The organism is Ruegeria sp. L11, assembly GCF_056531755.1.
Genome location: NZ_JBQFMI010000006.1, coordinates 56,516 through 114,186, shown reverse-complemented (window position 1 = coordinate 114,186; position 57,671 = coordinate 56,516). Strand labels below are relative to the sequence as shown.

Sequence of the window (57,671 nt, the reverse complement as noted above, 5' to 3'; positions counted from 1 at the left end):
AGATTACGACGAACGCATCATCCAGATCACCCGCGTTCATGACCTTGAACTTCACCCAGATGGTAAAGCTTTCCTTGTCGTGATACTCGACCTCGGCCTCGGCCAGCGCGGTTTTTTCGATGGGCGACCACATCACGGGTTTCGAGCCCTGATACAGCGTGCCGTTCATCAAGAATTTCATGAACTCGTCGGCGATCACGGCCTCGGCATGAAAGTCCATGGTGATGTAGGGATCAGGCCAGTTGCCGGTGATGCCCAGGCGCTTGAACTCTTCCCGCTGGATGTCGATCCAGCCTTCGGCGAACTTGCGGCATTCCTGACGGAAGTCGACGATGTTCACCTCGTCCTTGTTCTTGCCCTTCTTGCGGTACTGTTCTTCGATCTTCCATTCGATCGGCAGGCCGTGGCAGTCCCAACCGGGCACGTAACGCGCGTCAAAGCCCATCATCTGATGAGAGCGCACGATCATGTCCTTGATCGTCTTGTTCAGTGCGTGGCCGATATGCAGGTGGCCGTTCGCATAGGGGGGGCCGTCGTGCAGAGTAAAGGGTTTGCGCCCCGTTTTCTCGCGCAGGCGGTCATAGACACCGATGGTCTCCCACCGCTCCAGCCATGCGGGTTCGCGTGCAGGCAGGCCCGCGCGCATGGGAAAATCGGTTTTGGGCAGGTTCAGCGTGTCTTTATAGTCAGGCGTTTGGGTTGTGTCGGCGCACATTTTGAGCGTCCTTTGGATGATCTGGTCGTACTAGGATCGAAGCGGTCGGTGCGAATTCTCAAACACCTTTGCCCGGCGTCTCAGAGGGTCAGAGCGCCGGGGATATAATTCGAATAATGATGGCCGTCCGGTCATACATGGCCGCGCTTATAAGACGCCTGCCTTCAATGGTCCAGAGGTTCCGGCCCATGCGGCGAATGGCGCAGCTTGGCCCAGCGATTCAACCATGCCAGACCGGCCAGCCCAAGCCCCAGCGCCAGCAGTGAGAACACGCGGATCAGCCCGCCCAGACCAGCAATATCGATCAGAAAGACCTTGGCCACAGCCAGCCCTATCACCACCAGCCCCGCCTTGCGCATCGCATCCGAACCACGTGCCAGAGATTGGTAGAACAGCGCCGCCCCGACCAGCAGCAGAACAAGGGTATATGTATAAAGCTCGGGCTGCGTGACGCCGTTGCCTTCAAACATGCCTGCTGCGCCCTGCCAGACATGGCGGATGGTCAACCCGAACCACACGGCAACCAACGCACCCGCAATGGCATAGCTTGCCAGCCTGATCTGCTTTGGCATGTCCATGATCCGCCATGCCGAGAATCCGATGGTCAGTGCAGGCACCAGATAGGCAAGGACAAGGGTGTTCAGAACCGGTGGGCCAAGCACCGGGTCGGTGTCGGGGTTCAGAAGCGGGTTTTGGTCGGTCAAAGCCAGGGTCAGTCGGAACACGCCATGACCGGCAAAGAACGCCGCCAACACGTACCGCGCATAATTCAGCTTGCCACCCAGCCCAAACCTCTGAACCTGAGCGAAGGCCAGCAGCAGCCAGATGACCGCCAGCAGGCCCAGACCCCAATGGCTGTTGTCGGCCCCGCCTTCACCGAAACCTTCAAGCCACCGCAGTAGCAACAGGGACAGCAGAATGCCGCCCGTCGCCCATGCCGCGCTTTCCAGCAACAGTGCTGCAACCGGCCGCTGCAAGGGACGCAACAGCCACCAGCCAGCCACGAAACCCAACGTGGCCGCACCATAGACCATCGCCATTTCGGGCACCGGGACCGCATTGGCCCAGTCCAGACCCGGGTCAAGCACCAAGCGCACCGTGACGGTAAAGACACCGGCCCAGATAAACCAACTCATCTGCGGCAAAGTGAACCTGCGATCCAAGGCTGCTGCTGCGACGACACTGGCCACCAGCGCAATCGTCAGCGCGGCCGAACTGAGCACGATGACGCAAGCAAAGACCAGACAGGACAGCGCCGATAACGTGGCCAGAGCAGCCCGCATCCGGTCATCGCCATCGGCGCGACCAAAACGCCCGGCCAGAACCACCATCAGAACTGCCAGGACAATCGCGTGCAGGGCCCAAGCGTACGCACCGATAACCGTGGCAGGATGCCAGCCCATTTCCAAAGCGATAGCCAGCGCGGGTGCAAAAACTACAGCGCCCCCGGCCCAGCTTGCACGATACTGGTTTGCCCTGAATGACCGCAATGCCATCAAAATTGACATAAACGCGCCCAAAGCAACCAGCGCGGTGGCTGCCATCGGAAAGTCGGCCTCGGGCGTCTCGGCATAAGTGTCAGCGAAGCTGCGCAGAACTGCGCCGTATTCCAGGCCGTGAGAGGCAACAAAAAACACAAGGCCCGTCGCAGGCAGGACGGACAGATCCTGAAGGGCCGGCGCATCCTTGGCCCACAATAGCAGCGCCAGAAGCAGGGCGGACAGCAGGCAGACACCCAACCAGAATTCAGCCGCTGAGTCTGCCCAATGCCAGGACAGGATTGCTGTGCTGGCCGCAATCGCTCCGGCTGCGAGCCGAGTTGGAAACTCGGGCCATGGGCGGGTTCCGGGGGTGCGGATCACCTGAGACATCATGCACCCTGCATGATCGGGCCAAACGCGCCGTACCGGAATGGCCGTTGCCAGCAGTGCCAGCACTGTTGTCGCGACCAGATATCCCGGTTCCGTATTCGGAGCGCCACTTATCAAAAGCAGGTTTGCCGCATAAACCCCGACCAACGTCAGAACCGAAATCCACGCCCAACGCCGCACCGTGTCGATACCCAGCCCCAAAACGGCAACCAAAAGAAAATAGGCATAGAGCCACGAGGGATCGTCAGATGCGCCTCCAACCAGAAAGGGTGCAGCAAAAGCTCCGATCAGTCCAACCGCAGCCAACAGCGGGCCGTGGAACCACCCCAGAACAAGACCAACAAGCGCGACAACGACCATCCCTGCCAATGCCGTCTCGGCCCCGATCAAGCCATAGAGCTGCCGCGCAGACAGGATTGCCCCAAACAAGGTGACGAGGCCGGCCCCCGAAAAGACCGATGGCAAATAGGCAGTGGCCACCGCTTCGTCATCCCCGAACCTGCGGCGCAGAACCTCGCCCCCGACAATCAAAGCCGAGCCGAAACCAAGCGCGGCGAAAACGCGGGCCGTCGGAGGTAACAATCCATTCTCAACGCCATATTGCACGAGGAAAATACCGGCCAATGCCAGCGACAGGGCCGAGACCGCGTAAAACCAGTTCTCACGCAGCCACGCGCCCAGCGCAGCAAACCTGTCATGGCGAAATACAATTGCAGGCGTAGCGGCGTCGGTGTCTACATCTTCGGCGCTTTCGTCTTCCTGTCGCTTTGGCGCGGCCCACGGCCCCAGGCTGTGAACCTGTTCCTCTGCCACAGGTTGCGGTGCAGGTGCATCCTGTTCCGGTTGCAGCGACGCCGGTGCATCACCCGACACCAACGCATTGATCTGCCCTTCCAGTTGTTCGACCCGGCGACGCAATCGGGAATGCCCGACCAGAAGTGCAATCAAGGTCACCGGGATGGCCAGAACAACCAGGCCAATAAGAACAAGCAGCGTTTCCAACCGAGTCTCTCCGATCCGTAATTTCGGCCAAGCTATCTTGTGCTGTCGGTCAGCAACAGTCAGGAAAGCCGTGACAAATCTAAAGTACCGAAATCGCCGGACGGGCGATCATCAGCCAAAGGATGGTCAAAACCGCCAGAAATGCCGGAACCCCGCAAGCAAACCAGAACCGAAACAAGCGGTAATACACCGGTGGCAGTTGCGTTCCCCGCTCTGCCGCCGTGCGCGCGTGGTCGCGCAACCGGATTTGAACCCAAACCACCGGCAACCAGAACAAGCCCGTCAAAACATAAAGCACCAGAGTCAACACGATCCAACCTTCACCCAAAGACCACCCGATCTGCCAGGCAAGCAGAGCTCCGGTCACTGGTTGCAGGATGACAGCGGTCGTGGTGAACAGAAGGTCGGCCAGTACCACGATACCCGCCGTATGGGCGATGACGCGCGGGTCGTTTGTCCGGTGCGCCATCAGCATGAAAAAGGCGATCCCTGCCCCTGTTCCCAGCAGCACACATGCACCTATGACGTGCAGCCATCGCAAGATCAGTTCAGGGTCCATCATCGGCTCTCAAACAAGGGCAACGCCACAAGCGACAGGATCATCGCGGGCAGGATTTTCACCAACGGCCCCAGCGGATCTAACCACAATTCCGGCATCGTGACCGAAGCGGCAATCAGGTAGAATATGGCTACTGTCAACTGCGCCACACAGGCCCGCGCCGCCCATCGGCGCCACAGGATGGCCAGACCAAGTGCAATGTCGATCAGGGACCAGAACACAACGCTGGTCACCGCCAAGGCGGATGACCACCCCGCTTCGACCAGCATACCAGAAGCCGTGGACAAACTCGCCAGCCCAAACAGGCCCGACAGCAACCAGAACAGGCTGAGTGTTGCAACGATCAGCGGCATCAATAGCGCCATCCGCGCGGTCAACCGATGCTCGCGCGTGCAAGGCAGCATGGCGTAGACCTCAGGCATGGATGCAATTCCGTGCCCGGCCACTGCACGATAAGGGCCGGGATCGCCGATCACGCCATCCGCCATGACCGTCATCGCCGTGCTGCGCAGCGGAGACCGCCAACCCAACAAGGCCAAACAGTCGGCAATGGTCGCAACGGCTTTTGTCAGGACAGGCGGCAAGATTACATGAAAGCGCACGGCAGGAAACCCAAGCCACTGCCGCGTGCAGCGTACCACGTCTGACAAACTATGCGGGGTATCCTCGACCAGATCGTAATTACCCTGCGGTAGGCGACTGGCAACGGCAGCAATCACCACGTCACACAGATCGGGCATCCCGATGCATTGAACGGGTGTATCGGGGTAAGCCAGCGGTTGAACAAAAGGAACAGACGCCAGCATTCGCAGCAACGCCGTTCCCCCATAATCCGTTTGCCCGATAACAAGCCCCGGCTTTAGGATCCAAAGTGTTACGCCCGATGCGCGCAAAGCGGCATCTCCGCGTGCCTTGCTGCGCAGGAAATGCGTGCTGGCGTCCGGCTCTGCTCCGATGGCCGAAATCTGAACAACGCTTATGCCACCTGCCGCGCAGGCCCCTGCAAGGGCTGCGACCGCCATATGGTGCACCGCTTCAAGGTTGTCCTGCGCGTTATCCTGCAAAGCCCCTGCGCAATTCACCACGACATCGACGTCTGCCAGCAGGTCCTGCCAATCGTCCTTGTGCAACAGATCGCGCATATCGCCCTGTTTCAGAAAAACCCCCGGCAGGACCTTTGCCCCTTGGGCAAGATTGCGCCCCATGCCCTGAACTGTGGCACCCGCGGCCGACAATGCCCGCGTGACGGCGGTGCCGATGAACCCATAAGCACCCAGAACCAATACGTTCTTTCCAGAAAGCTCGTGATCTGCCATCGGCCTTTGCACCTGTTTTGCGCCACTCTACCTATCCGGGAAGTTTTGACCAGTCGCGACCACCGTGCTGCGACATTTATGGATGGAACAGAGACCCGACGAGATACGCGATCAGTGCCGCCAGACCACCGATCAACAGCGTTTCGATACCTGACCGCCACCAGGGCGCCAACGACCACCGGCTTTTGAACGCACCAATCGCAAAGAAGACCCCCATCGTCATCCAGACCGACATCTCAAAAGCGTTCTCCACCGACGCCAAAAACGGCAACAGCGGGATCATTCCGGCCACAAGGAACGCGAAAAACGTGGCCAACGCGGCTTTCATCGGATGCGGGTCGACACTGCCCAGCCCATATTCACCCTCGATCATCAGGTTGACCCAATGTTCGTGGCTCGACGTGATCGCGGCGGTGGCTTCGTTCAGAATTTCCCCTGACAACCCTTTTTGCGACAGAATTTCACGGACCTCCTCGCGCTCGCCGTCGGGGTAGAGTGCGATGTGGCGTTCCTCGATCGCCCGAATGCGCCGTATGTTGTCCAGTTCGGCCTTAGTCCCCGAGTAATTGCCTGCGGCCATTGAAAACCCGTCCGCCAGAACGTTTGCCAAACCAAGTGCCACGATAACAAACGGGGATAGGCCCGCGCCCGCGACACCGGCGACAATGGCAAACGTGGTGACGGAACCATCAATGCCGCCATACACAACGTCGCGCAACACACCGCGCCCGGGCGGAGCGTTGATCCGGTCGGCAATTTCCTGCGGACTGTGACCGTGGTCCGTCATGGTTTGCTCCTATTTTTCACAGGTAGAGTGCAGAAGGGTGTGGTCCGACGCTTTGCTCTGGATCAACCCTTGGAGAACAGACCCTGCAAGGCGCGTTTAATGATGCCTCGCGTGGAAGGTTTGTGGCGTTTTGAGAACGGTAAGGGGCGGCAGACCTCCATCGCGGCCACGCCCACTCGGGCGCTGAGCGCACCGTTGACCAGACCTTCTCCGAACCGTCGGGACAATTTGCTGAGAACGGACCCGCCCAGAACAGGTTCCAGCAGATCGTCACCAACGGCCACCGCCCCAGTTGCGACCAGATGCACAAAGACGGCACGGGTCAGACGCCAGCTTCCCAGCGTGCCAGCCCGCCCCCCGTAGATTTCCGCGACGCGGCGGATCATCCGTAGGGACGCGGCCAGAGCCGTTACAACATCCGCCAGTGCCAGAGGGACCAGGGCGGTCACGGTGGCAACCTGCCGTGCTGCGGCCTCAACCTCACGGCTGGCAGCGGCGTCGAGCGGGGCCAACAATTCATCCTCGGCAAGGTTTAAAAGCGCCTCGGCATCGAACTGTTCCCCCATACGCTCGGACAACCGCTCGCGACCCCAGCGGGTATCCTCGCGCCCTTTGTAGAATGCAATGATGCGATGTGTGACCGCACGCGCCTGAGCCAGGTCTTCATCAGCCAATGCAATATCCGCTGCACGGCGCATCCCATCAACACGGGACAACCGCCCCAAAGCCGCGAGCTCGCGTAGCGCGATGATCACCACCACCAGAACCAATGCAGCCAACAATCCGGCAACGATCCAACCCAGAACGGGCATCCGCGTCACCAGAGAGGTTGCAAAATCCCAGGCGGCCACCGATATGGCGGCCCCGACCACCGAAAGCGCAAGCCCCCAGAACCAGCGCGCAAGGACTGAGGGTTTGCTGGCCGCCAGCCGGGCCGCGCTTTGCATCGCCTGCCCCTGAGGTGGCACAGTATCCGGCACCGGTTTTGCCTGCGCGACATCAGCAGCGGGTTCATCATCGTCAAGATCGATCAAAACCGGACCTTTAGCCATTTGTCGTATCCCTGCTGTGCCAGACAAACCTTATGTCCGGCAGGTTTTCATCGTTTTCTGCCCCATCGCTGCGCGCCACCTCGGCAAAGCCGTTTCGCTCATAGAACCGACAGGCACGGGAATTATCCTGAAACGCGTACAAGCCCAGCCGCCGCTGGCTTGATTTCGCGTGATCCAGCAATTGCTGGCCGATCCCCTGCCCCCGAGCTTGTGCATCCAGATAAAGTGAATGGATTTCACCCCCATTCAGCGCCAGAAACCCGACCACGCCTGTCTCAGCCTCGGCCACAGTGACCCAGTCCTGATCAATCATCCGGCCGCAAAAGGCGATGGTTTCAGCACAGCTGTGCAATTTGGGCATCCAGTCGTTTTCCAAAGCGAAATCGTGCAGGATCGTACCGATTGTACCGGCATCTGTGGTGCGTGCGGGGCGCAGTGTCGTGATCACAATCTGTCTCCGATCAGGAACTGCGCCGCACGATCCAGTCGAATATGCGGGGGGCCGTCACCAGGTTTCAAGGTTAGTTTTGCCGGGGCAAAGGCCATGAACCCATAGTCTTCGTTCAACCAACTCTCCGCCCCTTTTCGCGCCGGACCCAACAGATGCGCCGGATTCTCGGGCAATTCTCCGGGATAAAAAGCGGCCTGTTTGCCGCTGCCTAACAAAGTACCACGCACGCATGGCAGGTCGGTTCCGTCATGGCTGCGTATCTCTTCGGTCGTTGCACGTAACGAGGCCAGAGACAGGGCCGCAGTCCGGGCCCCAGCGAAATTCGCACGATCGCGTGCCTCGCGCGTCAAAGCCTCGATAATTGCGGTCAGGCGGGGATGCTGCGTGTGGTGCAGGTGGTCCGCTTTTGTCGCAGCAAACAGGATGCGTTCGACCTTTTTACCCAGCAAAAGCTGGCTCAGCCATGCGTTCCGGCCCGGACGAAAAGCCGACAGGATATCCGCCATCGCGCGGCGCATATCTTCAACGGCCTGAGGACCCTTGTGAATTGCGCCCAGCGCGTCAACCAGAACCACCTGCCGGTCAATCCGCGAGAAGTGATCCCGAAAAAACGGTTTCACGACCTGAGACTTATAAGCTTCGAACCGCCGTTCCATCTCGCGCTGAAGGGTCCTGCGCCGCGACGGGCCAGTGATTGCCAACGGTGCAAAGGTCAGAACCGGAGACCCCGCCAGATCGCCCGGCAACAGGAACCGTCCTGGAGTACAGTCATAAAACCCGGCATCGCGCGCTGCGTTGAGATAGGCGGTGAACGACGCGGCCAGAGCTTGTGCGGCAAGTTCATCGTGCCCTGCCGACGGGTCTGTATTTTGGACCAGCGCCAGATACGCGGCAGCCTCCGCACGGGTCTCGATCCGTGCCAGAGTTTCCTGAGACCAGTCTGCGTAAGATTTGTCCAGCAAGGCCAGATCCAGCAGCCATTCGCCGGGGTAATCGACGATATCCAAATGGACCGTGCGCGGCCCTTGCAACCCAGCAAGCAGCCCGGCGGGACGGGCCTTGAAGGACAAACGCAACTCAGACACCGCACGCGTGCTGTCTGGCCAGTGCGGTGTCGGTCCCGTCAGGGCAGACAGGTGCGATTCATAATCGAACCGGGGGACGGTGTCATCCGGTTGGGGTTGCAGAAAGGCGGCATTGATCCGCCCTTCCTGCTGCGCAACCAGCCCGGTCATACGGCCCCGATCCAGCAGATTGGCAACCAACGAAGTGATGAATACTGTTTTACCGGACCGCGCCAGCCCGGTGACACCCAAACGGATGACCGGCTCGAAAAATGTCTCGGACACGCTGTCGCCGATACTTTCGACGCCACGTGCAAGACTGTCTGCCAGTGAAGAGATCACCAATCCGCCGCCCCGCAATTTTCCTTTTACCCAAGATAGGTAGCGGTCGCGGCACATACCAGCGCTTTCGCCCCCTTGCCCGATCCTGCGCTGCGCTGTACCAGCGGCACATGCCCAGATATGCGTTGAAAGTTGAATACCAGGGGGAACCGTTTGCCGGATGGCAGCGGCAAAAGGATCAACCATCTGTACAAGGCGCCATCGAACAGGCCCTGTCCCGTATTCAGCCGGGCGACCACACAATTGCCGCAGCGGGGCGCACGGACGCCGGTGTTCACGCCCTGGGGCAGGTTGCCCACTGCGACATGGCAAAGGAATGGGACCCGTTCCGCCTGTCTGAGGCGCTGAACTATCACCTCAAGCCACTCCCAGTGGCCATCGTAAAGGCCGCCCCCGTGACCGAGGATTGGCACGCGCGGTTTTCAGCGGTTGAACGGCAATATCTGTTCCGCATCCTGATGCGCCGGGCGCCCGCAACCCACGACCGGGGACAGGTCTGGCAGATTAGCCACCTTCTGGATGTCGACGCCATGCAGGAAGGGGCAAACATGCTGCTGGGCCGGCATGATTTCACCACGTTCAGGTCGTCGATCTGCCAGGCGGCCAGCCCGGTCAAAACCCTGGATGAACTGCGCGTTGAACGGGTCGCAGGCTTTTCCGGCCCCGAGGTTCATTTCCACGTGCGCGCCCGGTCGTTCCTGCACAATCAGGTGCGCAGTTTCGTCGGAACGTTGGAACGTGTGGGCGCCGGAGCGTGGACCCCGGAAGATGTGCGTGAGGCTTTAGAAGCCGCCGACCGCGCTGCCTGCGGGCCGGTATGTCCGCCGCACGGGCTGTATCTGGCGCGGGTCGGATATCCGGACCCGGTGTTCGACTGATCTAAACCGCGCGCAGAAGCAACCCGCCTGCAATCACCGCAATGACAAGTCCCGCCACCAGTTCGATGGAGGGTGCCAGAACCGACGCAAAGCGCGTGGCCGACGCCGAAGCCAGTAGCCCGCCGCGCAGACCAAAAGACGTCCACCCGACCAGCGTAGTCACAGTCGCCGTGCCAAGCGCCATGGCGAAAGCACCCGCGATCCCTACCATGGCGATGCCCATTTGCCACGTCAGGATCAGTACAAACAAGGCACCGGTACAAGGCCGCGCTGCTATGCCTGCGATCAGGATCAGGGCTTCGCGCAACGTGCCCACATTTGCGACCTCGTCCGCGGTTGGACCATGACGATGACCGCACTCCGCACAGGCTCCCTCATCATGATGGTGCCGATGGGTGTGATCGTTAGAGACATGCTTTTTTTGCTGTCGTGCGAAATTGCGCACAGCCCGTACAACCAGCCAAAGCCCAATCAACGCAATGGCCCCGTAGCTGATCGGAGCCATCACCTGTTCGGTCGTCCCAACTAGGCTTTCGCGGGACATCTGAAAGACCAGCACCCCCGCGTAGACCAGCACAACCGCCGTCACCGCCTGACCAAGGCTGGACAATACACTGATCGCCGACAACCGCCAGAAGGCGACACGCCGACCCAAACCGTAGCCGCCGATCAAAACCTTCCCGTGGCCCGGACCCACAGCATGAAAGAACCCATAGGCGAAACAGACAGTCAGAAGCGTGGCCACCGCCTGAGGCTGTTCCGCGCGCGCTGAACGCAAGGACCGCGCGATCTGGTTCTGAAAGTCCCGCTGCTCTCCGGCTGCCCAACCTGCCAGACTGTCAAACCCACCACTGCCCCAGAACCAAAGCAGCAAACCAAAGGCCAGAGCGACCGGAACAATCAGGAAACGGGACATGAAATGAGGACCTCAGTCGCAAAGCTCTCACCGACCAAGGGAATATCGTTTTCCTCCAGGTCGTAATCCGCGTCCAGTGTCAACAGAAACGCCTGCATCTGTGCAAGCTGCCCGTCTATGTCAGGGTCGTTACGATCCATCTGGCAAGAATCCGGGCCCGTCACGGTTACAGGGCGCGTTATCTCATAGGCCGTATAGAAGGACTCATCAAATGCCTTGGCGGAAAGCCCTATGGCAGGTATCGCGTCGCCTTCGACCGCGCGCATATGGGTGGTCACGACCCGCCCATCTTCCGTTGTCGCACTGGGCTCCATTGGACCGGACAGTGCAACCAGCGCTCCGTCTTTGGTGAGCACGAAGTCGCCGTTATACCCCTCGACCCATTGCATATCGAACCCGCTCAGACGTTCTTCTTCGCTTTTCGTCAAAATGCCGTCAGCATCCTGATCCAAATTCATGTCTTCCAGAACAAGCAGAGAGTAGAATTCGTCATATGCCCAAGTCACCCGGATATGGGTCAGGTGACCGGCCTCATCCACGATGAATTCCAGCCCGGTGTCGATAAAGACATGCGGGTGGGATAGTGCCGGGATCGGCAGGCAACAGGTCATGACAGTGAACAGCCAGCGCATATGCGCAAGATAGGTCTGAAGGGACACGGCGACAACGGCCTTTACACACACATGCGGAAACTGGCCGACCTTCAGACTGGCGGGAACAGCACAAGTGTTTGCAGAGCGGTTCCTACAGGACCCTGCGTGTCGAAAAGCACGGACTGAGACATGCCGATGCCCGTAGGTTGCCAATGTGAAACCGAACGGGACGCCAGCCAATCTGACACCGGTTCGCGGTGGATATTCACGGTCAGATCGGTGTTCATGAACCCCATTTCCGACGTCGGAGCATTCCACGAGATTCCATTGCCGCAATCCGCCAACGGGCACAGTGCCTGAATGGGCGACTGATCTTCGCCGCTCAACAGCTTTGGGGTGCGCATCCAGACCGTTTTCGGTCCGGCCCCCTGTTTGCCGTCTTTGGGATAAAGGATGTCACTGTAGTGGGCAAACCCCTTCAAATCATGACGAATCTCGCCGATTGGAAAAGGACCTTCTACTGCGTCTTCCAACTGTGGCGCACTGATTTCGACGTTTGCCACCGCGCCCAGATCGCGTCGCGCCAGATGCATGGTGGTGGCCGTGGCGCAGAGTGTGTAATCCAGGTCGTGCACCGTAACCCGTGTGGTCGCCAGCGTCTTGGTATGGCGCGTGGTTTCTGCGGCAACCCGCAACCCGGCCAAGGGCAGAGGGCGCAACAGGTCAACTGTCAGGCGGGTCAGCATCTTTTCGGGGCCAACCTCAGTTTCCGCTGCCCGCACTATCAACCCGCTGACCGGCCCTGCGTGGCAATGATCGGCAGACCACGGACCGCGTGCAGGATCATGTCCTACAAACGCCCCATCCTCGCGCTGATGAAAATAGGTCTGATCCGTGAAGTCGAGCCCTGCCATCAGTCCCCTCTGGTCATTCGCTGCGTTGTGTGCCTCGGCTCACTCATACCGGTAACCGATTGCGATGTAACGTGGTTTCCCCGGTGCGCGGTGAGTGGTATCTTCACGAAACTGTCCTTTTCGGGTTTTGAAACCGGGCTGTACTTTTAGGCACGAGGATGGCTTAACAGACCTGATCCTGTCCACCGCTGTGACGGGACGTCACCACATCAAATCCAAGTGGGGTTCGCATATGGCGTTGTTGATTGAAACCGGGCTGTCGGACTGGATTGGGGATGAGGAAATCGCCGCCACTTTACAGGCCCTGGCGCCTGGTGCCGACATCCGCACACCCGAAACGCTGGGCGACCCCAACGACATTACGATGCTGGCGGTAGTCAGCATGCAAAGCAATCACCCGACGAAGCTGCCCAACCTGAAACTGGTTCAGAAGCTGGGGGCCGGGGTTGAGACCATAGTTGGCCATCCGGACCTGCCTCCGCATATCCGTGTGGCGCGATTGAAGCCAGACGCGCCTGCGCAGGGCATTGCCGAATGGTTTCTCGCCTATATTCTGCGCGCTCAGCGCCACATGGTCTTTCACGAGGCATCCCAGAGTCGCGCCGAGTGGTTGCCGCGCGCGCCCGTTTTCACACCTGATACGGTTGTGGGCGTTCTGGGTCTGGGCCATATCGGGGCCCGCACTGCCCGCATGTTACGTGCCGTCGGGTTTCAGGTCATGGGCTGGAGCCGCTCACCAAAGTCCATCGATGGTGTCACCTGCCAGCATGGGCAAGACGCGCTGCCACGGCTATTGGGGCAATGTGATCACGTCTGTGCCATCCTGCCTTCGACGCCGCAAACCGTGGGTCTGTTTGACGCACAGACGCTGGCCGCGATGAAGCCGGGCAGTCAGTTGCTGAACGCCGGACGCGGAAACCTGATTGACGAGGCGGCGCTGATCGCGGCGCTGGATAACGGCTCACCGGGCCATGCCGTGTTGGACGTCACGTCACAGGAACCGCTGCCAAAAGACAGCCCCTTGTGGCGGCACCCTTCTGTGACGATCACACCGCATGTCTCGGGCTGGTATCTGGGGGACGCACTGTCGGATGTGGCTGAGAACTACCATAGGCTCAGGTCCGGCGATCCCCTGTTGCACGAAGTCAGTCGCGATCTGGGGTACTGATACCAAGTCAGAGATCAGGGCGTCAGGATCCAGTTTCCGTTACCGTCATTGCACCGGCGGGTTCTGATCTCGCGGCTTTGATCGCTGCCTTCCGGCTGGATGACATGTTGAAGGCCGACGCAGTTGCCCTGAACGTTTTGCACCCGGATCGTTCCTTTTGAGCCGGTCTCGTCGTTTTGCCAGGACCGTTCCTGCCCTACAGAAGGCGTGCCATTGTTCAAAAGGGCATTCGAGGTTTCACTGACCACTTCAAAGTCTGCCGGGGACAGCCCCATCTCAGCTATGATTCGGGAGAGTGACTTGGCGTCGGCGGAACCGGTCATCAATAGGGTGCCAAACGCGGCAATGACGGGTAAAAACTGGGCTTTCATTGTGGCCTCACAGAACTGAAATCATTTACGACCAAGGATATACCTCTGTTTCAGCAGGGCCAAGCCCCGGGGTGCCGACCTTCAAAATATCCCGAACAAACCTATCGCGTGTCAGGACCTAATAGCGCCGCGCCTTTGTCCCCATAGTGCCATTCAAACGATCCCGAGGCACACAAATGACCCATCCGACCTACTTCGCCCCGACCGGCGGCCACCCCGGCCAGAACCAGTTGCTGACCGACCGCGCCATGTTCACAGACGCGTATGCGGTCATTCCCAAAGGTACGATGCGCGACATCGTCACCAGCTATCTGCCGTTCTGGGAAGGAACACGCCTGTGGGTTCTTTCACGCCCGCTCAGCGGATTTGCCGAAACGTTCTCGCAATACATCATGGAAGTGCAGCCCGGCGGCGGCAGCGATCAGCCAGAGACAGACGCGCAAGCACAGGCAGTGCTTTTTGTCGTCGAAGGAACAGTCACTTTGACGCTGAACTCGGAAAACCATGTGTTGGAGACAGGCGGATACGCCTATATCCCCGCCGGCAGCGACTGGACATTGCGGAACACTGGCCAGACGGCAGCCCGGTTCCACTGGGTCCGCAAAGCCTATGAGTCCGTTCCCGGGTTGTCCGCGCCAGACCCGATCATCACCAACGAACGCGATGTGACGCCTGTCGAAATGCCGGGCACCGAAGGCCGATGGTCCACCACGCGGTTCGCAGACCCGCAGGACCTGCGCCATGACATGCATGTGAACATCGTCAATTTCGAACCAGGCGGGGTCATTCCCTTCGCCGAAACCCATGTGATGGAACACGGGCTTTATGTTCTGGAAGGGAAAGCGGTTTATCGCCTCAATCAGGACTGGGTCGAAGTTGAGGCCGGAGATTACATGTGGCTGCGCGCCTTTTGCCCGCAAGCCTGTTACGCAGGGGGGCCGGGCCGGTTCAGGTATCTGCTTTACAAGGACGTCAACCGGCATATGCCCCTGTCCCTGTCGCGCCGCTAAACGCTGGGCTGGCTGGGAATCGCAGTGATCTTTTGCCCCGGGGCTTCACACAAGGGTCGGAATTTGCTGAAATCCAGGTAACTTCTTGTTTTGAGCATTGGAGATTTGTCCATGAAACTGCGCCTTGCCCTGATAGCCGTTGCCACACTCTCTACCTCTGCAATCCTGCACACCGCACCCGCCATTGCGGGGGAAGAGACCAAATCCGTCTTCGTCATGAGCCGCAACTGGGCTGTGACACAGGTCGCAGACGAACCGGTCATTTATCGCGCCACACGCGACAACAACAACCTGAACCCGTTCGGCCCGCCCCCACGCCTTCGCACGACGCAAGCTATTACTGCCATTCAACAAGCGACGGGCTGCAAGGTGATCTTCAACAGCATGTACCAGAATATATCGGGTCAGTTCTTTTCTCAGGTCAGGTGCAAGTAAGCTGTTGCTGATCAGGCATTGAGATCGACCCGACGCCCTGCCATAGCTTGCGCATGAAACTCGCGATAAACGGATTCGGCCGCATTGGCCGCACGATCCTGCGGCAGGTTCTGGCCCTGCCCGAAGGGTCGGATATCGAGCTGGTGCTGATCAATGACATCGCGCCGCTGGAGACCTGTGCTTACCTGTTCAAATACGACAGCACCTTCGGCCCCTATCCCGGCGATGTGTCACAGGGCGATGCCGCGCTGATCGTAGACGGACGCTCTGTTCCTATGACGCACAGTGCCGATCTGACACGCGTTGATTTATCCGGCGTAGACGTGATGCTGGATTGTACCGGGGTCGCGCGCGCATCCGACGTGGCGCGTCGCGGATTGTCTGCGGGCGCCAGCAAGGTCCTGATCTCGGGTCCTTCGCCTGCGGCCGACTTAACCGTCGTTCTGGGGGCGAACGAGGATCAGTTGGGCAGCGCCCGGATCGTATCGAACGCCTCCTGCACAACGAATGGGCTGGCACCGCTGGTCAAAGTGCTGGACCACATTGGCGGTATTTTGTCGGGCCATATGACAACCATCCATTGCTATACCAACAGCCAACCCATGGTTGACGCCCCGCGCGGCGACCTTGCCCGGTCGCGGGCCGGTGCGCTGTCCATGGTTCCGACAACGTCCAGCGCCACACACCTGATCGACGTGGTCCTTCCACATCTGGCCGGGCGCATCTCGGGTGCCGCAGTTCGCGTCCCGACAGCCAGCGTTTCGGCGGTCGACCTCGTGGTCACGCTGGAACGCGGTATGCGGGCCGAGGATTTCGATCGTGCTTTGCGTCAGGCTGTTGTCGCGTCACCGGTTTTGGGTTGGACGGATTTGCCGCTGGTCTCGTCCGATCTGCGGGCGCGCCCGGAATCGCTGGTCATCGCTGGGCCGGAAACCCGCATGGTCGGTGAAAATCAGGTGCGCGTTTTCGGCTGGTACGACAACGAATGGGGCTTTTCGGCCCGCATGCTGGACGTGGCCCGCCTGATGGCCGCGCCGTGACCGGACTTAGCTTCGTACTCAGCGTCGGGTCGGAGTCTATGGTTTAGGCCCCGCGACAGGGTATTCTGTAACACGGACTACCTTACTGATCCGTTCAATCATGAAATCCATGAACAGGCGTGCCTTTGGGTCCTGATGGCGCCGATGCGTGTATAGGCAGGCCATCTGAACTGGAACAGGCGGAGTTTCCGTCGCAACCGGTACGAGGCGACCGGATTTCAGATGCTCGGCCACCTCGAAAACCGGCTTCATTGCAATGCCTTGACCGGACAACGCCCAATCCGTCAGGACATCCCCATCATCACATTCGAAGCGCCCGGACACGGCAAAACGTTTCGGACCATCGGGCGTTATCAGCATCCACTGAAACTCGGTCGCACCCGGAAAGCGCAGATTCAGGCATTCATGCTTGTCGGCAATCAGGTCAGCCCCGGTCTTAGGCATACCGCGCCGCGCCACATAATCCGGCGCAGCACATAGCGCACGCTGGCAGTCGGCAATCTTGCGAATACGCAACGTGCTGTCCTCGGGCTGGCCAATGAAAAACGCCAGATCCAGACCTTCCGTGGTCAGGTCAACCGAGCGATCCGTCAGGCGCAAACGGACATCAATCTCGGGGTATTCCGCAAGAAATTCGGGCACATGCGGAGCAAGCAATCGTCGCCCCACCCCCAGTGGAGACGCCACGAACAACGACCCGCGCGGTGCCTCGGTCAGATGTGTGACCTGAGCCTCGGCCTCGTCCACCGCATCCAGAACCGCCACCGCACCGGGATAAAATGCCTTTCCCTGCTCTGTCGGGGACAGGTTGCGTGTGGTGCGCTGGAACAGACGTACACCCAGATGGTCCTCAAGCTGCGATATTCGCGCCGATGTCACCGCTGGCGAAATCCTAAGATCCCGCCCGGCCGCAGACATGCTGCCCAGATCGTAAACCCTGACAAAGGTTCGGATGTTGTCGAGATAGGACATTTTTTCGGTTTTTTTGATACCCGTTGACAATATACTGGGAATATCGAAGAACCGCCCGTTTGCCTAGTGAATTGCACTGGGCCAAGACCAAAGGCCGGCCCGGACATTTGTTGCATACGGTTGACTATCGCCTGCAACGCGGCAATTCCAGTCTGCCAATCTAGATGCGCAATACGATGTGTCGGCACAAACCGGGACAATTTGACCAAAATTACCCGATCCCGCGTTTATCCCTTTTCCCAATAGCATTCAGATGTTCTAACCTGACACTATAAGACCGTCCGTGACACGGTAGCTGAGATTTGGAACTGGGACAATTGGGGCAATTCATGCAAGGGCGCACGCCGCAAGGCCGTTTGAAGTTCTGGCTGAGTGCCATTGTCATTTCACTGACCCCGACTGCTCTGATGGCGCTGGAAACCTCTCTGACGGCGCCGGGCGCTTCGAAGGAACTGGTTGAACGCCTGAAAAAGACATCATCGGTTACAACAGCGAAAGAGCGGGGCTTGGATACGCCACTTGAGATTCTGTCTGCCGCCTTGTCGGATTACCGCACGCTTGTACAGATCTTGTATGATGAAGGGTATTTCAGCCCGGTTGTCAGCATCAAGCTTGACGGGCAGGAAGCCGCTGAGTTGAGCTCTTTGACTGTGCCAACACAGATCAACAGGGCCGCAATTACCGTTGAAACCGGACCAAGCTTCAAATTCGGCACGGCCATTGTTCAGCCCCTGGCGTCTGGCACCGTTCTGCCCGAAGGTTTCGCCCCCGGCAAGTTGGCAACGACCGGAGCCATTCAAAAAGCAGGCTCGGACGGTGTGCAGGGGTGGCGGAATGCGGGCCATGCGAAAGCGAAAATTGAGGATCAGACCATCATCGCCCGCCACGCGCAGGCCCGTCTGGATGCGCAGATTGATCTGGACCCGGGGCGCAGGTTGACGTTTGGCAGAATGTTCATCAAGGGCGACACGGATGTGCGCCACCGGTCCATCGAAAAAATCGCCGGTTTCCCAAGCGGAGAAGTTTACTCACCAGAAAAAATCCAGAAGGTTGGAACACGTTTACGCCGCACCGGCACGTTCAACGTCGTGTCATTGCAGGAACATGAGACAGCAAACCCCGACGGCACACTGGATTTCGACGCCACATTCGAAGACCTGCCAAAGCGTCAGCTGACCTTTGGGCTCGAGCTGGCCTCGCGCGACGGTGTCGATGTGACCGCGACCTGGATGCATCGCAACATGTTCAAACGCGCGGAACGCCTGCGTTTTGAGGCCGCGATACGAAATATCGGTGGTTCCGAAGATCTTGATGGGCGGATCGGATTGCGTCTGGATCAGCCCGATCGTCTGGGTCCGGACGACAATACATTCTGGAACGCGTTGCTGGAGCGCCGCAACACCGAAAACTACAATGTTTCGGTTGCGTCTGTGGCATATGGTGCGCGCCGCACATTCTCGGACACGCTGTATGCCGAAGCCTCGGCTGGATTACAGTGGTCAGATGCTGACGACGCCTATGGAAATGGCCGAAAGTTTAGGTACTTTATCCTGCCCTTCCGCTCGGAATGGGATGAGCGCGACAGCAAAGTCAGCGCCACGCGCGGCTTTTATCTGGATACCGAAGTCATGCCTTTCGTTGGCTTTTCCGGCACCGATACAGGCATTCGCCTGTTTGTCGACGGGCGGGTCTATACCAGCCTTGGAACCGGCGGCAGGGTGGTGCTGGCCGGGCGGGCGCAGCTTGGATCGGTCATTGGCCCACCTGCGAGTGGCGTTACACCTGATTTTCTGTTCTTTTCCGGTGGCGCGGGAACCGTGCGCGGGCAACCCTATGAAAGCCTTGGCATCCCTGTCGGGACCGGTGTCGCAGGCGGCAAATCGTTCCTTGGACTTTCAGGTGAAATCCGGGGCAAGGTGACAGATTCGCTGTCGCTGGTCGGGTTTTACGACTACGGTGTCGTCGATACCTCTTCCTTCATAGGAAGTGGCGCGGAAGATCATGCAGGGGCTGGTATCGGCGTAAGATATGATCTGGGCGGTTTCGGACCCCTGCGGTTTGACCTGGCCTTCCCGGTAAGCGGGTCCAGCGGCGACGGTCTGCAGTTCTATATCGGGATCGGGCAAGCGTTTTGAGACGGCACCTTTCATACCCACTGCTGATTGGCACGCTGATGCTTGTGCCAGTAGCCGGCCCCGCGCAGGAGGACGAAGGCGGCAGCATGATCGAGCGGTTCCTACAGGACACGCTGTCGGGCGACGATCAGAATGTTACCGTCAAAGGCCTGCAAGGCGCGCTGAGTTCACGCGCCACCATTGCCGAGATCACGGTGGCTGATGATGAAGGGGTCTGGCTGACCATCCGGGAAGCGGAACTGGATTGGAACCGGTTGGCGCTGATCCGCGGGCGGTTCTCGGTCAACGCGCTGACCGCACAGGAAATCAACGTCGCCCGCGCACCGGGCACCACGACCAAGGACACACAGTCCCCTTCTGCCGAGACCCAGGCTTTTCAACTGCCTGAACTGCCTGTGGCCATCGAAATCGGCGAAATCCGTATTGGCGAACTGGCATTGGGCAAACCATTGATCGGTGTCGCGGCGGAACTGGCCGTCAATGGCAACCTGTCGCTGGCCGACGGCACGTTGGACACCAAACTGGACATCACCCGACTGGATCGGGCCGGTGATGAAATCTCTTTGGCTGCGGGCTTTCGGAACTCCGACAGCCAGATCGATCTTGACCTTCAGGTCACCGAAGCTGCGGGGGGTCTGATCTCGACCGCCTTGAAAATGCCGGACAGCCCTCCGATCGGATTGACCGCAAAAGGGTCCGGGCCGGTGACAGATTTTACGGCCGATATCGGCCTGAGCAGTGATGGGCAGCCACGAGTGACCGGGCAGGTTCGTTTGCGTTCTGCCCCAACAGCCGCGGCTAGCGCGGAGGAGGGCATCGCCTTTACCGCAGATCTGGGCGGTGACCTGACGCCCTTTGTCGCCGAGAATATGGATACGTTTTTCGGCCCCAAAACGCAGTTGATCGTGGATGGGCGTACCCTGCCTGAAGGAGCATTGGATATCAGTGATCTGGAACTCAGTTCTCAGGCACTGAACCTGAAAGGGGCGCTGCAACTGGCGCCGGGCGGTCGGCTGCAACTGGCGGCTCTGCAAGGACGCATTACGCCGCCAGAGGGGCAAAGCGTCGTCCTTCCGTTATCAGGTGGCGACACATCGATCGAGGCTGCTCAGGTTTCTGCGTTGTTTGATGAGAAAAACGGCAACCTCTGGGATCTGAGCCTGACCGCAAACGCCGTAAGATCCGACACCCTGAACCTGCAACGCGCGCAGATTACGGCGCAAGGGACCTTGGAACAGGGTGACGTTTTGCGGATCGACGGTGATTTGCAGGCTGCTTTGGACGGTATCGACCTGACTGACGATGCCCTGAACACCGCCGTTGGCGACCGCATTACGCTGGACGGTATGTTCCAATATGGCAGGGATCAGACCCTGAACCTGTCAGGGGTCGAGATGGTCGGCTCGGACTATGAACTGGGCGTTGATGCCGAGATCAGCGGCTTGTCCAGTGGTTTGGCCGTCAATGGTGCTGCGACGTTGCAGGCGACCGATCTGTCGCGCTTTTCGGGTCTGGCGCAGCTGGAACTGGGCGGTCAGGCCTCTGCCCGGCTCACCGGCCAGGGTTCGCCGCTTGAAGGCAGTTTCGATGGCAAGCTTGAGGTCGAAGGGCGCGATCTTTCCACAGGGCGCGACGACATTGACCCGGTGATAAGGGGCAACACAACAATCACGCTGGACGCCAAACGCGGAGCGGATGGCGTAACGATCCGGGATTTTACGCTGATCGGCGACGCTCTGCGCGCGCAGGCGGATGGCGCGGTTACCACCCCTGACGGCAACGTGACGATTGATGGGCAAGCAACAGTCAACGCGCAGGACCTTTCCGTGTTCTCGGGCCTCGCCAAACGTGAGCTTGGCGGTGCGGTACAGGCGAAACTGGACGGCAAAGGCACTGTTCAGACGCTCGAATTCGATGGCACAGCCAGCATGATGAGCCGGGATGTCAAAACGGGCCTACCCGAGATTGACCCGCTGCTGGTCGGCCGGACCGAGATCACGTTCGACGGCGCGCTGAGCCAGAAGCAGATTGAAATCCGCGACGCGGTGATCAAAGGTTCAGCCCTTGTGGCAAGCGCCGCAGCAACAATTGACGATCCGACGGATGCTTTGGCTGTGGACGGGCAGGTCAGTCTGAACATCCCGGACCTGTCACCCTTTTCAACTCTTGCCGGGCGAGATCTTGCAGGTTCGATTATCACGGATGTCGCAGGCAAAGGTACGGTTGGCAGCAAGGCCTTTGACGTAAAAGGCAACCTGGCTGCTGATGACATCAAATCCGGCATCAATGCGGTTGACAACCTGATCCAGGGGCGAACGAACCTGACGGTGGATGCGGTGAATGACGAGGCCGGTCTGAATATTCGCACATTCCAGCTGATCGGCACCGCCCTTTCTGCGGATGCATCCGGCAAACTGGACCGCGATGCTGGCGGACTGACCTTTACCGCTGCGCTGGATGATTTGGGGCGGCTGTCGAAAACACTCTCCGGGCCTCTGAAGCTGGACGGCAACGTCGCTCCGACACAATCCGGGCTGGAAGGGTCAGCTCATCTGCTGGGGCCAGAGAGTTCCTATGCCAAAGTGGCCGGTACGGTGGACACAAATGGATCCGCCGATCTGGACTTTGATGCCAAGTTCAACCGCATCGAAAGGTTTGTGCCAGAGTTTCCCGGCACCCTTACCGCTGCGGGCAATGCAAAGCGGGACAGTGGCGTTTGGACCATCGACGCCAAGGCGCAAGGTCCCGCAGACATCGTCAGCACGGTTGCAGGCACCTTTGATGAAACCAGCAGCAATGCAGATATTTCAGCGAAGGGTGGCGTAAACCTGGGGATAGCAAACGTCTTCATCACGCCTAACAAGATTGAAGGGTCCGCACGTTTTGATCTGGCCCTCAAAGGCCCGGCTGATCTGGCGTCCCTAAGCGGGTCGATTACCACCTCGGGAACATCCCTAGCACTTCCCGGCGCGGGTCAGACCATCACCGGGATCAACGGACAGGTGGATCTGGCGCAAAGCCGTGCAACCATCAAACTGAACGGCGGTGTGCGGGCCGGTGGTGGCTTTACCGTAAATGGACCTGTCGATCTGACGCCCCCGTTCAACGCGCAGATCACGACAACAATCGACAACCTCGTCCTGACCGATCGGCTTTTGTATGAGACGACTTTGAATGGCCAGATTGCCATGACCGGCGCCTTAGCCGGGAACAGTTCGCTGGCCGGGCAGATCACCTTTGGTGAGACCAATATCAACCTCGCTGCGGCTTCGGGGGCTGTAGGTGCCGCACCGATCCCTGAGATACAGCATGTCAACGAAAGCGGAGCCAGTTTCATCACGCGTGAGCGTGCAGGTCTGGTAGCCACCGAAGACAAGGGGCAACGCACGTCCAGAATAGCACTGGACGTCAACTTGCTGGCACCCAAAGCTGTGTTCGTCAGAGGGCGCGGTGTAAATGCCGAATTGGGCGGCCGGATCTCCATTGGTGGTACGACGACCTCGGTGGTCCCGTCAGGTCAGATTGAATTGATCCGCGGTAATTTCGATATTCTGGGCCGTAGGCTGGCCCTGACCAAAGGCATCGTGACCCTACAGGGTGACTTGACGCCTTATATCGAGTTTGAATCCTCTGCCAGCACCTCGGACGGCACCGCGACCATCGAAATCGCAGGGCCACTGGATTCACCCGAGGTTAACGTGTTTTCCGATCCCGAGCGTCCGGCTGAAGAGGCGCTGGCGATGCTGCTCTTTGGGAACAGGTTCTCGGAAATCTCACCGTTCCTGATTGCGCAGATGGCCGCATCGCTGGCGCAACTCAGCGGTGCTGGCGGGGACGCGACCAAGGGATTACGCGACTCTACCGGTGTTGATACGATTGATGTTGGTGCGTCAGAGGGTGGCGCGGGCCGACTGGGTGCCGGGGCCTATCTGGGTGAAAACCTCTATACCGACTTTACCGTCAATACCGAAGGCAATACCGAGGTGAACCTGAACCTTGATGTCACCGACAATTTCTCGGTCAAGGGCACGGTTGACGGTCGTGGCGAAACGGGCATCGGAGTGTTCTTTTCAAAGGACTATTAGGATCGCGTCCGACCCCAGCAAACTATTTCCGGCGAATTCCTATCGGTTGGCCGATCTGCGAAGCCGGTTCCAGAGACTTGTGATCCTCCACCATTTGCGCAAGACGCGCCGCTGCCCAATCCGGGTAAGGCGCGGATCGCCCGGTACTATGGCTGACATTCATAAAAAGCGCCTCTTGCGTCGCACAAATCTCGTCATTTTCTGCCAAAAGCATCTGGGCGAAATAATGTCCTCTCTTGCTGTCAGCATCCAGCATACGGAACCTGAAATAAAACGATGAACTGTCTTTGACCTCCTGCACGAAATGCAGATGAGACTGCAGGATATAAGGCCCCTGCCCCAACGCCTTGACCTGCACCTCGCCCAACCCGAGATGGTCAACCATCAGCTTTTCCAACGCCATGTCAAAGGCGACACCGTAAAACCCGACATTCATATGGCCGTTATAGTCGATCCATTCGGGCCGTACTTCAAAGCCGCGAATTTCCACAGGCGCGGCATACGGGCCATCATGCCCGCCAGGAGGTGTCGAAGTCAGCTGCATTTGGCCCCCTTTACTGTGCGTCTTCATCGTCAAGTATTGCCACGGCCCGGACAAATCCCGCAGAGGCCCCTTTTATCTTGAAGGGGAAACAGGAAATCTCGAACCCGGTGGGCGGCAAATCTTCCAGATTGGTCAGCTTTTCCAAGTGGCAATACCCGATATCCATCGACGCGCGGTGTCCTTCCCAGATAATAGATGGATCTCGGGTCTCAGCGTATTCCTGAGCGGTGAGCGGAAACGGTGCATCCCAGCTTCAGGCGTCGGTGCCGGTGACACGCACGCCACGTTCCGTCAGAAAAAGCGTCGCCTCGCGCCCCATTCCACATCCTTTGACCAGATAGTCCGGCGCGCCATAACGTGTCCCTGCCGCAGTGTTGACTACGACGATATCCAAGGGGCAAAGCTCGTGGCCGATGCGCTTCAATTCGGCTTCGACATCTGCCGAGGTAACAACATACCCATCCTCGAAGTGTCGAAAGTCCAGCTTGACGCCAGGGTTCATGCACCATTCCAACGGCACTTCGTCGATGGTTATCGCCCGTTCACCTTTGTTCATCGTGGAATGATGGTGATACGGCGCATCCAGATGCGTGCCGTTGTGGGTCGCGATCTGCAACCGTTCGATGGCCCACCCTTCACCGTTCGGCAGGTCTTGCCGTTCCAGACCCGGAAAGAAAGACATGACCTGTTCTGCCGTCTGATCATGGGTCAGATATTCGATTTGCGGCAACATGATTGGCGGGTCAGACACGATCCCAGTTTCCAACGGAACGGACAGATCGACGAAACGACGGGCCATTAGCAACTCCTCCACCATATTCCCGGACAGGGTTGGTTGAGCGCAAGCGCCTGTCAAGAAAAGAAAAAGGCGACCTGTCTGGCCGCCTTCTTTGCTTGATATGTATTGGGTTTACTCAGCCGCAACTGCGCCTTCGATCTTCTCGACGCGAATGGCCGAGAATTTGAACTCGGGGATTTTGCCATAAGGGTCGATGGCTGAGTTTGTCAGGATGTTCGCCGCCGCCTCAACATAGGCAAACGGGATGAACACCATATCCTCGGCAATCGCCCGGTCCGCGCGGACCATGATCTCAATCGAACCACGGCGTGTGGTCAGGCGGATCATGTCGCCCGGCTCGATGCCCATCAGCTTGAGCGTACGTGGATTCATCGAACAGTTCGCCTCGGGCTCAACCGCGTCCAGAACATTGGACCGGCGGGTCATTGAGCCGGTGTGCCAATGTTCCAGCTGACGGCCAGTGGTGGCGATCATCGGGTATTCCTCGTCCGGGGCCTCATCCGGCGGAATGACGCTGGCGGGGGTGAACTTCGCCTTACCGCCCGAGCGGGGGAAACCATCCCCGAACACGATGGCCTGACCCGGGTCGGTTTCGCTGAGCGACGGGTAGGTAATCGTCTCGGTCTCCAGACGCTCCCACGTGATGTTGTCAAGCGATGCCATGGTCAGTTTCATCTCGGCAAAGACCTGAGAGACATCGGTGTAATCCCAGTTCAGCCCGATGCGCTGTGCCAGCTCGACCGTGATCTTCCAATCTTCGCGCGCTTCTCCCGGGGGGGTAACGGCAGGCCGTACACGCTGTACCTGACGGTTGGTGTTCGACACCGTGCCGTTCTTTTCATAGAGCGCCGAGGCAGGCAGGATGATATCGGCATAGTTCGCCGTCTCGGTCAGGAAGATGTCCTGCACGATCATCAGATCCAGTTTGGCCAGCGCCGCGCGGGCGTGGTTCACATCCGGGTCGGACATGGCCGGGTTTTCACCCTGAATATACATGCCCTTGATGTTGCCCGCATAGGCCTGATCGATGATTTCGGTCACCGTCAGACCCTTCTCGTTCGAGAAGTCATCCGAATGCCAGACATCATTGAATCTGGCGCGAACGCCGTCGTCAGTCACCGACTGATAGTCCGGCAGGAACATCGGGATCAGGCCCGCATCCGATGCGCCCTGCACGTTGTTTTGCCCCCGCAGCGGGTGCAGCCCAGCGCCGGGTTTACCGACATTGCCCGTCATCAGAGCCAGCGAAATCAGGCAGCGCGAGTTGTCGGTGCCGTGGATGTGCTGGCTGACGCCCATGCCCCAGAAGATCAGGCCAGCTTTGGCCTGCGCAAAGGTACGCGCGACACGGCGCAGCTGATCCGGTTCAATACCACAGATCGGTGCCATCGCTTCGGGCGTGAAGGCGCGCAGGTGTTCTTTCTCGGCCTCCCAGTTCTCGGTCCAGCGGTGTATGTACTGGCTGTCATACAACTCTTCCTCGACGATCACGTTCATGATCGCGTTGAGCATCGAGACATCCGCCCCCGGACGGAACTGCAGCATTTCATCCGCGAACTTGCGCATACCAACGCCACGGGGGTCCATAACGATCAGTTTGCCGCCACGCTTGGCGAACTGCTTGAAATAGGTCGCCGCGACAGGGTGGTTCTCGATCGGGTTCGAACCGATGATGATCGCCACATCGGCGTTTTCGATCTCGTTAAAGGTCGCCGTCACCGCGCCCGAACCCACATTCTCGATCAGCGCCGCAACGGATGAAGCGTGGCACAGACGGGTGCAGTGATCGACGTTGTTGTGCTTGAAGCCCTGACGGATGAACTTCTGGAACAGGTACGCCTCTTCGTTGGTGCACTTGGCCGAACCGAAGCCCGCAACCGAACGTGGGTCTTCGGCACGCAGGGCCATCAGCTTGGTCGCGGCCAAGTCCATCGCCTCTTCCCAGGTCGCCTCTCGGAAATGGCTCGACAGGTTGCCCGGATCAACGTTCAGCCCCTTGGCGGGCGCATCCTCGCGCCGGATCAGCGGTTTGGTCAGGCGGTGCGGGTGGTGGATGTAGTCAAAGCCAAAGCGACCTTTGACGCACAAACGACCTTCGTTTGCGGGGCCGTTGATGCCCTCGACATACTTCACCTTGCCGTCCTTGACCTTCAGTGACACTTTGCAGCCCACACCGCAGAACGGGCAGACGCTTTCGGTTTCGCTGTCGTAGTCCTTGCTGTCCCCCTGCTGCTGGTCGTCCAGCACGGTGGCCGGCATCAGCGCACCGGTCGGGCAGGCCTGAACACATTCACCACAGGCCACGCAAGTTGACGCGCCCATCGGGTCGTTCTGGTCGAACACCACCTGCGCGGTTTGACCGCGACCAGCCATGCCGATCACGTCATTCACCTGCACTTCGCGGCAGGCCCGAACACAAAGATTGCAGTTGATGCAGGCATCCAGATTGACCCGCATCGCCACATGGCTGTCATCCAGCAGCGGGATTTTCTCGGCCTCTTTCGCAGGAAATCGGCTGTCGCTGACATCGTTCAGCTTGGCCATATCCCAGAAATGGCTGGATACGTCATGCGGCTGCTCGGGCTGGTCGGCCACGAGCAATTCCATCACCATGGCGCGCGATTTCTCGGCGCGGTCGGTATCGGTCTTGACCACCATCCCGTCAGCCGCCGGGCGGATGCATGAGGCGACCAGCGTGCGCTCGCCCTCCACCTCGACCATGCAGGCGCGGCAGTTGCCATCGGGGCGGTATCCCGGCGCAGGCTTGTGGCACAGGTGCGGGATCACCAGGCCCCGGCCATTGGCTGCTTCCCAGATCGTGGTGCCCTCGGGCACAGTGACGTCATCGCCGTTCAGGTTGAAGGTGACGGTCTTGGTTGGGCTTGCGTCAAGCATGGCTCTGTCTCCCTCAGATTTCGTCAGCGAAATGTTTCATGACCAGGCGGATCGGATTCGGGGCCGCCTGCCCCAGACCGCAGATCGAGGCATCGCCCATGACCTGACACAGATCCTCCAACAGATCGGTGTCCCACTTGTCGGCCTGCATCAGCTTGACCGCCTTTTCGCAGCCTGCCCGGCAGGGTGTGCACTGACCACAGCTTTCATCCTCAAAGAACCGCAGCATGTTAAGCGCGGCATCGCGGGCGGTGTCCTGATCGGACAGAACCACAACGGCGGCAGACCCGATGAAGGTACCAAGCGGCTGAAGCGTGTCGAAGTCGAGCGGGACGTCGTCAATGCTTGAGGGGAGAAGACCAGACGACGGCCCGCCCGGTTGATACGCCTTGAACACATGGCCATCAGCCATGCCGCCGGCGGCATCAATCACATCAAGAATGGTCGAACCTGCGGGCAGCAGGTAAACGCCTGGCTTCGCCACACGCCCCGAGACCGAATAGCTGCGCAGGCCCTTGCGGCCGTTCTTTTCAACAGAGTTCAGAATCTGCGGCCCTTCGCGGCAGATTTTTGAGACCCAATACAGCGTCTCGACATTGTGCACCAAGGTCGGACGGTTAAAGACCCCAACCTGCGCCACGAACGGAGGACGGTGGCGTGGCAGGCCCTTCTTGCCCTCGATCGATTCGATCATCGCGGATTCTTCACCGCAGATATAAGCGCCAGCACCCCGGCGCAGGTCGATATAGCCTTCTTCGACAATACCCGCCTGTTCCAGAGCCGCAATCTCACGACGCAGAATTTCCAGCACTGCTGGGTATTCGTCGCGCATGTAAATGAAACAGGTCTCGGCCTCGACCGCCCATGCAGCGATCAGCATTCCTTCAAGGAAGACATGCGGCGTGCGCTCCAGGTAATAGCGGTCTTTGAACGTGCCGGGTTCACCCTCGTCGCCGTTGACAGCCAAATAGCGCGGGCCTTCGTTCATGCGAACAAAACCCCATTTCTTGCCCGACGGGAAGCCAGCGCCACCCAGACCACGCAAACCCGAGGCCAGGACAGTTTCCTGTACTTCTTCCCAGTTTCCGCCGTTGCGCAGATTTTTCAGCGTGGCGTAGCCGCCGTTGGCCTCATAGGCCGCAAAGGTCTCATAGTCGGGCAAATGCGCATGGGTGTCCCCTGCTGCAATCGCCGACTGCACCTTCTCGGGGGTCGCATGGTCAATGTGGTTGTGGCCAATCTCCAATACCGGGGCGGTATCGCAACGCCCCATGCAGGGCGCGCGAACAACGCGAACTTCGGCAGGGTCCAAACCGCCTTCCAGCGCATGCTGCAACTGCTGGGCACCGGCCATTTCGCAGGAGAGGGAATCACAAACCCGGATGGTCAAAGCGGGAGGAGGTGTCTCGCCTTCTTTCACCACATCGAAATGGGCATAGAAAGTCGCGGTCTCGTAGATCTCGGCCTGACCGATCCGCATCTCGACGGCCAATGCCGCGATATGGTCGGCGCTGATATGGCCGTGTTCGTCCTGAATCAAATGCAGGAATTCGATCAACAGATCACGGCGGCGCGGGCGATCGCCCAGCAGGCGTGTGATTTCAGCCTGCGCCTCATCCGTGAACTGACGGCCCTTGGGTGTGTGCCGCCCCTTGCCTTTACCTGACTTCCAGACGCCCTTGGGTGTGCCTGATGGCTTGGTATCTAATGGTGCCATGATGCCCTCCGATTGAGGTTCCGTCTCTCATCAGGCAAACATATCGTCAAATCGCTTTTGGCAATCGCACGATAACGACACCTTATCACCGCAAAGAGGTCACCACATCCCGCAAAGCCTTGACCGTCGGCAACTCGGGGTCGCGGCTGAGGGTCGCCAGACAAATCGGTTTGCTGACAACAGGTTCGATCAGCGGCAACACTTTCGTTCCCTTCAAATCGCCCAGCGCACGTACCAGAACCCGAGGAACAACCGTCGCCGCCAGCCCCTCCCGCACCATGACCATTGACGCCGTAAAACCGCTGGTTTCGGCAACGATATCGGGGTGCAGCCCCTGTTCGGCAAACACCCGGTCCAGAATACGCCGGTTCTGCATCTGCGGCTCCAAAAGGCTGAGCGGAAATTCTGCGACCTGCGCCCACGGAATCGGGCCGCTTTGGTCCGTCAGATGCGTGGGCACCAACAACACATAGGTTTCCTCGTAAAGAGGCTGAACCTGCCGGAAGTCCGTGCCGATGCTGTCACCATAAGTCACCCCGGCATCAAGGCTGCCTTCGTCCAGCCGGTGCTGAATTGCGGTGGCAGACATGGTTTCAATGCGTGTGACGATACGAGGATGCGCGTCACGCAGCCTTTTGACCAACCGTCCCGTGAAGGCGATTGCGGTCGGGATCACGCCGAGGATCAGTGTGCCCGTAATCTCACCCTTGGCGGCCAGCACCTGCTGTTCCAGCGCCTTGGTGTCGTCCAGAATACGCCGCGCCCGCTGGACAATCATCTCGCCCTCTTCGGTCAGCCCTTGAAAGCGGTTGGCGCGACGGACGATTGAGACACCCAATCGGTCCTCAAGATTGCGGATGCGCATTGAAAACGCGGGCTGCGAAATCCCGCATTCCTCGGCTGCTTTGGCAAAATGCCGATGCCGCGCCAAGGCGCTGAGCAGTTGCAGGTCGCGGATTTCGATCACTTACAATTGTCTCCGACAGCTGGTTGATCCATACCTTAGCGAGACTTCGATTGGGAAGGAAAGCAGGCGTTACATGGCGCGCGCAATAAGCGAGAAGAGCTTACACTTGTTACTATCCATCGACACCTCTTATTTGAAGTGAAACTGGATATTCAAAACCGTTGTCACACAAAAGATGAAATGTCATTTGCCCTTAAAGATCAAAACGCCAGAAACCGGAGCAGCTGATGAGCAAACCATTTAGAACTTTCCTATTTATTTGCTTTGTCTTCACTGTTTCTATAACCGTCAACTTACGAGCAGCGGCTGCAGATGAGCCCTACAAGAATGCATTTAAGTTCCCTGACGGCTTGACTGTACGCGTGCAGGTTCCCACGCTTTTTCGATCACTCTTTACTGAGTATGAGCGCCGCTTGGTCGTGTGTGACGACACCCCCTTCTCTTGCGCCTACGAATGGCTCGTGGCCGATTTGGGCCGCGAGGTTAATCTATACCTGCACGATGACGGCACTATTATCGTCGTGAACAGTGTATGGATGATGAAGATTTTAGATGGGCCAAGCGTCCGCATCTTCGACCATCAGGAAGAAGTGGACGCACGACTGCGTAATGATGATTGGAGTTGCAGTGAAGTAGGGCCCACCGCTGGTGTCGCCCCACCTGCTTCAATCTTTTTCAAGGATATGAAATACCTTGGTGCCTTCCGGTATCATCCAAATTCAAACGAAACAAAACATAGCATCGGCTACGAAGATTTCCGCTTTTTCCCCTTCAAAAGCTTCGGCGAAACACTCTGTGGGTATCCAGTTAGAGGATGATACCAAATTACTAATGGCAATTGGTGCGACGCCGCAGACGTTACAGCGCCCACCTCAAAACACTTCAAACAACCATCCACAAATAAGACCGTGAATCACGTATTAAACAAAAAGTGCATCACATCGCCGTCCTTGACGATATAGCCCTTACCCTCTGCCCGCATCTTACCCGCCTCTTTCGCGCCCTGCTCACCATTGGCAGCGACATAGTCGTCAAAGGCGATGGTCTCGGCGCGAATGAAACCCTTTTCGAAATCGCCATGGATCACACCTGCTGCTTGCGGTGCAGCGGTGCCGGTGCGGATGGTCCAGGCGCGGGCCTCTTTCGGGCCGACGGTGAAATAGGTTTCCAGCTTCAGCAGATCGTAACCTGCGCGGATCAGACGGTCGAGGCCGGGCTCTTCCAGACCCATCTCCTCAAGGAACATCTGGGCTTCGTCCTCATCCAGCAGGCTGATCTCTTCTTCGATCTTGGCGCTGATGATGACATGGGCATTGCCCTGCGCGGCGGCCATTTCGGCCACGCGGGCAGAGAATTCGTTGCCTTGTGCGGCGTCTTCCTCGGACACGTTGCAGACATAGAGAACCGGTTTGGTTGTCAGCAGTTGCAACATCTTCCATGCCTTGGCGTCCTCGTCTCTGACTTCGACCAGACGTGCGGGCTTGCCGTTTTCCAGCATGGCCTGCGCCTCGGCCAACAGGCGATCTTGCTGTTGCGCCTCTTTGTCGTTGCCCTTCAGCTTGCGCACCAGATTGGCCCGGCGCTTTTCGATGCTTTCCAAATCGGCCAGCATCAGTTCGGTTTCGATCGTTTCAGCGTCCGCAACCGGATCAACACGCCCGTCGACATGTGTCACGTCACCGTCTTCGAAACAGCGCAGCACATGGGCAATCGCATCCGTTTCGCGAATATTCGCCAGAAACTGGTTGCCCAGCCCTTCGCCCTTTGACGCGCCTTTCACCAGACCCGCGATATCCACAAAAGTCATCCGCGTGGGGATGATCTGTTTTGAGGACGCAATCGCTGCCAGCCTGTCGAGGCGGGCGTCGGGAACCGCAACATCCCCGACATTGGGCTCAATGGTGCAGAACGGGAAGTTCGCGGCCTGCGCAGCAGCGGTTTTGGTCAGCGCATTGAACAGGGTCGACTTGCCGACATTCGGCAGACCCACGATTCCCATTTTAAAGCCCATCACGGCCTCCTGCATAGAATACGATCGCAGCTTCTATGCAGGTCCGCCTGAATGCGCAAGGGATTGCTGGCGGCACCTTTGCCGAGTCCATTTCGCCACATCACAAAATCGTTTGAAAATTGTGTTCTTGCCGAAATTGAAAAACAACTCCTACGATTACCAGTTAATAGCACACGATCACTTTTTGTTGGCGGACACTGATGAAACACCTTTTTCTTGCAACCGTTCTGGCGGCAACGGCCTGCGCGTCAGCCCAGGCCCAAACCGTTGTTTTTGGTGCCGGATACGCGGACTATTCTGAAGACACATCCGAAGATCAGGGTCTGATCTCGATCGAATACCACCACACGCCATTTCATCAGGCGACGCGGTTTCGCGCCGGTTGGGGTGCGGCCCTAACTGTAGATGAAGATGGTGACACGCATATCGGCGCGGGCCTGATCGGGCAGTATGCGCTGAGCGATCGCTGGTTCGTGGAAGGCAGTGTAATGCCCGGCTACTATAATGCCAGCAACGACCTGAATGATCTTGGGGGCGATTTTCAGATTCGCAGCCTTTTGGGTCTTGGCTATAACCTGAACAATGGCAACAGCGTGTCTGTTGCGCTTACCCATAAATCCAACGCCAGTACCAATGACGAAAACCCGGGCGTGAATGCCCTGCTGGTACGCTATCATCTGGGCTTCTGATCCATTCCTGTCTGGGCGGGATTGATTTTCGGTCAAAGTTTCTGCACATCAGGTCGAAACCCGAGTGCAAGGACATCCGATGACCCGTATCGACGCCAAGTTCGCCGCCCTGAAAGCTGAAGGCAAGAAGGCCTTTGTCGCCTATGTCATGGCCGGGGATCCCGACTATGACACTTCGCTTGAAGTGGTCAAAGGCCTGCCAGGCGCTGGCGTGGATGTTATCGAGCTGGGCCTGCCCTTTACCGACCCGATGGCCGACGGTCCTACTATTCAGGCTGCGGGCCAACGTGCGCTTGAGCAGGGCATGACCTTGCAACGCACATTGGATCTGGCACGAACGTTTCGGGAAACAGACGATACAACCCCCATTGTCCTGATGGGGTATTACAACCCGATCTACAGCTGCGGTGTCGACGCGTTTCTGGCCGATGCAAAAGCAGCTGGTATTGACGGGTTGATCGTGGTGGACCTTCCCCCCGAAGAGGACGCAGAACTCTGTCTGCCCGCGCAAGCGGCGGGTCTGAATTTTATTCGCCTGGCAACCCCAACCACGGATGACAAACGCCTGCCACGTGTTCTGCAAAACACTTCGGGCTTTGTTTATTATGTCTCGATCACCGGGATCACTGGCGCAGCCGAGGCAGAAGCAACAGATGTTGGCCCCGAGGTTGCCCGCATCAAGGCCGCGACCGATCTGCCGGTAATCGTGGGGTTCGGGATCAACACGCCCGAGAAATCGCGCAATATTGCCTCGGTGTCGGATGGCGCGGTGGTCGGGTCAGCGATCGTCAGCCAGATCGGCGCTGGTAAACCTGTGACCGACGTGCTGACCTTTGTGAAATCTCTTTCGGATGGCGCGCACAGCGCCTGATTTCGCAGCCAACATACGAGAGTTATGACCCGTCGCGGATACCGCGGCGGGTTTTTTGTGACCCTTCACTGTGACGCCAAGACATTGCAGCCTTGGGAATGAATTGGTAAAGAAAACTAACCAATGTGAGCGGAGCCCCGATTTCATGCCTGTGATCACCAATATCGAAGACCTCAAACGCATATATGAACGCCGCGTGCCCCGTATGTTCTATGACTACGCCGAAAGCGGCAGCTGGACAGAACAGACTTTTCGCGAAAACACGACCGATTTTGAAAAAATACGCCTGCGCCAAAGGGTTGCGGTCGATATGTCCGGTCGGTCGACATCTTCGCAAATGATTGGCGAAGACGTTTCAATGCCAGTGGCGCTGGCCCCGGTCGGGTTGACGGGGATGCAACACGCAGACGGAGAGATGAAGGCCGCCAAAGCCGCCGAGGAATTTGGTGTGCCCTTTACGCTGTCCACCATGTCCATCAACTCGATTGAAGATGTGGCCGGATATACCAACAAACCATTCTGGTTCCAGCTTTATACGATGAAGGACACGGACTACATCAACCGCCTGATCCAGCGAGCAAAAGACGCTAAATGTTCCGCACTGGTAATCACGCTCGACCTGCAAATTCTGGGCCAACGGCACAAGGACCTGAAAAACGGTCTGTCGGCCCCGCCCAAACTGACGGCAAAGACCATCGCCAACCTGATGACCAAATGGGCCTGGGGCATTGAAATGCTGCGGGCCCAGCGGCGCGAGTTCGGCAATATCGTGGGGCATGTGCATGGTATTTCGGACGCGTCTTCATTGGGGGCCTGGACCGCAGAACAGTTTGACCCCAGCCTCGACTGGTCGAAGGTTGAAAAATTGATGGAGCAATGGGGCGGGAAAGTGATCCTTAAGGGCATCCTTGATGCGGATGACGCAAGGATGGCCGCCAAGCTGGGTGCCGATGCCATTGTCGTGTCAAACCATGGTGGGCGTCAGCTTGACGGCGCGCTAAGCTCAATTCGTGTCCTGCCCGAGATCATGGATGCGGTTGGGGGCGATATCGAGGTGCATTTGGACAGCGGTATCCGATCCGGACAAGACGTGCTCAAAGCCTTAGCGCTTGGGGCCAAAGGGACCTATGTTGGCCGCGCGTTTGTGTATGGTCTGGGTGCCATGGGTCAGAAAGGTGTCACCACGGCGCTTGAGCTGATCCAGAGGGAGCTTGATACGACAATGGCGCTTTGTGGTGAGAAAAATGTGGCTGCGTTGGGGCGTCACAATCTGCTGATACCTGAAAACTTCGGGGGCCGCTGGCAAGCGTAACCGGTCAATCAGGGGGCTCTGCCCCCGACGCCCGTTCCGGGCGCCTCCCCCAGGATATTTTTGGCCAGATGAAGCTGGGGTTCCTTCAATCGTCCACCCGATAATACTCCAGGACAGGCGATAGAACCCAGCCGAACGGCACGGCAAGAAATACCTCTTTCCAAATCGGGTGAATCAAGCTAAGGACGCGGCTTCACGCGGGTATACAGCCTTGGAGGATGCCCGCCCTAACATTGGAGAATATATCATGGCTGGTGAGATTCCTGATCTCGTAGCTCTGGAACGGACGGGGACAGGCAAGGGCGCCGCTCGTCAAGCACGCCGCGACGGCATGGTTCCGGGCATCGTATTTGGTGGCGACAAAGAACCGTTGCCAATCCAGATCCCGTTCAACGTCTTGTTCAAGCGCCTGAAAGCGGGCCGGTTCAAGTCGACCTTGTGGAACCTGAAAGTTGAAGGCCACGATGACGTCCGCGTCATCTGCCGCGACGTTCAGCGTGATGTCGTCAAAGACCTGCCGACCCATCTGGACCTGATGCGCCTGCGCCGGACCACCAAGATCGCGTTGTTCATCCCCGTTGAGTTCATCAATGAAGGTGCGGCCCCTGGCATCAAAAAGGGTGGCGTTCTGACCGTTGTCCGCCCGGAAATCGAACTGATGTGCACCGCCGGTGACATTCCTGAAAAGATCACCGTTGATCTGACCGGTCTGAACATCAATGACGTTGTGACCATTTCGTCGGTTGAACTGCCTGAGGGCACCAAACCAACCATCGACCGTGACTTTGTGATTGCCAACATCTCGGCGCCGACTGGTCTGTCCACCAGCGACGACGATGAAGATGGTGAAGTTGCAGCCGATGAAGTCGAAGTTGTCGGAAAAGAAGAAGAATAAGTCTGGAACAATGTTTCCGACTTTGAAGCGGGGCTCGGGTGAGCCCCGTTTTTTTTGCGGGTCCAATAATCAGGCCTGACTGGATTTCCTGACGATTTCCGGGCATGAAATGGCTTTGGAGCTACAGAGGCAAAACGGAAACATGAAGCTGTTTGTTGGATTGGGAAACCCGGGCCAGAAATATGCCCGGAACCGGCACAATATCGGGTTCATGGCCCTGGACCGTATCGCAGAAGATCACGGTTTTGGTCCCTGGAAATCGAAGTTTCAGGCCGAGATTTCGGAAGGTCGGCTTGGCACCGAGAAAGTCCTGCTGATGAAACCGCAAACCTACATGAACCGATCGGGTCAATCCGTCGGCGAGGCGATGCGGTTTTACAAGCTGGAATCCACTGACGTTGTTGTATTTCATGACGAATTGGACCTTGCCCCGGGCAAATTGCGCGTCAAGGCAGGGGGCGGGCACGCCGGGCATAACGGTCTGCGCTCGATCCATGAGCATATCGGGGCGGCCTATGACCGTGTACGCCTTGGGATCGGGCATCCGGGCCGCAAGGAAATGGTTTCGGGGTACGTGCTCAGTGATTTTGCGAAATCCGAAACCAGCTGGCTGGACGACGTTCTTCGGGGTGTTTCGGACGGGGCTGCTTATCTGGCTCAGGACGAGGGCGGCAAGTTCATGAATGCAGTTGCATTGCGCACTGCCCCGTCGCGATCATCAAAGACCGACGCACCAAAAGCCGACACACCTTCAACGCCCGCACCCGACACCGAGGATGACGACCGATCTGCCATGCAGAAGCTTTTGGACAAATTCAGGTAGCGCCTCTGCCTCTTTCCGTTACGTAGAGGTTGCGGAATGTGATCTCCCGCGTTCCAATACCGCTCAACTAGGGAGGCAATGCGATGAAATCCATATTGAAGTGGGTGCTGCGCATCGTACTGGCGCTGGTTCTGGCCGCCACTGCCGTCGGGCTGTGGAAGCGCGAAGAGTTGCAGCGCCTTTTGGCCGTGAACTCGTTATTTTCGGAAGAGAAGATCGTTCACAATTTCTCGCACATGGACGAGGCTTTTCTGACCGTGAACCTGCCGCGTGGCGACGCGCCAACCTGGGACCTGCCTTATGGCGAAGGGTTCGAGCTGCCGGAGGGAACCGACAGTTGGATCGATGAACGCGCGGTCACGTCGTTGCTGGTTATGCAGAACGGCAAAGTCAGGTTCGAGGAATATTATCTTGGCACCGGGCCGGATGACCGGAGGATTTCCTGGTCGGTCGCCAAAAGCTATCTTTCGGCGCTTTTCGGTATCCTGCTGCAAGAGGGGGCAATCGGGTCGTTGGATGACCCGGTCGTCAAATATGCGCCAAAACTGAAAGACAGCGCGTATGAAACCGCGTCGATCCGCAACGTGCTGAACATGGCAAGCGGCGTGACGTTTGATGAAGATTACCTCGACCCAAATTCCGACATCAATCGGATGGGGCGTGTGGTTGCCCTGGGTGGTGAGCTGGACGATTTCGCAGCCTCGCTGCAAGACAGCTTTGCGACGCCGGGTGAAACCTGGCAATACGTGTCGATCGACACCCATGTTCTGGGCATGGTTATACGCGGTGCGACCGGGCGGAACGTGGCGGACCTTCTGACGGAGAAGATCCTTCAGCCGTTGGGACTGGAGCGGGACGGATACTACATCACTGATGGCGCAGGGATCGCTTTTGTTTTGGGGGGCCTCAACTTTACTACGCGTGATTTCGCCCGGTTCGGACAAATGATCCTGCAGGACGGCATCGCGAATGGAAAACAACTGGTTCCTGCCGAATGGATTTTCGAAGCCACCCAACCCAGCGCACCGACCGCACAAGGAGAGATCGGGTACGGGTATCAATGGTGGATTCCCCGCGGCGCGCATGAAGGAGAGTTTCTGGCCCGTGGCGTCTATGGGCAATACATCTATTTCAACCAGCCCAGGGGCGTTCTGATTGTGTCCACCGGTGCAGACAGGCTGTTCCGTGAGCCGGGTGTAAATGACCTGAACATCGAAATGTTCCGCAATATTGCGAAAAGTCTGTAAGATGCCATTATGCAGAAACAAGAAAGTATCAATGTACTGGGTGGCGTTCTGGCCCCTTGCTCTCGCGACCCTTTGACAGGGTTTTTCCGGGATGGCGCGTGCAATACCTGCCCCGAGGATCAGGGCAGTCACACAGTCTGCACCGTGATGACGGCCGAGTTTCTGGCATTTTCAAAATATGTCGGCAATGATCTGAGCACGGCACGACCCGAATTCGACTTTCCCGGCCTTCGCCCCGGCGACAGCTGGTGTTTATGCGCCAGCCGGTTTTTGCAAGCTCATGACGAAGGATGCGCGCCACAGGTTCATCTGGAGGCGACACATCAACGCGCGCTGGAGATCGTACCGCTCGACATTTTGCTTCAAAATAAGGCAAAGACCTAAAGGACCCCCTAAGGGGCGCATGGCTGATTCAGAATGCCATTTGCCAGATCAGGCTGACACTGTAGTTTTCAAAACCGCTTTCGCCGATACCGTCATAGAACAGGTTTGCAGCCAGAAGGCTGTCGTTTTCCAGCCGATAGTCAAAACCCAGATCAGCGCGGGCGCGGGCGGTATCCCCTATCGGTGTCACGCCAGGAACAGTGCCTGAGCCGGATGTTGTGCTCCAGATACCAGACAAACCACCGGTCAGCATCATCTGACCACGCGACACCTGGATTGGGTGACTGAAATCCATACCCAGCCGTGCAGTGGTCAGGCTGAAATCCTGCTGTGGGATCAGGTTGCCCAGACTATCGGTATAAGCCTCCTGATCGTCGCTGGCATAGCTAACATCCAGCAGCGGCATAAGCGTCAGGTCACCGCGCTTGAACTCTCCGGTTACGCGCGACTGGATCAGCCAGCGTTCACTATCGAAACTGTCGGTATAGGTGCCCAGTGGAGAAATGTCGTTATCAGCCTGACCGTACAGAACGCGCCCTTCGAAAAACACCGGCTGGCTGGGCAGTTTGGCGACGACATAAGGTCCGACCAGCCACCCTGTGCCATCCACGCTGGCCGGGCCGTTTTCGGTTTCGGCATAGTCGATCTGCAACATGGCGCCGATCAGAAGGTTCGAGTTCACCCAGCCATGCGCCCCCACCACGGCCAAGGCATAAGAACTGTCGTAATCGTTTTGAGAGCTCCAGTTCCCGGACAGATTGAACCAGACCGGGTGGGTTGGGTCACTTGCAAATTTCAGATACCCCGATCCTTGCGTTACCGACGAGTCCAGCGCACCTGATCCTGATTGCTGAAGAAACTGCGTCAGCTCTGGCTGATTGGTCACGAGGCTGTTGGCCCGGGCGTTCTGAAAGGCCTGCACCAGTCGCTGTGTGTCCGTTACACCCTGTTGTGTGCTGACCCTGTTGGACGCAAGGTTCAGGTTCCCGGCGGCATCCGAAAAAACGCCTGCGGGAATAAACAGCTCAATTGTACCGTTATTTTGCGCAGTTAACGTCGCAACATAATTGGTTCCCGATCCTGTCAGGCTTGCGGAGGCATTGGTAACCGACAAGTCGCCCACCGTGAAATCTGTGCTGGGTTCACTCAGTGTGATCACCGCTTGGAACGTACCGTTCCCGATTGTTGTCAGCGCACCAATTGAGGCCGTCGGCTGCGTCGTGTCTGCCAAAGTCCGAGTGTTGATAATCTGGGTATTCGTGACACCCGACAGCGCGATTTCATAAAGGTATAGTGGCCCTCCGACGGTTTCGCGCGCGGTGAACATGACCCCAAGATAGCCATCAGCGGCGTAAGTGGAATCGGCTCCATTCTGGCTGAGTATCGTCGCGCCAATATATCCAAGATTGGCCAATCCTGCTGGCGTAATAGCAGGTTGAGTCAAAACACCATTGTTGAAATAGAACGATCCTCCCGGGCCTTCACCCGAGCCGCCCAACGACATGAACGCTGTCGCAGTACTTTGGAGATTGGAAAAGAAAATCTGCCCGCCGTTAGGTGTTGCGACTGTCTGGGACGGAAACGAAGGGTTGCCAAACGCCAGACCCTCTTTGACGCTTCCCATCAAAAGCGCGGAAACCAAAAGACCCAGGCACGACAGCCTCGTAATTGCGGACCAAACCATATTACCTCCTACAGCACCGCGTGGGTGCCAAACACCAGAGTGCCCGGGGTTAAAATCGCATCCCAAGCAGCGTCATCCTTGCCCCATCTTCGCAGAGACATCCCCAGAACCGACCGCAAATCGCCGGTTAATGAGAAGTTAATTCAATTGGAAGACGCTGTATAGAACGCGACAGGAATCAACTGGGGCGTGCGGGACACGTCGTGTTGTTGGAACAAGCGGGTTTTGACCTGGACCAAATCTCAAACGGCTTGAAACACCCAATTTTTGCTGTGTTGTCGAGTGGAGATAGAAACGTGAGACAGGCTGCGCTGGAAAATCACATGCAAAGATAGAAAGGACATAGTCACTGACAGTCCAGCAATTTTGCAACAGTACGGCACCGCTTGCTGCACTGATCTCCAATTGGAAACCTTCGGGCGCAGGTTGAACGGGGTAATATCGCTTGTGGACGATTCTTTAACCGGGCTCCGTCGGGTTCAAAAAGATCGCCTGCGAGGGCCAACATACGGTGACAAAACCGGATGCCACGCCAGGGCAGGAACAACAATCCGTCTGCGCCCGTTAAAACACCAATTAGATCCGAAGGCCATTTCGGAGCAGCATTACAATCAAGGGTGGACCGAAGGGTGTTCCGGCAGCTTGATTGGTCGAGATTGTAAACCGGGGCATATGGCCCCGGTGTGAAATCAACCGGCCGTGCGGCCTTCGGTGTCAGACATGTCGAAGTTCAGGTATTTTGCGACGGTCTGAACATCCTTGTCACCGCGTCCACACATGTTCATGCAGATCAGGTGGTCCTTGGGCAACTCGGGCGCGATCTTCATGACATGCGCCAGAGCGTGGCTGGGTTCCAGCGCCGGAATGATACCCTCAGTGGCACAGCAGAGCTGGAATGCCTCAAGCGCTTCCTTGTCGGTAATCGAGACGTAAGTCGCGCGACCAACCTCATGCAACCAGGAATGTTCGGGCCCGATACCCGGATAGTCCAGACCGGCCGAAATCGAATAGCCTTCCAGAATCTGCCCGTCATCATCCTGCAGCAGATAGGTGCGGTTGCCATGCAGAACGCCCGGACGACCGCCTGTCAGCGAGGCGCAATGCTCCATCTTTTCGTTTACACCTTTACCGCCGGCCTCGACACCGATGATGTTGACGTCCTTGTCATCAAGGAAAGGATAGAACAGACCCATCGCGTTCGAGCCGCCGCCGATTGCCGCAATGATAGTGTCGGGCAGACGGCCTTCGGCCTTCATCATCTGCTCTTTCGCTTCCTTGCCAATGATCGACTGGAAATCACGCACCATCGCCGGGTATGGGTGCGGACCGGCCACTGTGCCGATGCAGTAGAACGTATCGCGCACATTGGTCACCCAGTCACGCAGCGCGTCATTCATCGCGTCCTTCAGCGTACCGCGACCCGAGGTCACAGGGATCACCTCGGCCCCCAGCAGGCGCATACGAAACACGTTCGGGGCCTGACGTTGCACGTCATGGGCACCCATATAGACGATGCATTTCAAACCAAATTTCGCGCAGACCGTGGCTGTGGCCACACCGTGCTGCCCTGCCCCGGTCTCGGCAATGATCCGGGTCTTGCCCATGCGTCGCGCCAGAATGATCTGGCCCAGCACGTTGTTGATCTTGTGTGCGCCGGTGTGGTTCAGCTCATCACGTTTCAGATAGATCTTCGCCCCGCCCAGATGCTCGGTCAGGCGTTCCGCGAAATACAGAGGTGAGGGGCGGCCCACATAGTTGGCCCACAGATCATCCATCTCGGCCCAGAAGGTCGGATCATCCTTGGCTTTGTTGTATTCCTCTTCCAGTGACAGGATCAGCGGCATCAGCGTTTCGCTGACAAAACGCCCGCCGAAGATGCCAAAGCGCCCTTGCTCGTCAGGGCCGGACATGAAGGAATTGAAAAGATCGTTGGCCATGGGTGTCTCCCTCGTCGTACCTGACTGTCATAGGTGGTCGTCGCGGGATTTGCCATGGCAAAACGCACCATGTCGCCCCCTGGCAGCGGCAAACAAAATCAGCGTGTCGCGTCGATAAATGCCTGTATCAGTCCAGCGTCCTTTACGCCCGGCGCGCTTTCAACACCCGACGCCACATCGACTTGCCGCGTACCCGTCATGCGGACCGCCTCAGCGACATTGTCTGGGTTCAGACCACCGGACAACATCCACGGCCTACGCCAATATTTGCGACCTGCCAGCAGCCGCCAGTCAAAAGGAAGACCGTTGCCGCCGGGAAGTTCCGAATTCTTCGGCGGCTTTGCATCGATCAGAAGCTGGTCTGCAACTTCGGAATACAGATCAATCGCAGCCAAATCCTCGGCCTCGGCAACACCGATCGCCTTGATGACGGGCAGGCCATAGCGCTGCTTGATCTCTGCCACACGCTCGGGGCTCTCTCCGCCGTGAAGCTGCAACATATCCAGCGGAACCCCCGCGACAATCTCATCAAGCTGCGCGTCCGAGAAATTCACGGCCAGAGCGACCTTGGCGACGCCGACTGGTACTTCGGCGGCCAACGCCGCGGCTTGCGGTATCGGTGCGTAACGGGGCGATTTGGGAAAAAAGTTGAACCCGACATAGCGCGCACCGGCTGCAACGGCTGCGCGCACATGTTCTGAGGCGGTCAAACCGCAGATTTTAACGGACACATCGGTAGACATAAGCCTCAGCTGGCCTCGTCAAGCAGGGCCAGAACATCATCCTTACCCTCGTTCTGCTTTTTCTTGAGCTTCTTGACCTCGCGTTCAAGCTTGCGGACCTCGCCCTTTTTCACGGTCGCATCGCGGCGGTGTTTGTGTTCCCGCAGCCATTCCCACATGAAACCGATGATCAAACCGGCGACAACACCGCCCAGAACGACCAGAAAAAGCGGTAAAGAGGTACTGACGTTAAAGCCCAAAAGCTCGGCCAGAGCATCGGGCATCAGTTTCAGTTCAACAGACTGAACATTCGCCAGGGAAACGGAAATCAGAACGATCCCGAGAGTCCCAAGAAAAGCATATCGAAGGTAACGCATCATGAGGTCAGGCTTTACCGTTCAAACGATCCCTGAGCAACTTACCAGTTTTGAAAAATGGCACACATTTTTCCTCGACCTGAACTGTTTCACCGGTACGGGGGTTGCGCCCAACGCGGGCATCCCGCTTTTTCACCGAAAACGCGCCAAAGCCACGCAGTTCGACCCGGTCGCCGCGCGCCATGGCATCGGTGACTTCTTCGAACACGGTGTTCACAATCCGCTCGACATCACGCTGATAGAGATGCGGGTTTTCGTCAGCGATTTTCTGAATCAGTTCTGAACGGATCATTCGTGATACCCTCCCAGGCAGCCGGTGTGACAGGTCTACTGTTTTGACAGTATAGGAAAAAACCCAGAACGGGGGAACGGATACTCTGCGTGTTGAGGCTTTATTTTGCCATATTCTCACGCGAAATTTTGCCCGACAGGGCGATTTACACACTTCAAGCGCGAACATTATCGAGTTTAAACAGCGTGTTTGGAACATGTTGATTCGCAACAAAAACGGCCCCGCACTTCCATGCGAGGCCGTAAATCATGCTTGGGATGCGCCCCGGGCTTAGTCGCCAGACTTCAGCGCTGCACCCAGAATGTCGCCCAGCGACGCGCCCGAGTCGGAAGAACCGTACTGTTCCACGGCTTCTTTCTCTTCTGCGATCTCGCGTGCCTTGATCGACAGACCCAGACGGCGGGTCTTGCTGTCGACATTGGTTACGCGGACATCAACCTTGTCACCGACCGAGAAACGCTCGGGGCGCTGTTCGGAACGGTCACGCGACAGATCGGAACGGCGGATGAACGACTTCATGCCTTCGTACTCGACCTCGATGCCGCCATCTTCGATTGCGGTCACTTCGACAGTGATGACCGAGCCACGCTTCACGCCGCCAACGGCTTCTGCGAACTTGTCACCGCCCAGAGCTTTGATCGACAGCGAGATACGCTCTTTCTCGACATCCACTTCCGAGACAACGGCCGAAACCATGTCGCCTTTGCGGTAGTTCTGGATCGCATCCTCGCCACGCTCGTCCCAGGACAGGTCCGACAGGTGAACCATGCCGTCGATGTCGCCTTCGAGGCCGATGAACAGACCGAATTCGGTAATGTTCTTGACTTCGCCTTCGACTTCGGTGCCCTCGGGGTGTGTTTCTGCAAACACTTCCCATGGGTTGCGCTGAGTCTGCTTCAGGCCCAGAGACACGCGGCGCTTGGCACCGTCGATTTCCAGAACCATGACGTCGACTTCCTGGCTGGTCGAGACGATCTTGCCGGGGTGGACGTTTTTCTTGGTCCAGGACATCTCGGACACGTGCACCAGACCTTCGACACCAGCTTCCAGTTCGACGAATGCGCCGTAGTCGGTGATGTTGGTGACGCGACCCTGATGGACCGAGCCCAGCGGGTACTTGGCAGCAACCAGATCCCACGGATCTTCCTGAAGCTGCTTCATGCCCAGGCTGATGCGGTGGGTGTCTTTGTTGATCTTGATGACCTGAACCTTGATGGTTTCACCGATCGTCAGGATCTCGGACGGGTGGTTCACACGACGCCATGCCATGTCAGTGACGTGCAGCAGACCATCAACGCCGCCCAGGTCAACGAATGCACCGTATTCGGTGATGTTCTTGACCACGCCCTCGACGTTCTGACCTTCGGTCAGGTTGCCGATGACTTCGGCGCGCTGTTCGGCACGCGATTCTTCCAGGATTGCGCGGCGCGACACAACGATGTTGCCACGGCGGCGGTCCATTTTCAGGATCTGGAACGGCTGCTTCAGACCCATCAGCGGGCCTGCGTCGCGTACGGGGCGTACGTCAACCTGCGAACCGGGCAGGAATGCAACTGCGCCACCCAGATCGACGGTGAAGCCACCTTTGACGCGGCCAAAGATTGCACCATCGACACGCTGGTCGTCGGCATATGCTTTTTCCAGGCGGTCCCATGCCTCTTCGCGGCGGGCCATCTCGCGCGAGATGACGGCTTCGCCACGGGCGTTTTCTGCGGCACGCAGGTAAACTTCGACCTCGTCGCCGACAGCGATTTCAGGGGCTTCGCCGGGATTTGCGAATTCTTTCAGATCAACGCGGCCTTCCATTTTATAGCCTACGTCGATGATGGCTTGACCGGCTTCAATCGCCAGAATCTTGCCTTTGACAACAGAACCCTCTTCGGGCGTGTCCATTTCGAAGCTTTCGTTCAGGAGGGCTTCGAATTCCTCCATGGATGCGTTAGCCATGTGGCGTTCATTTCCTTTACAGTACGTTTTTGCTGGCCGAGCGGTTGTCTCCGCCGGTCTTGTTTCATGATGCCGTCTGGCGTGACCCGGTGCGCCGCTGAGCAAACAAACACAAAGGGCCGAGGTAACCCGGCCCTGCTCAGAAACGTCATCCGGACGTTGACCGCCCTTGTATCGACAGCGCGCGTATAGGCTGAATCTTGAACCGGTGCAAGTGCAAAGCCTATGGTGCGCGGCAGCGCGCGCAGGAACTCTTGCCTAACGCTGATCCCCCCGAGCGTCATAGCAACCTGAACAATAGCCGGTTCTGACTGAAATGGCTTGCACGGTTCGCGTCAGGTCTTCTCTAGGCGGCTTCTCGGTAATGGGACGCGGGACCGCATGGTTGTGTCTTCGAGTGCAGCGCAAGGGTGAAGTGTCTTGAAACACCGCGCGGGACCCGGCACTCAGCTGCCTGCGTCACGAGATGTATCGTGAAGAATTGGAGTGAGAACAGCAATCCACTCGCCTGTTTGTACGATCTGCAAGGTTTGGCGACGTATCTGAGATTAAACGTTCGGCTTTCTTTCCCTAACTTAGCTTTATCGGTCGACAAAGAGGTCGACCCGAAACCAGAACCAAAAGGAAAACATCATGAAATCTCTCATCTTTGCCGCCATGGCGACTGCAATTGCCCTGTCCACCCCGGCCTTTGCTGCTGACGAAATCAACGTGTCCAACGGCATTTCAGCCGCTGGTGCGCCGCTGGCCGCACATGGGGTTGATCTGGTTGCATTGGTCAATGATGGAAACCCGGTCGAAGGCTTCGCCACTCACTCGTCAACTTATGACGGAGCCTCCTATTATTTCACGTCCGCCTCGAACCGTGAAGCGTTCGAGGCAAACCCTGCTGCATACCTGCCGCAGCATGGTGGCTTCTGTTCATTCGGCGTATCGGTCGGCAAGAAGTTTGACGGTGACCCGGATCAGTACCTTGTCGCAGACGGAAAACTGTTTCTGTTCCTCAACGCGGAAACCCGGGCAGCCTTTTTGAAGGACGTTGTCGCCACCGCAAAGACGGCGGATGACCAATGGGCGAATATCAAAAACGTCGCCGTGGGTGAGCTGTAAGACCTGCCCCGTTTGCCCGCGGCGTTAACGCGTCGCGGGCAGTTTTGCGTTGATCACCTCAAGGGCTTTGGCCAACGCCGCCTCGATACTCAAATCGGTGGTGTCCAACTGCACGGCATCCTCAGCCGGTTTCATCGGAGCGGTGCTGCGCTCAGCATCCCGCGCGTCCCGTTCTCTGACGTCCGCCAGAACCTGTTCACGGGTTACGTCAGCGCCTTTTGCTCTAAGCTCCAGGAAGCGCCGCTCGGCGCGCACTTCTGCACTGGCTGTTACAAACAGCTTCACTTCGGCATCTGGACAAATCACCGTGCCAATATCACGACCGTCCAGAACGGCCCCACCTGCCCTGCGGGAAAAGGCGCGCTGAAAATCGACCAAGGCAGCGCGAACCTCTGGAAGAACCGCCACTTTGGAAGCTGCCTGCGCAACGTCGGCGGTGCGCAGGTCGCCCTTCTCAAGCTCCTCTGCGGTCAGAGACTGCGCGGCTTCAATCGCGCTTTCCCCCTCAAGCGTACGCCTTCCGACAGCGCGATACAGCAAACCCGTGTCCAGATGAGCAAAGCCGAAATGCGCCGCCACGGCCTTTGATATCGTGCCCTTGCCCGCAGCCGCTGGTCCGTCAATGGCAACAGTGAAACTCAAGTGCGCTCTACCTTTGCACCCAGCGACTCCATCAGTGGTTCAAAGATCGGGAACGACGTCGCGATCGGGCCGCCGTCATCCACACTCACGGGGCTCTGTGCCCCCATACCCATCACCATGAACGACATGGCGATGCGGTGATCCAGAAAGCTCTCGCAGGTGCCTCCTCCCGGAACGTTGCCGATGCCCAGCCCTTCAACCGACCACCAGTCATCACCTTCGGCAACAGTCACCCCGTTGGCGCGCAGGCCACGGGCCATGGCGTCAATCCGGTCGCTTTCCTTCACGCGCAGCTCTTTCACGCCGCCCATCATCGTTGTGCCTGTGGCATTTGCAGCCACTACCGACAGAACCGGGTATTCATCGATCATTGAGGCGGCACGCCCGGAAGGAACGTCGATGCCTTTCATGTTGGGCGAGTACTTGGCGCGCAAATCGGCGACTGGCTCGCCCCCCTCTTCGCGTTCGTTTTCATAGGTCAGATCAGCGCCCATCTCGCGCAAGGTCGTAAAGAGGCCCGCGCGTGTGGGGTTCAAACCGATCCCAGGCACCAAAACATCGGATCCAGGTGTGATCAACGCCGCGCAAACCGGAAAAGCCGCACTGGACGGATCGCGCGGTACAGCGATGACCTGCGGCTTCAGTTCCGGGCGACCGGTCAAAGTGATAACTCGGCCCTCGTCGGTATCCTCTACGGTGATCTCGGCACCAAATCCAGCCAGCATCCGTTCGGAATGGTCACGCGTGGCCTCTTTCTCGATCACAACGGTCTTTCCGGGAGCATTCAGACCCGCCAGCAGAACGGCAGATTTCACCTGCGCCGACGGCACAGGAACTTCGTATCGCACAGGGGTCGGGTCCGCCGCGCCAACGATGGTCATCGGCAAGCGCCCGCCGGATCGCCCAACCGACTCTGCCCCAAACAGGGCCAGAGGATCAGTTACCCGCGCCATGGGGCGTTTGTTCAGGCTGGCATCACCGGTAAATGTCGCAGTGATCGGAGAGGTCGCCATCGCCCCCATGATCAGCCGCACACCGGTTCCCGAGTTGCCACAGTCGATCACCTGACCCGGTTCGGCGAAGCCACCGACACCCACGCCGTGCACTGTCCATTCCCCGTTTCCGTGATCTGTGACCTCGGCACCGAAGGCACGCATCGCCTTGGCGGTATCCAGAACGTCTTCGCCCTCCAGCAAGCCCGAAATCCGGGTTTCACCCACGGCCATTGCGCCAAGGATCAGCGACCGGTGCGAAATCGACTTGTCGCCGGGCACCTCTGCCATGCCGGTCAGCGGGCCGCAGGGATGCGAGGTCATCGGGATGGGCGTGCCGTGTCCGGACATGAGGGCTCCTTTTGCGCTATCAGTGCTCAAGCCGATTAGCGAATTGACGCCCGTTGGTCCAGCGGCAATCAGCCATTGCGTCGGAAGGTCAGGTAGTGAGGTGTCCGACCCTCGCGTAGCGCCTTCTGTTCGTATCGCGTAGAAATCCAGTCGTCCCACGGTTCGCGCCAGTCCGAAGGACGTTCCGCCAGCCATTCAAACCCGGCGCGCGGAACTTCTTCCAATGTCTGACGCACGTAATCGGGAATGTCAGTAGCAACCCGGAAGATCGCCCCGGGTTTCAGCACCTTTGCCAATGGCTCAAGATGTTCCTGGGTTACAAATCGACGGCGATGATGCCGCGTTTTGGGCCATGGATCGGGATAGAGAAGGAACGCGCGCGAAATGCTCGCCTCTGGCAGCACGTCGAACAGATCGCGCGCATCGCCAGGGTGCACGGCAAGGTTTTCAACACCTGCCTGACGGATTTTGCCCAGCAGCATGGCAACACCGTTGATGTATGGCTCGGCCCCGATGATGCCAATGTCAGGATTGTTTTGCGCCTGATGCACCAGATGCTCACCACCGCCAAAGCCGACTTCCAACCAGACCGGCTTGCCGCCGAACAGACCGTCCAGGTCCAGCGGCCTGCGTTCAGGGTTGGTGTCCCAGTCCACAGCACCGGGCGACAATTCAGCCAGATCTTCGTTCAGATAGGTTTTTTGACTGGGCTTCAGGGTCTTGCCCTTGAAGCGGCCATAAAAGTTTCTGCGCGGGCGTTGTGGGGTCTCGGTGCTCATGGCGGTGGCCATACTGCGCAGCGGAGCACGTTGCAAGAGCGTGCACCGCCCCAAAGAAAAAGCGCGCCCCTGAAGGCGCGCTTTGGATTTTTCAGATCAAACTGCTGATTTCAGCGCGTCGACCAGATCAGTGCGTTCCCAGCTAAAACCGCCATCCGCATCCGGTTCGCGACCAAAGTGCCCGTAAGCCGCTGTACGCTGGTAGATCGGCTTGTTCAGCTGAAGGTGCTGACGAATACCGCGGGGTGTCAGATCCATGATCTGGCCAACTGCTTTTTCGATCGCCGCATCTGCAACCTGACCCGTGCCATGCGTGTCTGCATAGATCGACAGCGGCTTCGATACGCCAATGGCATAGCTCAACTGAATGGTGCAGCGCTCGGCCATACCGGCGGCTACGACGTTTTTCGCCAGGTAACGCGCGGCATAGGCCGCCGAACGGTCAACCTTGGTCGGATCTTTGCCCGAGAAAGCACCGCCACCATGCGGGGCCGCGCCACCATAGGTATCCACGATGATCTTACGACCGGTCAATCCCGCGTCGCCATCCGGCCCGCCAATAACGAATTTGCCGGTCGGGTTGACGTGCCATTCGGTATCAGCCGACAGCCAGCCTTCGGGCAGAGTTTCACGGATATAGGGTTCAACGATGGCGCGGATGTCATCCGATGTCAGCGCCTCATCCAGATGCTGCGTCGACAGAACGATCGAGCTGACACCGACCGGTTTGCCGTTTTGATAAACGACCGACAACTGAGATTTCGCATCCGGCCCCAGTGCAGGTTCGGTGCCGTTCTTGCGCACTTCGGCCAGACGCCGCAGGATTGCGTGCGAATACTGGATCGGCGCAGGCATAAGCGCAGGCGTTTCTGTTGTGGCAAAGCCAAACATGATGCCCTGGTCGCCAGCGCCTTCGTCCTTGTTGTCCGCGGCATCCACGCCCTGCGCGATATGGGCGGATTGTTCGTGCAGAAGGTTCGTCACCTCGACTGTTTCGTGGTGGAACTTGTCCTGCTCGTATCCGATGTCTTTCACGCACTCGCGCGCAATTTCGTCGATGCGGCTCATGTAGTCATGCAGTTTGTCCTTGTCCGACAGACCAACTTCGCCACCGATAACGATGCGGTTGGTCGTGGCAAAGGTTTCGCAGGCCACGCGCGCCTCAGGCTCTTCGTTTAGAAATGCATCAAGGACAGCATCCGAGATACGGTCACAGACCTTATCCGGGTGCCCTTCAGAAACGGATTCCGAAGTAAAAGTATAGTTCTGTCGGGACATAAATGTGCTCCATTAAGGTTTCTCCGCCACGCCAGGAAGCCGTTGTGGCAGACCACAGACGCATACGCTTGCCCAAAGTTGGGGTCAATCTCTAATTGCCCGGTTGCCGCGAGTACCAAACAGCGCCATCGCCAGAATAAACAGTAAGACAACAACGATCGGACTGTCCCCGATACGTGCATAAGTCGTGCGACGGTGTGGTTGCGGCAGCACGGCGTCCACATATCCTGCCTCACCCAGAGCCAACGACGCAGTCACCCGACCCAATGGGTCAATCATGGCCGATACACCGGTATTGGCCGAACGGATCATCGGCAAGCCCTGCTCAATTGCCCTCATCCGGGCTTGCACCAGGTGTTGAAACGGTCCCGACCGCGTACCAAACCACGCGTCATTTGTGATCTGCAATAAGAAGTCAGCCCGACCCGGCGCACCATTCACATCTTGCGGGAAAATGGCTTCGTAGCAAATCAGGGGCAATGCGTTTCCAAGCTTGCCGAGGTCCAACAGGGCGGGGCCCGGCCCCGCGCTGAACCCGTGCCCGGTTGTGGCCGCCAGACCACTGACCCCGAAACGCCCCATCAGGTCACCCAAGGGGACGTATTCACCGAAAGGCGCCAAGTGGTGTTTGTCATACAACCCTGCCTGACGCCCGGTTTCATCCAGATAGACCAGCGAGTTGAAGATTCTCGGGCCTTCTGCGCGCTGAATCCCCAATATCACCGGCACACCCTGCGCGGCATCCGCAACAGTTGACAGAAACGGTTGTGCGCTACCTAACCAAGCTGGAACTGCGGTCTCGGGCCAGACAATCAGGTCGGGTCTGGGAAAGGCTGCGGTATATTCAACCTGACGCGCGAAAAACAAAGGCGCATATGCCGGAACCCATTTTTGGTGCTGGGGGGCATTCGGCTGGACCACGCGAACCAGATGCGAACCGTCCTGAACGACGGGTCGCGTCAACCCGTAGGCAATCGCCATCGCGGCCATCGCGGATGTAAAACCCAGGGTCCGCGCCAAACCGTTCAAGGGTTTATCCTGCGCCAATGCCGCGCCAATTGGGAATGTTGCGGCAAAGGTCAGCGCGTTCAACCCATTTGGCCCAACCAGAGACAGCACCTGAGCCACCGGTGTATCCACCCAGATCTGCGCGACGCCAGCCCATGGAAAGCCGGTCAGCACATATCCACGCGCCACCTCGGCCAGGGACAAGACTGCAACCAGTAATATGCCCTGACGAATGGGCGTGGCACCAATATTGCGCGACAGGCCAAAGGCGGCAGCCCAGAACAAGGCCAGTCCGCCCGCCAAGAATACTAACGCAAACGGGGCCATCCAGGCATGTCGTTCAGCATCTACCTGAAACGGCTCAATGATCCAGCCAAGGGCATGGGCAAAATAGCCGGTCGCGAAGGCCCAGCCGACCCATGCCGCCCGGCCTCGGGTTTCGCTGGCAAGGAAAATCGGCACAATCAGGACCAGCGCCAAAACGGTTGCGCCCCAATACAAATGAGGCGCCTGACCAAACGCGCCCGCCCCGCCAAGGGCGGCAGCGACCAACAATCTCAACGATAATGGCCAGCCCCGTACTGGGGTCATGCAGCAACGTCCGGCAGCATGACGCGCAGCCGTTTGATACGGCGTGGATCGGCTTCGATCACTTCGAATTCCGGGCCCTCTGGGTGAATGACAACCTCACCCCGCGCCGGAACGCGGCCGGAGAGCATAAAGACAAGCCCGCCCAGAGTATCGATTTCCTCTTCGTCGACGTCTTCATGACTGGTCAGAGACCGGCCAATCTCGGCCTCGAAATCTTCGAGCGGCACACGCGCCTGTACCACATAGCATCCGGGCTTTTCCTGCACCCAAAGCTGGTCTTCATCCGCATCATGCTCGTCAGCGATTTCACCCACGACCTGCTCGATCAGGTCTTCGATCGTCAGCAGACCATCAACGCCGCCATATTCATCAATCACCAATGCCATGTGACGCCGCTCGGTTTGCATCTTGGTCAACAAGACGCCGATTGGCATGGATGGCGGCACGAACAATAGCGTTCGCAGCATAGAGGTCAGATCAAAATTTTTACCCCCACCGTTGAAACCGTGGGTCAGAGCAAAATCCTTGAGGTGAACAAAACCAAGCGGTGTATCCAAGGTTCCCTCATAGACTGGAATCCTCGACATACCACTGCTCCGGAAAACATCCGCCAGTTCATCTTTTGTGATCGTCGAAGGTACCGAGACAATTTCAGCGGTAGGGATGGCAACATCCTCAACTCGCATCCGGCGCAGGTTAATCATCCCGCGTGGCTGCGCCACAGCCGCGTTTTGTCCGTTCACCGTCTGGTCCGGTTGAGTATCATCGCTCGAAAACACTTCGAGGATTCGAGAAAACAGACCGGTTTTCTCTTCCGTTTCAGTACTGCTGTCCTGAGGTTGCGCGCTTTGCGCCGCCCTAGAACTGCCTTCTATATCGCCCATTACCTTGTTCCAACTGATCGGGTCTTGAACCCACATTATACCTTATATGGGTCATCAATACCCAATTTGCCAAGTATCTTGACCTCAATCCCTTCCATCAAGGTGGCATCGGGGTCACGAATGTGATCATAACCCAGCAAATGCAACGTTCCGTGAACAAGCAAATGGGTCACGTGATCACTCATTGCCTTGTTGGCTTCGGCCGCCTCTCTGGCGCAGGTGTCATAGGAAATCGCAACATCGCCCAGAACAATCTCGCCGGTAAAGTCCGGCTCTGGCAGGCGTGGTGATTGCCCTGGCTCGTCCGGAGCCAGGTCTTCCGCAGGCCAGCTCAGCACATTGGTGGGCGTCGGTTTGCCGCGAAATTCTGCGTTCAGTTCTGAAATCCGCGCATCGTTGCATCCCAGAATACTGACTTCGCACAGCTCCGGGGCCAAACCGCAATGGGTCAGAACGGCGTTAATCGCCTTTTGTGACAAGACCTCAAGATCTTGCCACCTTTCGTCTTCGAAAATGAGATCCAGGGTCATCTTACCGCACAACAGCCTCGTTAACGGGCTATGTGCTCACGTGGTTTCACGGCCCGCATCGGCCTCATACGCCTCGATGATCGCAGCGACAAGCGGGTGGCGCACCACGTCTTTCGAGGTGAAGTAGTTAAAACTGATATTCGGGATCGTTTTCAACAACCTCTCAGCGTCCGCCAGACCCGATTGAACACCACGCGGCAAATCGACCTGTGACCGGTCGCCAGTTATGACCATGCGGCTTCCTTCGCCCAGACGGGTCAGGAACATCTTCATCTGCATCGTGGTGGCGTTTTGCGCTTCGTCCAGAACCACAAATGCGTTGGCCAGCGTACGACCGCGCATAAAGGCCAGCGGAGCGATTTCGATTCGTTTCTCTTCGATCAGCTTGGCCAACTGTTTTCCGGGCAGAAAATCGTTCAGCGCGTCATAAAGCGGCTGCATGTAAGGGTCGACCTTGTCCTTCATGTCACCAGGCAGATAGCCCAGTTTCTCGCCCGCCTCGACCGCCGGACGGCTCAGGATGATTCGATCCACATGTCCGCCGATGAACATCGAAACACCGACCGCCACCGCCAGATAGGTCTTACCCGTTCCCGCCGGGCCAATTCCAAAGGCCAGCTCATTCTTGAACAGTGACTGGACATAGGCTTTCTGGGCGTCGGTGCGCGGCTCAACCAGCTTCTTGCGGGTCTTGATCTCGACAGAACCTCCCTTGAACATCTCAAGCTGATCGCCATCGCGGCTTCCGGTTCCCTGCTCCGAAACACCCATCCGCAACTCGCGATCGACGTCTGCGGCCTCAACCTCGCGCCCACCTTCAAGCCGTGTATACAGCGATTGAAGCACTTCAACCGCCTGTTTCTGAGCATCATCATCGCCCATAACAACCAACTGATTGCCGCGACGTACAATCTGGACCGAAAGCTTGGTTTCGATCTCGGCCAGATTGCGGTCATATTCACCGCACAGGTCAATCAGCAATCGGTTGTCTGGAAATTCTACGAACGCCTCGTGTTGGGGCATTTCATCTTGCGGTGGGGTCAGGGCACCGATGGCCAATCCGCTCTCCTGTCTTGGCTGTTCACTCCGAGCGTAGACAACAAATCTTGGTAGGCGCAAGCCACAGTTTCAAAAATAAACGCTGAGATGTCATAACAGCCGATTTAACGGTGATCGGTTGCCGATTGGGCGAACATCAGAAGGTATAGTTCAGCCCGAATCTCAAACCGCTGTATTTTGGTGTGGACTTTGTGGAAAAGCCAGAACTGAACTGGACGTTTTTTGATTGGAATTGGACATATTCATATTCGCCCGTAATCGACCAGTTGTCGGACAACTTGTGCTCGGCCCCTATGCTTGCCGAATAACCGTTCCGCCGATCTGACGCCGAGAAATTCTGAACCGTCGGGCCCAATGCCAAGCTGTTGGTTGTTTCCACATCGCCCCATAGATATCCGACACTGAAGAAATACAGAATTCGTCCGCTGCGGTTTGTCAGACCATTACGAAATCGGAATGCCAGAACATCCGAAATCTCTGTTCCGCCTTGCACATTGACGCCGCCGATCCGCCTGCTGACAGTGTCGTCCAGGGAACCGAATTCATACCCGACTTCAAAGCCATAGACATAGTCGCGCCCACCGGTAGCAGGTAAAATACCACGCCACCCCCCCCGGAGCCCCCCGTATGTCCCCGACAAGTCCTGATCACCGATATCAAACTGCCTGCTGGGCGTTGTCAGGCCAAACCGATCGTCCCCACCAGACCCATAACCGCCGGTAAGTCCCAGGTAAAAAGCGCTGACATCAGTGCTGAATCTTTCCGGGCCTACCACTTCCGGATCGGTTACCTCACCTTTCAAATCACCGGCCATGGATGCGCCGGCAATCAGTGTAACAGCGGCAGTTAGCGTCAGCGTTTTCAACCTGCTCAGGCTCCTAAAGCTCTTGATAGTCGTCACTCGTACCTCCCTCATCCCGTTTTCCGGGACCGGCATACAGCCGATTTGCGGACGCAGAACCTTGCGCCCAAAAAACCATGGCTCCTCTCGGAGCATAGTTCCAAGCAATAAATCAAGGGTAAATTTTGGAAACAAACACCAACTATGGTGTCCGGGAGGTGTTTACACCGACCTACAACAACTCACCGGCCAGAGAATTCGCCCCGGACTCAGTGATCCGGACTTCTCTCAAGTCACCCGTGGCGATCTCTGGTCCTTTTACGTGCACCGAATGCAAATATTCGGACTTTCCAACCATCTGCCCGGACAAGCGACCCGGTTTTTCGAAAAGAACGCGGACAGTGCGTCCGACCATACCGTCCTGAATCTCTCGCTGATGGCGCGTGATCAAGGCCTGAAGCCGCTGCAACCGTTCATCTGCCGCAGCCGGATCAACCTGCGACCGTTCAGCTGCCGGGGTTCCCGGACGTGTGGAGTATTTGAAGGAATAGGCATAGCCGTATTTGACCTCTTCGACCAAATCCATCGTGGCCTGAAAATCATCTTCGGTCTCTTCTGGGAAACCAACAATGAAGTCCCCCGACATCACGATATCTGGACGCGCCGCACGAATGCGTTCGACCAGCCGCAGATAGCTTTCTGCCGTATGGCTACGGTTCATCCGCTTGAGGATACGGTCCGAACCCGACTGAACCGGCAGGTGCAGATAAGGCATCAGCTTGTCACAGGTGCCATGCGCCTCGATCAGATCGTCGGCCATGTCGTTTGGGTGCGAGGTGGTAAAGCGGATGCGTTCCAGCCCGTCGACCTTGTTCAGTTCCCAGATCAAGCCGGCAAGCGTCATGTCACCATTCGCCCCGGCACCGTGATAGGCGTTGACGTTTTGGCCCAGCAACGTGATCTCGCGTACCCCGCGTTCGACCAGATCATGGGCTTCGCGGATGATGCGATCGGCTGGGCGGCTGACTTCAGCACCGCGTGTATAAGGAACCACGCAGAAGGCGCAGAATTTATCGCAGCCCTCCTGAACAGTCAAAAACGCCGTCGGTCCGCGCTTGGCCTTGGGGCGGTTTTTCAATTTTTCGAACTTGTCTTCTTCGGGGAAATCCGTGTCCAGCGCCTTTTCGCCCGCTCGGGTCTTTGCCTCCATCTCGGGCAGGCGGTGATAGCTTTGCGGACCTACCACCAGATCAACCAAAGGCTGGCGGCGCATGATCTCTTCGCCTTCCGCCTGAGCAACACAGCCCGCCACGCCGATTTTCAGATCAGGCTTCTCGGCCTTCAGACCCTTGAAGCGCCCCAGTTCGGAATACACTTTTTCTGCCGCTTTCTCGCGGATGTGGCACGTGTTCAGCAGGATCATATCCGCATCTTCGGGGGTCTGGGTTTCAACGTAGCCCTGCCCGCCCAGCGCCTCGGACATGCGTTCACTGTCATAGACATTCATCTGACAGCCATAGGTCTTGATAAACAGCTTCTTCGGTTCGGACATGAGACGGGCCTTTGCATTCGCTGGACCGGCGTCGTCTATATGCTTCGAACGCCGCTTGCAATGCGGGCGCAATTACCCGAATTTGGCGGAACTTTCCAGCAAGACAAAACTGAAAACAGCCGATGCAATACGATTCCCTCGACCATTTCCTGAAAGCCGGGCAACCCGCAATGGCGCAAGGCCCCGTTGCGATGGTCTTTGCCGAGGATGAGGTCGAGTTGGAAAGTACTCTGCATCACCATCTGAAACTAGGGTTCAAATCCGT

At 57.9% G+C, this 57,671-nt stretch carries 53 protein-coding genes and 1 riboswitch (2 of these 54 running past the window's edge); of the genes, 17 read left to right on the top strand and 36 right to left on the bottom strand.

The features are described from left to right. The 8 genes from ileS to ACR0CE_RS12725 all read right to left on the bottom strand — a co-directional run. Positions 1-715, bottom strand: the beginning of a protein-coding gene (gene ileS / locus ACR0CE_RS12760) for an isoleucine--tRNA ligase (RefSeq protein WP_480832757.1). The gene continues 2,198 nt to the left of window position 1, outside the view; only the first 715 of its 2,913 coding nucleotides appear in the window; the start codon lies at positions 713-715; the stop codon falls past the left edge of the window. 164 nt (positions 716-879) lie between these two features. Then, positions 880-3,588 carry a DUF2339 domain-containing protein gene (locus ACR0CE_RS12755; RefSeq protein WP_480832755.1) on the bottom strand — a complete coding sequence of 903 codons (2,709 nt, stop codon included), beginning with the start codon at positions 3,586-3,588 and terminating at the stop codon, positions 880-882. Between the two features lie 79 nt (positions 3,589-3,667). Beyond that, entirely contained in the window at positions 3,668-4,147 is a 480-nt protein-coding gene (locus ACR0CE_RS12750) for a DUF2269 family protein (protein ID WP_480832789.1), read from the bottom strand. Next, positions 4,147-5,463, bottom strand: a complete 1,317-nt coding sequence (locus ACR0CE_RS12745; RefSeq protein ID WP_480832753.1) for an SDR family oxidoreductase — start codon at positions 5,461-5,463, stop codon at positions 4,147-4,149. The genes ACR0CE_RS12750 and ACR0CE_RS12745 overlap by 1 nt, the downstream gene beginning before the upstream one ends. A 76-nt stretch (positions 5,464-5,539) precedes the next feature. After that, positions 5,540-6,250 (bottom strand): VIT1/CCC1 transporter family protein, encoded by a 711-nt coding sequence (locus ACR0CE_RS12740; RefSeq protein WP_267367744.1) that lies wholly within the window; start codon positions 6,248-6,250, stop codon positions 5,540-5,542. A gap of 62 nt (positions 6,251-6,312) precedes the next feature. Then, positions 6,313-7,302, bottom strand: coding sequence for a YcjF family protein (locus ACR0CE_RS12735; RefSeq protein ID WP_480832752.1), 990 nt, complete (start codon positions 7,300-7,302; stop codon positions 6,313-6,315). Beyond that, positions 7,295-7,750 carry an N-acetyltransferase family protein gene (locus ACR0CE_RS12730; protein ID WP_480832751.1) on the bottom strand — a complete coding sequence of 152 codons (456 nt, stop codon included), beginning with the start codon at positions 7,748-7,750 and terminating at the stop codon, positions 7,295-7,297. Before ACR0CE_RS12730 ends, ACR0CE_RS12735 begins: the two co-directional genes overlap by 8 nt. After that, positions 7,747-9,162, bottom strand: a complete 1,416-nt coding sequence (locus tag ACR0CE_RS12725; RefSeq protein WP_480832787.1) for a YcjX family GTP-binding protein — start codon at positions 9,160-9,162, stop codon at positions 7,747-7,749. Before ACR0CE_RS12725 ends, ACR0CE_RS12730 begins: the two co-directional genes overlap by 4 nt. Before the next feature lie 107 nt (positions 9,163-9,269). Here ACR0CE_RS12725 and truA point away from each other — a divergent pair, with 107 nt between their 5' ends. Beyond that, positions 9,270-10,037, top strand: a complete 768-nt coding sequence (gene truA / locus ACR0CE_RS12720; RefSeq protein WP_480483990.1) for a tRNA pseudouridine(38-40) synthase TruA — start codon at positions 9,270-9,272, stop codon at positions 10,035-10,037. 1 nt (position 10,038) lies between these two features. Here truA and ACR0CE_RS12715 read toward each other — a convergent pair whose 3' ends face one another. Genes ACR0CE_RS12715 through ACR0CE_RS12705 form a run of 3 tightly spaced genes read right to left on the bottom strand, consistent with a single transcriptional unit; the run spans position 10,039 to position 12,460 of the window. After that, on the bottom strand, positions 10,039-10,953 hold the full coding sequence (locus tag ACR0CE_RS12715) for a nickel/cobalt transporter (protein WP_480488221.1): 915 nt from the start codon (positions 10,951-10,953) through the stop codon (positions 10,039-10,041). Beyond that, a complete protein-coding gene (locus tag ACR0CE_RS12710; protein ID WP_480832749.1) occupies positions 10,938-11,612 on the bottom strand; it encodes a DUF1007 family protein in 675 nt (224 codons plus the stop codon). The genes ACR0CE_RS12715 and ACR0CE_RS12710 overlap by 16 nt, the downstream gene beginning before the upstream one ends. A 44-nt stretch (positions 11,613-11,656) precedes the next feature. Beyond that, positions 11,657-12,460 carry a thioesterase family protein gene (locus tag ACR0CE_RS12705; protein ID WP_480832747.1) on the bottom strand — a complete coding sequence of 268 codons (804 nt, stop codon included), beginning with the start codon at positions 12,458-12,460 and terminating at the stop codon, positions 11,657-11,659. A 232-nt stretch (positions 12,461-12,692) separates the two neighbouring features. On the opposite strand from ACR0CE_RS12705, the gene ACR0CE_RS12700 reads away from it, so the two are divergent. Then, positions 12,693-13,628 carry a 2-hydroxyacid dehydrogenase gene (locus ACR0CE_RS12700; protein WP_480832745.1) on the top strand — a complete coding sequence of 312 codons (936 nt, stop codon included), beginning with the start codon at positions 12,693-12,695 and terminating at the stop codon, positions 13,626-13,628. A gap of 14 nt (positions 13,629-13,642) precedes the next feature. On the opposite strand, the gene ACR0CE_RS12695 is transcribed toward ACR0CE_RS12700, so the two are convergent. Continuing rightward, positions 13,643-13,999, bottom strand: coding sequence for a hypothetical protein (locus ACR0CE_RS12695; protein ID WP_480832743.1), 357 nt, complete (start codon positions 13,997-13,999; stop codon positions 13,643-13,645). Positions 14,000-14,175: 176 nt separating this feature from the next. On the opposite strand from ACR0CE_RS12695, the gene ACR0CE_RS12690 reads away from it, so the two are divergent. From ACR0CE_RS12690 to ACR0CE_RS12680, 3 genes are all read left to right on the top strand, one after another. Further along, positions 14,176-15,009 carry a bifunctional allantoicase/(S)-ureidoglycine aminohydrolase gene (locus ACR0CE_RS12690; RefSeq protein WP_267366556.1) on the top strand — a complete coding sequence of 278 codons (834 nt, stop codon included), beginning with the start codon at positions 14,176-14,178 and terminating at the stop codon, positions 15,007-15,009. A gap of 111 nt (positions 15,010-15,120) precedes the next feature. Continuing rightward, positions 15,121-15,444: a hypothetical protein gene (locus ACR0CE_RS12685; RefSeq protein WP_480483996.1), complete on the top strand. Its 324-nt coding sequence runs from the start codon at positions 15,121-15,123 to the stop codon at positions 15,442-15,444. A gap of 53 nt (positions 15,445-15,497) precedes the next feature. After that, positions 15,498-16,484, top strand: a complete 987-nt coding sequence (locus ACR0CE_RS12680; RefSeq protein ID WP_480832741.1) for a type I glyceraldehyde-3-phosphate dehydrogenase — start codon at positions 15,498-15,500, stop codon at positions 16,482-16,484. 36 nt (positions 16,485-16,520) lie between these two features. On the opposite strand, the gene ACR0CE_RS12675 is transcribed toward ACR0CE_RS12680, so the two are convergent. Further along, positions 16,521-17,456, bottom strand: a complete 936-nt coding sequence (locus ACR0CE_RS12675) for a LysR family transcriptional regulator (protein ID WP_480832739.1) — start codon at positions 17,454-17,456, stop codon at positions 16,521-16,523. Between the two features lie 329 nt (positions 17,457-17,785). On the opposite strand from ACR0CE_RS12675, the gene ACR0CE_RS12670 reads away from it, so the two are divergent. Both ACR0CE_RS12670 and ACR0CE_RS12665 read left to right on the top strand, forming a co-directional pair. Beyond that, on the top strand, positions 17,786-19,591 hold the full coding sequence (locus ACR0CE_RS12670; protein ID WP_480832738.1) for an autotransporter assembly complex protein TamA: 1,806 nt from the start codon (positions 17,786-17,788) through the stop codon (positions 19,589-19,591). Between the two features lie 38 nt (positions 19,592-19,629). Beyond that, complete coding sequence (locus ACR0CE_RS12665) at positions 19,630-23,676, top strand: translocation/assembly module TamB domain-containing protein (RefSeq protein ID WP_480832736.1); 4,047 nt, start codon at positions 19,630-19,632, stop codon at positions 23,674-23,676. 22 nt (positions 23,677-23,698) lie between these two features. Here ACR0CE_RS12665 and ACR0CE_RS12660 read toward each other — a convergent pair whose 3' ends face one another. The 6 genes from ACR0CE_RS12660 to ACR0CE_RS12635 form a co-directional block, all read right to left on the bottom strand. Next, positions 23,699-24,220 (bottom strand): thioesterase family protein, encoded by a 522-nt coding sequence (locus ACR0CE_RS12660; RefSeq protein WP_480832734.1) that lies wholly within the window; start codon positions 24,218-24,220, stop codon positions 23,699-23,701. Between the two features lie 10 nt (positions 24,221-24,230). Beyond that, positions 24,231-24,386, bottom strand: coding sequence for a hypothetical protein (locus ACR0CE_RS12655; RefSeq protein WP_480832732.1), 156 nt, complete (start codon positions 24,384-24,386; stop codon positions 24,231-24,233). An 87-nt stretch (positions 24,387-24,473) separates the two neighbouring features. Continuing rightward, complete coding sequence (locus ACR0CE_RS12650; protein WP_480832730.1) at positions 24,474-25,019, bottom strand: cyclase family protein; 546 nt, start codon at positions 25,017-25,019, stop codon at positions 24,474-24,476. A 111-nt stretch (positions 25,020-25,130) separates the two neighbouring features. Beyond that, complete coding sequence (gene fdhF, locus ACR0CE_RS12645) at positions 25,131-27,914, bottom strand: formate dehydrogenase subunit alpha (protein ID WP_480832728.1); 2,784 nt, start codon at positions 27,912-27,914, stop codon at positions 25,131-25,133. 13 nt (positions 27,915-27,927) lie between these two features. Then, positions 27,928-29,631, bottom strand: a complete 1,704-nt coding sequence (locus tag ACR0CE_RS12640; protein WP_480832726.1) for an NAD(P)H-dependent oxidoreductase subunit E — start codon at positions 29,629-29,631, stop codon at positions 27,928-27,930. An 85-nt stretch (positions 29,632-29,716) separates the two neighbouring features. Then, complete coding sequence (locus ACR0CE_RS12635) at positions 29,717-30,598, bottom strand: LysR family transcriptional regulator (RefSeq protein WP_267365476.1); 882 nt, start codon at positions 30,596-30,598, stop codon at positions 29,717-29,719. Between the two features lie 227 nt (positions 30,599-30,825). Between ACR0CE_RS12635 and ACR0CE_RS12630 the strand changes: the two genes are divergently transcribed. Continuing rightward, a complete protein-coding gene (locus ACR0CE_RS12630) occupies positions 30,826-31,416 on the top strand; it encodes a hypothetical protein (protein WP_480484004.1) in 591 nt (196 codons plus the stop codon). 95 nt (positions 31,417-31,511) lie between these two features. On the opposite strand, the gene ychF is transcribed toward ACR0CE_RS12630, so the two are convergent. Continuing rightward, positions 31,512-32,609 (bottom strand): redox-regulated ATPase YchF, encoded by a 1,098-nt coding sequence (gene ychF, locus ACR0CE_RS12625; RefSeq protein ID WP_480484005.1) that lies wholly within the window; start codon positions 32,607-32,609, stop codon positions 31,512-31,514. Between the two features lie 200 nt (positions 32,610-32,809). Between ychF and ACR0CE_RS12620 the strand changes: the two genes are divergently transcribed. The 7 genes from ACR0CE_RS12620 (at position 32,810) to ACR0CE_RS12590 (ending at position 38,830) form a co-directional block, all read left to right on the top strand. Continuing rightward, a complete protein-coding gene (locus ACR0CE_RS12620) occupies positions 32,810-33,298 on the top strand; it encodes an acyloxyacyl hydrolase (protein WP_480832723.1) in 489 nt (162 codons plus the stop codon). 79 nt (positions 33,299-33,377) lie between these two features. Beyond that, a complete protein-coding gene (trpA, locus tag ACR0CE_RS12615; protein ID WP_480507077.1) occupies positions 33,378-34,169 on the top strand; it encodes a tryptophan synthase subunit alpha in 792 nt (263 codons plus the stop codon). A gap of 145 nt (positions 34,170-34,314) precedes the next feature. Further along, a complete protein-coding gene (locus tag ACR0CE_RS12610; RefSeq protein ID WP_480484008.1) occupies positions 34,315-35,481 on the top strand; it encodes an alpha-hydroxy acid oxidase in 1,167 nt (388 codons plus the stop codon). Between the two features lie 247 nt (positions 35,482-35,728). Further along, complete coding sequence (locus ACR0CE_RS12605) at positions 35,729-36,376, top strand: 50S ribosomal protein L25/general stress protein Ctc (RefSeq protein WP_480832721.1); 648 nt, start codon at positions 35,729-35,731, stop codon at positions 36,374-36,376. Positions 36,377-36,518: 142 nt separating this feature from the next. Beyond that, positions 36,519-37,199, top strand: coding sequence for an aminoacyl-tRNA hydrolase (gene pth, locus ACR0CE_RS12600; protein ID WP_480538611.1), 681 nt, complete (start codon positions 36,519-36,521; stop codon positions 37,197-37,199). A gap of 83 nt (positions 37,200-37,282) precedes the next feature. Further along, positions 37,283-38,446, top strand: coding sequence for a serine hydrolase domain-containing protein (locus ACR0CE_RS12595; RefSeq protein ID WP_480832718.1), 1,164 nt, complete (start codon positions 37,283-37,285; stop codon positions 38,444-38,446). Positions 38,447-38,455: 9 nt separating this feature from the next. Next, entirely contained in the window at positions 38,456-38,830 is a 375-nt protein-coding gene (locus tag ACR0CE_RS12590) for a DUF2237 family protein (RefSeq protein WP_480484012.1), read from the top strand. Positions 38,831-38,858: 28 nt separating this feature from the next. Here the strand turns inward: ACR0CE_RS12590 and ACR0CE_RS12585 are convergent, their stop codons facing one another. The 6 genes from ACR0CE_RS12585 to rpsA all read right to left on the bottom strand — a co-directional run bounded on the left by ACR0CE_RS12585 (position 38,859) and on the right by rpsA (position 45,789). Next, positions 38,859-40,514, bottom strand: coding sequence for an Ig-like domain-containing protein (locus tag ACR0CE_RS12585; RefSeq protein ID WP_480832716.1), 1,656 nt, complete (start codon positions 40,512-40,514; stop codon positions 38,859-38,861). 689 nt (positions 40,515-41,203) lie between these two features. Then, positions 41,204-42,451: a tryptophan synthase subunit beta gene (trpB, locus tag ACR0CE_RS12580; RefSeq protein WP_267365446.1), complete on the bottom strand. Its 1,248-nt coding sequence runs from the start codon at positions 42,449-42,451 to the stop codon at positions 41,204-41,206. A 98-nt stretch (positions 42,452-42,549) separates the two neighbouring features. Then, positions 42,550-43,194 (bottom strand): phosphoribosylanthranilate isomerase, encoded by a 645-nt coding sequence (locus ACR0CE_RS12575; RefSeq protein ID WP_480832714.1) that lies wholly within the window; start codon positions 43,192-43,194, stop codon positions 42,550-42,552. Between the two features lie 5 nt (positions 43,195-43,199). Then, on the bottom strand, positions 43,200-43,550 hold the full coding sequence (locus tag ACR0CE_RS12570; protein ID WP_267365457.1) for a LapA family protein: 351 nt from the start codon (positions 43,548-43,550) through the stop codon (positions 43,200-43,202). Between the two features lie 7 nt (positions 43,551-43,557). Beyond that, entirely contained in the window at positions 43,558-43,842 is a 285-nt protein-coding gene (gene ihfB, locus ACR0CE_RS12565; protein WP_050603110.1) for an integration host factor subunit beta, read from the bottom strand. 270 nt (positions 43,843-44,112) lie between these two features. Further along, positions 44,113-45,789, bottom strand: coding sequence for a 30S ribosomal protein S1 (gene rpsA, locus ACR0CE_RS12560; RefSeq protein WP_480484015.1), 1,677 nt, complete (start codon positions 45,787-45,789; stop codon positions 44,113-44,115). A gap of 633 nt (positions 45,790-46,422) precedes the next feature. Here rpsA and ACR0CE_RS12555 point away from each other — a divergent pair. Continuing rightward, positions 46,423-46,899: a YHS domain-containing (seleno)protein gene (locus ACR0CE_RS12555; protein ID WP_480832712.1), complete on the top strand. Its 477-nt coding sequence runs from the start codon at positions 46,423-46,425 to the stop codon at positions 46,897-46,899. A gap of 24 nt (positions 46,900-46,923) precedes the next feature. Here ACR0CE_RS12555 and ACR0CE_RS12550 read toward each other — a convergent pair whose 3' ends face one another. The 10 genes from ACR0CE_RS12550 to miaB all read right to left on the bottom strand — a co-directional run bounded on the left by ACR0CE_RS12550 (position 46,924) and on the right by miaB (position 57,406). Continuing rightward, a complete protein-coding gene (locus ACR0CE_RS12550; protein WP_480832710.1) occupies positions 46,924-47,541 on the bottom strand; it encodes a (d)CMP kinase in 618 nt (205 codons plus the stop codon). Beyond that, positions 47,538-48,884, bottom strand: coding sequence for a 3-phosphoshikimate 1-carboxyvinyltransferase (gene aroA / locus ACR0CE_RS12545; protein WP_480832708.1), 1,347 nt, complete (start codon positions 48,882-48,884; stop codon positions 47,538-47,540). The genes ACR0CE_RS12550 and aroA overlap by 4 nt, the downstream gene beginning before the upstream one ends. Positions 48,885-48,952: 68 nt before the next feature. After that, on the bottom strand, positions 48,953-49,663 hold the full coding sequence (gene trmB, locus ACR0CE_RS12540) for a tRNA (guanosine(46)-N7)-methyltransferase TrmB (protein WP_267365453.1): 711 nt from the start codon (positions 49,661-49,663) through the stop codon (positions 48,953-48,955). A gap of 96 nt (positions 49,664-49,759) precedes the next feature. Further along, entirely contained in the window at positions 49,760-50,941 is a 1,182-nt protein-coding gene (gene metK / locus ACR0CE_RS12535; RefSeq protein WP_480832706.1) for a methionine adenosyltransferase, read from the bottom strand. 5 nt (positions 50,942-50,946) lie between these two features. Continuing rightward, positions 50,947-50,995, bottom strand: a riboswitch (SAM-SAH riboswitch). A 30-nt stretch (positions 50,996-51,025) separates the two neighbouring features. Beyond that, complete coding sequence (gene lnt / locus ACR0CE_RS12530; protein WP_480832703.1) at positions 51,026-52,540, bottom strand: apolipoprotein N-acyltransferase; 1,515 nt, start codon at positions 52,538-52,540, stop codon at positions 51,026-51,028. Beyond that, positions 52,537-53,424 carry a hemolysin family protein gene (locus ACR0CE_RS12525; RefSeq protein WP_480832785.1) on the bottom strand — a complete coding sequence of 296 codons (888 nt, stop codon included), beginning with the start codon at positions 53,422-53,424 and terminating at the stop codon, positions 52,537-52,539. Before ACR0CE_RS12525 ends, lnt begins: the two co-directional genes overlap by 4 nt. A 35-nt stretch (positions 53,425-53,459) precedes the next feature. Beyond that, positions 53,460-53,954 carry an rRNA maturation RNase YbeY gene (gene ybeY, locus ACR0CE_RS12520; protein ID WP_480832701.1) on the bottom strand — a complete coding sequence of 165 codons (495 nt, stop codon included), beginning with the start codon at positions 53,952-53,954 and terminating at the stop codon, positions 53,460-53,462. Between the two features lie 36 nt (positions 53,955-53,990). Continuing rightward, complete coding sequence (locus ACR0CE_RS12515; RefSeq protein ID WP_480507088.1) at positions 53,991-55,013, bottom strand: PhoH family protein; 1,023 nt, start codon at positions 55,011-55,013, stop codon at positions 53,991-53,993. Positions 55,014-55,149: 136 nt separating this feature from the next. Continuing rightward, on the bottom strand, positions 55,150-55,914 hold the full coding sequence (locus tag ACR0CE_RS12510; protein ID WP_480832699.1) for an outer membrane protein: 765 nt from the start codon (positions 55,912-55,914) through the stop codon (positions 55,150-55,152). 172 nt (positions 55,915-56,086) lie between these two features. Further along, complete coding sequence (gene miaB / locus ACR0CE_RS12505; RefSeq protein WP_480488266.1) at positions 56,087-57,406, bottom strand: tRNA (N6-isopentenyl adenosine(37)-C2)-methylthiotransferase MiaB; 1,320 nt, start codon at positions 57,404-57,406, stop codon at positions 56,087-56,089. Positions 57,407-57,528: 122 nt separating this feature from the next. On the opposite strand from miaB, the gene ACR0CE_RS12500 reads away from it, so the two are divergent. Next, a protein-coding gene (locus ACR0CE_RS12500; protein ID WP_480832697.1) for a hypothetical protein crosses the window boundary here: on the top strand, positions 57,529-57,671 show its 5' portion. It continues 721 nt past the right edge of the window; only the first 143 of its 864 coding nucleotides appear in the window; it begins with the start codon at positions 57,529-57,531; the stop codon falls past the right edge of the window.

Bases quoted from the DNA above. Each gene is read 5' to 3' on its own strand.
- rpsA (WP_480484015.1), bottom strand. From the start codon at position 45,789: ATGGCTAACGCATCCATGGAGGAATTCGAAGCCCTCCTGAACGAAAGC.
- ACR0CE_RS12610 (WP_480484008.1), top strand. From the start codon at position 34,315: ATGCCTGTGATCACCAATATCGAAGACCTCAAACGCATATATGAACGC.
- ACR0CE_RS12660 (WP_480832734.1), bottom strand. From the start codon at position 24,220: ATGCAGCTGACTTCGACACCTCCTGGCGGGCATGATGGCCCGTATGCC.
- ACR0CE_RS12685 (WP_480483996.1), top strand. From the start codon at position 15,121: ATGAAACTGCGCCTTGCCCTGATAGCCGTTGCCACACTCTCTACCTCT.
- trpB (WP_267365446.1), bottom strand. From the start codon at position 42,451: ATGGCCAACGATCTTTTCAATTCCTTCATGTCCGGCCCTGACGAGCAA.
- ACR0CE_RS12620 (WP_480832723.1), top strand. From the start codon at position 32,810: ATGAAACACCTTTTTCTTGCAACCGTTCTGGCGGCAACGGCCTGCGCG.
- ACR0CE_RS12590 (WP_480484012.1), top strand. From the start codon at position 38,456: ATGCAGAAACAAGAAAGTATCAATGTACTGGGTGGCGTTCTGGCCCCT.
- ychF (WP_480484005.1), bottom strand. From the start codon at position 32,609: ATGGGCTTTAAAATGGGAATCGTGGGTCTGCCGAATGTCGGCAAGTCG.
- ACR0CE_RS12665 (WP_480832736.1), top strand. From the start codon at position 19,630: ATGCTTGTGCCAGTAGCCGGCCCCGCGCAGGAGGACGAAGGCGGCAGC.
- ACR0CE_RS12670 (WP_480832738.1), top strand. From the start codon at position 17,786: ATGCAAGGGCGCACGCCGCAAGGCCGTTTGAAGTTCTGGCTGAGTGCC.
- ACR0CE_RS12680 (WP_480832741.1), top strand. From the start codon at position 15,498: ATGAAACTCGCGATAAACGGATTCGGCCGCATTGGCCGCACGATCCTG.
- ACR0CE_RS12695 (WP_480832743.1), bottom strand. From the start codon at position 13,999: ATGAAAGCCCAGTTTTTACCCGTCATTGCCGCGTTTGGCACCCTATTG.
- ACR0CE_RS12650 (WP_480832730.1), bottom strand. From the start codon at position 25,019: ATGGCCCGTCGTTTCGTCGATCTGTCCGTTCCGTTGGAAACTGGGATC.
- lnt (WP_480832703.1), bottom strand. From the start codon at position 52,540: ATGACCCCAGTACGGGGCTGGCCATTATCGTTGAGATTGTTGGTCGCT.
- pth (WP_480538611.1), top strand. From the start codon at position 36,519: ATGAAGCTGTTTGTTGGATTGGGAAACCCGGGCCAGAAATATGCCCGG.
- ACR0CE_RS12675 (WP_480832739.1), bottom strand. From the start codon at position 17,456: ATGTCCTATCTCGACAACATCCGAACCTTTGTCAGGGTTTACGATCTG.
- aroA (WP_480832708.1), bottom strand. From the start codon at position 48,884: ATGTCCGGACACGGCACGCCCATCCCGATGACCTCGCATCCCTGCGGC.
- metK (WP_480832706.1), bottom strand. From the start codon at position 50,941: ATGTCCCGACAGAACTATACTTTTACTTCGGAATCCGTTTCTGAAGGG.
- ACR0CE_RS12735 (WP_480832752.1), bottom strand. From the start codon at position 7,302: ATGGCTAAAGGTCCGGTTTTGATCGATCTTGACGATGATGAACCCGCT.
- truA (WP_480483990.1), top strand. From the start codon at position 9,270: ATGCCCAGATATGCGTTGAAAGTTGAATACCAGGGGGAACCGTTTGCC.
- ACR0CE_RS12745 (WP_480832753.1), bottom strand. From the start codon at position 5,463: ATGGCAGATCACGAGCTTTCTGGAAAGAACGTATTGGTTCTGGGTGCT.
- ACR0CE_RS12570 (WP_267365457.1), bottom strand. From the start codon at position 43,550: ATGCGTTACCTTCGATATGCTTTTCTTGGGACTCTCGGGATCGTTCTG.
- ACR0CE_RS12705 (WP_480832747.1), bottom strand. From the start codon at position 12,460: ATGGCAGGGCTCGACTTCACGGATCAGACCTATTTTCATCAGCGCGAG.
- trmB (WP_267365453.1), bottom strand. From the start codon at position 49,663: ATGAGCACCGAGACCCCACAACGCCCGCGCAGAAACTTTTATGGCCGC.
- ACR0CE_RS12630 (WP_480484004.1), top strand. From the start codon at position 30,826: ATGAGCAAACCATTTAGAACTTTCCTATTTATTTGCTTTGTCTTCACT.
- ACR0CE_RS12585 (WP_480832716.1), bottom strand. From the start codon at position 40,514: ATGGTTTGGTCCGCAATTACGAGGCTGTCGTGCCTGGGTCTTTTGGTT.
- ACR0CE_RS12525 (WP_480832785.1), bottom strand. From the start codon at position 53,424: ATGGGCGATATAGAAGGCAGTTCTAGGGCGGCGCAAAGCGCGCAACCT.
- ACR0CE_RS12575 (WP_480832714.1), bottom strand. From the start codon at position 43,194: ATGTCTACCGATGTGTCCGTTAAAATCTGCGGTTTGACCGCCTCAGAA.
- ihfB (WP_050603110.1), bottom strand. From the start codon at position 43,842: ATGATCCGTTCAGAACTGATTCAGAAAATCGCTGACGAAAACCCGCAT.
- ACR0CE_RS12595 (WP_480832718.1), top strand. From the start codon at position 37,283: ATGAAATCCATATTGAAGTGGGTGCTGCGCATCGTACTGGCGCTGGTT.
- ACR0CE_RS12700 (WP_480832745.1), top strand. From the start codon at position 12,693: ATGGCGTTGTTGATTGAAACCGGGCTGTCGGACTGGATTGGGGATGAG.
- fdhF (WP_480832728.1), bottom strand. From the start codon at position 27,914: ATGCTTGACGCAAGCCCAACCAAGACCGTCACCTTCAACCTGAACGGC.
- ACR0CE_RS12750 (WP_480832789.1), bottom strand. From the start codon at position 4,147: ATGGACCCTGAACTGATCTTGCGATGGCTGCACGTCATAGGTGCATGT.
- ACR0CE_RS12690 (WP_267366556.1), top strand. From the start codon at position 14,176: ATGACCCATCCGACCTACTTCGCCCCGACCGGCGGCCACCCCGGCCAG.
- ACR0CE_RS12640 (WP_480832726.1), bottom strand. From the start codon at position 29,631: ATGGCACCATTAGATACCAAGCCATCAGGCACACCCAAGGGCGTCTGG.
- ACR0CE_RS12555 (WP_480832712.1), top strand. From the start codon at position 46,423: ATGAAATCTCTCATCTTTGCCGCCATGGCGACTGCAATTGCCCTGTCC.
- ACR0CE_RS12605 (WP_480832721.1), top strand. From the start codon at position 35,729: ATGGCTGGTGAGATTCCTGATCTCGTAGCTCTGGAACGGACGGGGACA.
- miaB (WP_480488266.1), bottom strand. From the start codon at position 57,406: ATGTCCGAACCGAAGAAGCTGTTTATCAAGACCTATGGCTGTCAGATG.
- ybeY (WP_480832701.1), bottom strand. From the start codon at position 53,954: ATGACCCTGGATCTCATTTTCGAAGACGAAAGGTGGCAAGATCTTGAG.
- ACR0CE_RS12655 (WP_480832732.1), bottom strand. From the start codon at position 24,386: ATGGATATCGGGTATTGCCACTTGGAAAAGCTGACCAATCTGGAAGAT.
- ACR0CE_RS12740 (WP_267367744.1), bottom strand. From the start codon at position 6,250: ATGACGGACCACGGTCACAGTCCGCAGGAAATTGCCGACCGGATCAAC.
- ACR0CE_RS12715 (WP_480488221.1), bottom strand. From the start codon at position 10,953: ATGTCCCGTTTCCTGATTGTTCCGGTCGCTCTGGCCTTTGGTTTGCTG.
- trpA (WP_480507077.1), top strand. From the start codon at position 33,378: ATGACCCGTATCGACGCCAAGTTCGCCGCCCTGAAAGCTGAAGGCAAG.